Genomic DNA, 57,671 nt, shown 5'->3' on the forward strand with positions numbered 1-57,671 from the left:
TTGATTTTGTTAACCCCCTTTACTCGAATTCCTGTCGCGGGTTATTTCTACAAGCGAATGCAGCTTAAAGTTAAAGCCAATGGCGGCTTTCAGGCGGGTTTTGGTCCAGGCGCTGGCATGGGCGGCCAAGGTAATCCATTTGGTCAGCAAGGTGGTCAATCACCCTTTGATGATAACAACACTTTTGATGGTGACTTTGAACGCAAAGTGGATCCTAGTGATAAACGTCCTGAAACCCACCAAGTTGAAAGCGATTTTGATGAGGACGACAACAAACATCCAGCTGATAAACCAGAACCTAAATCTAAACCATAGCGTTAGCCCTGTTTCGGATTTCGCGGATAAAAGAGATCCGGTTTACGTTCTACATGGTTAAATTTGCGGGTGTTTTTATAGGGAAGTTTCATAAATCCTGATACCCCTTTGCCTTGTATTTTATCGACATGACTTAAAATTCGGTCTAAACAGCCACGAAATGCCGCTTGTTTTCTCGGGTTAAGCAAGCGTAAGTAGCTGTGGATCTTCATGTGGTTAGGCAGTGCTTCGAAGATGATGCAGCCGGTATGATGGATCTGGTTGATTATCGCAAGTTCAGTCATGATCTCTTTTGGAAGTTCTAAATTTTCCTCTGGATCGCGACCATCTTCAAAGTAAGAGTGCAGTCTGGATCGATCTTCCAAAGAGGGCACATCACCGACTTCAAAAGGGAGCTGTTGTTCGCAAGCCATGATAAAGGGTTGCTGGCTGTCTTCCCGCTCAATATGCAGAGTATCTCTGGCGTTAAAGAAACAGGCTTTAAATACCCCGATACGGTGAATGCCGCAGGCCAGAGTGACCATGTTATTGACCGAGATTGTTAAGGCTTTCTTCTGACTTTCATTATATAACGCAAGATTAGAATCAATAAATACCCCGTTTTCTCGCCAATGAATAGCCAAGCCACCAACGATGTCATATTGCGCTAAACGCCCCACCGCGGCGATAAACCCTTTTTCAGTATCGCCCATACCCGCCATAAAGTTACGGTAGTATTTCTCTAACTGTAGGTCATCCATTTTGGCGATGGGGTCGTCCGCATTGTGCTCTTTTAGAAAGGCTTTACGTGAGCTATAGCTCACCGTTTCAACTTCTTTATTGCTCGCCAATACCCAAACAGGGATCTCAGCGATAAGCGGTCCTGTATTGATTTCTGGCAGGTGCATTCTATGGCTATGTGCCATGCTTTTGACGAAGTAATCACCCGCTTTCTTTCGTTGAATAGGATCTTCACTCAGCATACCATCCAGCGTTTTGGCAAGTTCAACGGGTAAGCCAATGCTGGTGGCAGGAATGACTTTACTGCCAAAGCGACTGGCTTGACCGGAGGCTAATGCATAGAGTGTTGCAGCGACGCCTTGCTCATCAAATCGTGGACTCGACAGTGCCCCATTCAATTGCTCTTCACCGATAAAATACACATCACCCATACGGGCATTAGTATGCTGATGATCGCTCGACATTAAGTCCATTACATTGCCGTTTACGGGATTGCCGTCATTGTCGCGCTGGGCGAATACCGCAGAGCCCCAATCAATTAAAGACAAATGTTGGCTTTGCAGATCATAAACCAGGTTTGACGGTTTAATATCGCCATGGATAAGCGGTCGGCCATTATGTAAATACTTGAGGATCGCCGCTAATTGGCGTGCAATGTTCATCACTATTGCCACAGGCAGAGCGCCAATACGTAAACAGAGTTGCTCTAAGTCCTCTCCTGGTGCTCTGGCCATCACCAGAATACCTTGCTTACCCACATGCTGAAATTTGATTGCTGGGGGCACATTGGGATGAATGACCTGAGACAGCATGAAGGCTTCCTCTTCAAGCCTATCCTGCACATGCTGCGGTAGCGTTAAGCGAGAGAATTTAAAAACATGAGCCTGGCCTTGTGCGTTAACCCCCGCAAATACAAAGCCATAAGCACCTTTACCCACTAACTCGAACTCTTCATAGCCGAGCTTACTGAGTTGCTGCTTACAGAGTCTTATCCACGCGCGATGCTTACGTGCATCATTTGCTGCAAGCAGATAAATCGATTGCTCTTCAGAGATATAAAAGTGCTGTAGTTCGGGCGTTTGCAATGCTCACTCCTTGTTATACTAATTCCCACTGAATGAACAAATTAGTATTAATGCTCCTTATTAAATCAACATTAGCCGCGATAGTCCAAGCTGATTGAATCAGAAGAAAAAATTTGCTGTTTAAAAGGGAGGAGTCAGTCACACCTAACTAATTATTTCGGAAGAGATATTGATGTACATCAATTCTGTAACAATAAGAGAAAGGTAATCTTGAAGTCAGTACTAATATGGAAGATATAAACTTAATTGAGTAAGTGCAATCTGCACAAGGGTGATTATATGTCAGGGTTAGATAAGTCGCGGTTGATCGAGTTACTCGAGTATCCTAGGCAGCGTATTCTTCAGTCGATGGAGTTGAATCAATGTCCACATGCGGGATTTTTCAATCATACCGACATGCAGTGCATCAATTGTCATCAAGGAATGGAATGCACATGGATGAATCACAATGATGAAACCATAGCTGTCGATCAAAAAACCGAAGAAGAGATTAAGCAGCAGTTACTCGTCGCTGTCGATTTTATTGATTCGAGCCTAAGTCCACACCATTTGTCTCGTCGTCATTGTGAATGTGAAAACTGTACCTGGCTGAAAAATGTACAAAAAGCGTTAAATATTTCTGCTAAATAATCAGCTTGGTTTTCCTTTTGCTAATCTAGAGTGTTGGCTTTAAAGTATAGGTAAGCGTGGTATACCAAACTTGAGATATCGCTAGGCGGTGGTTTCCCTTCTGTTTTACGATAAATATATCAAGCCTTAGGATATACCCTATTTAATACTTTAGGACCTTCGCTATGCAACCAAGCTTTTGGCACGACAAATGGGATGCCCAACAAATCGGCTTTCATCTCAGTGCCGTAAACCCGTTATTAATTCAGTATTGGCCCCAGTTGCACCTAGCCGCAAGCGCCCAAGTGTTTGTGCCTTTGTGTGGTAAATCTTTAGACATGTGTTTTTTAGCTGAACAAGGTCATGATGTGCTGGCTTGTGAGTTAAATGACCTGGCAGTGTCGCAGTTTTATCAAGATAATGACCTACCTTATAGCGTCGATAAAACGGCTGAACATCGGCGTTACCACACCGAACAGATCACTATTTATCAAGGTGATATTTTCACTTTGCACAGTGCTGAGATGGCAAGTACCGTAGCTTTTTATGATCGAGCAGCGCTAATCGCTTGGCCTGAAGAGATGCGAATTAACTACGCAAAGCAACTTGCTCACTTGATCCCTATTGGGAGTGTAGGGCTATTAATTACCTTAGATTACCCGCAAGCAGAGCTTAATGGTCCGCCATTTGCGGTATCGGATGATTGGGTCATGGCAAACATGAGTGATAAGTTTGAGATTGAATGCTTAGTGACAAATGATGTGCTAAGTGATAACCCACGCTTCGTGAAAAAGCAGGTGTCTTCGTTAACCGAGTCGGTTTATAAGTTAACGAGAAAAGCGTAAGAGCTGATTAAGAGCCGGATTAAAGCCGAACAAAGACGATAGGAGCCGATTAAGAGTCGGTAGAAGCCGAACAAAGTCGGTAGAAGCCGAACAAAGTCGGTAGAAGCTGAACAAAGTCGGTAGAAGCCGAACAAAGTCGGTAGAAGCCGAACAAAGTCGGTAGAAGCCGAACAAAGTCGGTAGAAGCTGAACAAAGACGGTAGAAGCCGAACTAAAGTCGGTAGAAGCTGAACAAAGTCGGTAGAAGCCGAACAAAGTCGGTAGGAGCCGAACAAAGTTGGTAGAAGCTGAACAAAGGCGGTGAAGCCGGAAAAGATAGTCGCTGATTATCTTTTATCTTTTATCTTTTTTTATCGTCAGCGAAGCGTTCCGTAAGTGAGCTTGTGAACGTTCTGTCATCTGTAGCGCCGCGTTCGTCTTGGCACTTTTCGTCTTAGCGGTTTCGGCTGTTAACCGTCTTAGCTTGTTCCAGTTATTCCAGCCATTAAAAAAGCGACCTAAAAGGTCGCTTTTTTTACTTTCAATCGTTAGAGAGTCTTAAGACTCAATCGATTAGAAGTTGTAACGAACGCCAACAGTGAAGATGTTGTCATCTTCTAGGTCAACTTTAGCAGTACCCACTTTGTGGTCGCCTTCGTACATAGCATAGTGGCCATATACTAGAGTTGATTTAGAGATCTTGTAGTCAGCACCAACAGTGATAACTTGAACATTTACGTCAGTACCATCAATCTCGGTAATGTTTTTGTAGTATTTACCAAAACCGCCTTCATCTTTACCGTATTCAGCTTTTAGGTTAACGCCGTTTAGGTTGTAAGCAACGTTCACGAAGTAAGAGTTACCTTCCTGGTCAGTTGTTTGGCTTTCAGTGTTCTGGAACAGACCACCGATTTTGAAGTCGCCTAATTTAACTTGAGCAACACCACGGTAAGCATCGATGCCACCAATAGTGTTATAAGCTGCAGCTACATAGTAGTTCTGAGCTTTAAGTTTCTTGTCACCAATAGTCGCGCTTAGTGCGTACTGGTCATCATAAGAAGATACAGCATCTTTATCTTCAGAATCAATGTAGTTATCTTCCATTAAGTACGTTGCGTTTAGCGTCACTAAATCTGCAATCTTTGGAGAGTAGTACCAGATACCGTCAGCAGCACGAGTTTGACCACCAACTAAACGACCAAATAAATCAACGCCACCTTCAGCTTGCTTGAATACTGTGTCGTTACGACCAACAAGTACTGTACCAGCAGAAGACTTAAGCCCTAAGAAAGTGTTACGAGCTTTGAAAGTATCACCAGAGTTAGTAGTGTTCTCTACTTGGAACTCCATTTGGTAAATAACGTCGATGTTGCTAGTTAAGCTTTCGCTACCCTTAACACCTACATGAGAGAAGTTATTTTCAATAACGGTGCCTGATTTACTATTTTGGGTAGTTGCACCGGCATCTGAATTGGTTACAGATAGATCTAAACGGCCGTAAAAGCTAGGACTTTCGGCTAGCGCGCCGAAAGAAGCTAGGGTTAAAACTGATGCCACTGATGCAGAGATAAGTGTCTTTTTCATTTCATTTGCTCCCAGAACCTTAGTTCTTATACGTTTCTTATGGTTTTTTACATAAACTTTTGTTTTTGTTACAAGCATCCGAGCTCATAACAATTGTGGGAGCAAATATTACAGTTTTATGGCTATGAGATTGTGGGCTAGATCAAGTTTTTAGTTTTCCACGATAGAATTGCTGCTTTTTTGTGGTGATTAAATTGTTTTGGTTGCCTAAGTGGTCATTTAGATAAAAAACACCTTAACAATGTATCTCTAAAGAGGTATGGCAGTGACCTTCGATTAAAATTATTAATGCTTAATTTACAAGTTTGAAAGCGTTAGTAGCAGATATTGCTGGTCATGTTGAAGCTTTAAAAATTAGTGTGAGCGGCTTGTAGCACCAAAGTTGGCTGAGATGTCTGAAATGTTGCCTTTACGTTGCATTTAATTGTGTTTTGATAATTAGCGGCAATAAAAAAGGCAGCTTTTGCTGCCTTTATTAATTAGATATTGCTGCTAAAAATCTAAACGCACACCAACAGTGACGATGTCGTCACTTAAGTCTTGCTTGACGCTACTTAGCATCATGTCACCATCATATTTAGTATAGTGGCCGTAAACGAGCATGTTCTTGCTTAGACGGTAGTCTGCGCCAACACTGAATTGTTGTATATCGACATTGCTAACCGTTTCCAGTGAACCGTCATTGCTACCAACATAGCGGCTAACATATTTACCTAGACCTGAGTCATCGGCACCGTACATGGCCTTAAGCTTTAAGTTACCCATTACATAGGCGGCGTTTACAAAGTAAGTATCGCCTTCTAAATTGTCATACTTACTGTCAACGTGTTCACTGTTTTGGTAAAAGCCACCAAGAATGACATTACCAAGTTTAACTTGAGCAACACCACGGTAAGCGGTTACATTTTCAATGCTGTCATTATAGGCAGCTGATACGTAGTAGTTTTGTGCTTTAAGGGCTTTATCACCAATGGTAGCGCTAAGGGCATACATATTATCAGTGTATTTTTCTTCGCCATCAGTATCTAGTTGGTCGTAGTTGTCATCCATCAAGTAGGTGGCATTCAAGGTCACTAGATCGGCGATTTTTGGTGAGTAGTAAGTGAAGCCATCTGCACTTCGTGTTTGGCCTGCAGCTAACAGATCGATGTCTGAGTTAGTATTACCGAAGAGGTCAAATCCACCTTCCGCAGCTTTGAACACGGTATCGTTACGACCGACAAGTATGGTACCCGCAGCGGCAGACTTAAGGCCTATAAATGTATTACGCGCAGCGAAGGTATCGCCAGAATTATCAAAGTTACTGACACCAAATTCCATTTGATAAACAACTTCTAATCCATCATTAATTTTTTCAGTGCCTTTAACACCTAACCAAGAGAAGTTGTTTTCGATGATGGTGCCAGATTTTTGGTTTTGAGTTGCAATACCCATATCAGAGTTGGTGATTGCAAGATCAGCACGGCCATAAAAATTAGGGCCATCAGCTAATGCTGTAAAAGAGGTGGCGGCTAGTGCTGAGATAATCGTGGCGGACAGAACCGTTTTATTCATTTTTATTTTCATCTTCATCTTCATCTTCCTGTAGCGTGTTGCAATACTAAGTTTGGGCTTGCAATCTCGGCTATTTGACTAGCTGAATAACCAAGCTGAAGCTGTATTTTCGGCCAAAATATACATTGAAAGAAAAGTTGGATGCGTGATCTTGATCATGTTCTGCTGATGATGCGTGATATTGGTCATGGTTGTTTACTTATATTAAACAGGCATTTAATTCAAATGAGATGAGTAGTTACAATGATATTCCTAGTTTACCTTTTTTGGCCAAAGCTGTTCACATAGCTCTCATTGTTGATGGTAAAACTTTAGAGTTTTACGCAGATTTGAGATAAAATCGACCATCGCGTTCTATCTATTACATCTCCCAATCGAGTATTACCTTGAAAAATCAAATGTTGTCAGACGCCTACTTAAATCGTTTTGCTGGAATTGGCCGTTTATATGGTCAAGAAGCACTGCATTATTTTGCGCAATCTCACGTGGTTGTTGTAGGCATTGGTGGTGTCGGCACTTGGGTCGCTGAATCACTGGCAAGAAGTGGTGTAGGCCAAATCAGCTTGATCGATCTTGATGATATTTGTGTTACTAACACTAATCGTCAATTACACGCGTTAAAAGAGACCATTGGTGAATCTAAAGTTGAAGTGATGGCGCAGCGCCTAAAGCAAATAAATCCAGAGTGTATCGTCAATGAAATTGAAGACTTTATTACCGTCGACAATTTATCAGCCTATTTTCAAGGTAAGAAGGCTGGTGGTGATTTGGACTACGTTATTGACTGTATTGATGCGGTAAAACCCAAGACAGCACTAATAGCCTGGTGTAAACGCCAAAAGTTACCGATTGTAACTGTGGGTGGTGCGGGTGGACAGTCAGATCCGACCCAAGTGCAGGTGACAGATCTTGCGAAAACCTATCAAGACCCTCTGCTGGCTAAGGTGCGTAATTTACTGAGGCGTGAGTATAATTTTTCAAAAAATGTTGCTCGTCGATTTGGTATTGAAGCGGTATTTTCTACTGAGCAGCTCGTTTACCCACAAGCAGATGGCTCGGTTTGCAATACGAAGGCTGCGGCAGATGGCAGTATGCGTATGGATTGTGCTTCTGGTTTTGGCGCGGTTACCGTGGTGACGGGCACCTTTGGTTTTGTGGCTGTCAGTCGAGTACTGACTAAGCTCGCAGCTAAAGCAAAGCTCACTGAATCATCATAGTCATTATAGGTATCTAGCTGATGATACTTATTCTCTTCCTCACTGTCAGATACTGTCTTTCTGGCGGTGAACCGTTTTTGCACTAAATAATTTGATCCTTATAGTTTTGACGCGATCTTTGGCATATTTTTTGCTTTTATCTAGCTAATAACAGATTTCTGACACTGGATTTAGCTATGCAAAAAATGAGTTTCGCTGCACTTTCTTTTAAAGAAATATCAATTAAAAAATTGATATTTAAAGCAATGCTGTGGCTTTCATTAGCATGTGCGGCACTGTTATTTAGCCCTGTCACATTATTAGCATCAATTAAGCTTGATGAATTTGCAGAACGTTATGCACATTTTATTGGCTTAGGCTTGATTATAGGTGCAGCCTATTTATTGACGCAGATCCTCAATTATTTTCTCGACGAAGCGATTAGCTATTTAAGTGACAAACGATCAGTTGAAGTGATTGAAGAGAAGGTTAAACTGCTCGACCCTATCGAACGTGCTTTACTGAGAGAATTCTTTCTACAAGGTGAAACGATTTTAACCTTGCCTGAAGCTGAGCAAGCCGTTAAAAGTTTATCAACAACGGGTATCTTGGAGCGTCTTGGAAACCAGAAGCACTACGCTATTCAAGGTTCAACTGCAGACTTTAAAATATCGATGCGTGCGCGAGAGCACTTAAATCGTCAAGTATTACGTTTCCCTATCGGTGAGCCAAGCCCTGAACAGATGAAAAACCTGATTAAAGCCCGTCCGCAGTTTATCAATAGCTTTGTCACACCACGTAAGCACGCCGCATAACAATTGTGGTTACGGAAATATAAATAGACAGCCAGTTATTGCTGAAAGGCATTGTGCTCTGATGTAAAAACAGCACAAAAAAATGGGGGCAAATAGCCCCCTGCATTAATAGAACGTTGGAGATTAGTTCTCAGGATCCGCAGACTTGGTATAGAACATCCACATTAGATAGGAAACGATGCCTATCGTACTAAAAATAACGATCATTGATAGCAAGCCGATAGCGTTGCCAAACATCAAATCTAACCAGAATGCCATGTGCGAAATCCTCTTTCTTATTAATTCATAGCCAAAGTACTCCTGTCCTAACCAGCAGTAATTGATCTCAGTCAAGTTAGCGCTCTGTTATTAGAAATTTGATGCGTTATTGTTAATAAGGATGGTATTGATCACGTTTCACTAATTATCTTGTTAGCTAAAGTAAGTTTTTAACGCCGATTAGATGCAATCTACGGCACTTGAGTCTGAATTTTGTTCAGTTGATGAAAAAGTCAAATCAAAGTGCTTGCCATTCCTATATCCACAGGTATAATCCGCATCACTCCTTGAGGTTCACCTCTTTGAGTACAGTAACAAAGCCTGAGTGGTGGAATTGGTAGACACGTCGGATTCAAAATCCGATTTCGAAAGAAGTGACGGTTCAAGTCCGTCTTCAGGTACCATTTCTCTTAAAGAGAAATAATCAAGCCGACATTAAGTCGGTTTTTTTGTGTCTAAAATTTGTGGTTTTACTGTAATTCCCCCTTGTTCGTCATTCCTCAACGCTAGTTTTTTTCCATCTAACCGATGTAGCGCAGTCAATCGCCCGTGCACCATGTCGATAAGCTAAAGCGCCGGTGCTGATGATTCATAGAGAGGATGATCATCGGGCTAATTTCGAACATGCATTGGCACTGTGGGACGCTTTAGATGAGGCTTAACACTCTGACGAGTGGCTGGTTAAAGTAAGAGGGTGTGGTTTCTACAAGGAAGAGAGCATTATTGAGGTTAATATATAAGATATTGGCCTTTCTAGATAAGTACATCGGCCACTAGTCTCTGATATAAAAAAGGCATTCGTAATGAATACCTTTTTTATGTAACAGCTGATTATTAACTCTTTAGGATCTCTAAAGGTAGCGCAAGCATATCGTCACCGCTACCGGCAAAGTACCAGATAATGCCGATGAATGAGCCAACGGTGACTAGGTACCATACGGTAGAAAATATCTGCCCGTAGCGATCGAGTGGTAACAAGTGACTTTGGTGCCGGGCTTTCCATTCAAACACTATTTCAGCACTGCCGATAAGCAGTAAGAAGCCTAATAGCGCTAAGCCTAAGGTATAGCTGATATATACACCCACCGCAGCGCCTGCAATACACGCGACTAGCCCCATTACGCTGTTCATTGAAAAGCTGATGCTTTTTAAAATATGTCCACCATCGAGCGGCAAGATTGGCAGCAAATTAAACAGATTGAGCAGGGCGTTAAAAGCGGCCAGTCCGGCAAAAAAGATGTTACCGGTTACCCAGTAGGCAATTAATGCTGCGATAGACATGAGCAGGCCGAAAGTGGGCCCCATTATCGAGATCACCACATCTTGCCAGCGAGTATTAATCTTTTCATCGCTGAGGGCTAAGCCCCCCATAAAAGGGATGAGGTAGATACCTTTGGTTTTCATGCCAAAGTGTTTCATAGCACGGATATGGCCATATTCGTGAAACACTAAGCACGCGATTAACGCGAGTGCAAACTGAAACGAAAATAACCAAGAGTAGGCGGCAACACTGGCGCCCGCGAGAACAACTTTAATCACCTTGGCGCTTTTGAGCAGTTTGAAACCTAGCGACGCTAAACCCACCATACTAAATTGCTTTTTCTCTGCAATGGCGATAGTCGGTACTTGCTGCTCAATGTCTTTGGTGTTGCGTTGGCCACTACTGATGATGTGTTCATCATGTAGAAGACGATAATCGATGACAAAAGGCTGCCAAGTGAGATCGGTCTCTAAGGTGATCTTTAGCGTTTTCTGTTGCGGCGCTTCAAGCGTATCAGTTGCGGTTGGGGCGGCAGTGTTAAGTTCGAAAGTATGGCTTTTAAAGCCTTCATTCTCAGTACTTGCTTGGATCACTGAGACTAAGGTATCGCCCCAAAAGAGTTGTTGCCAACCAGCCATAGATCCCTCTAGGCGAAGAGGTTTTCCAAGGCAGTCAATGTTCAATAATTCCACGTCATATCTCAACGATTTAAAGTAACGTTATTATGCCGTCAAATAGCGTTATCCCCAAGCTACTTCAACATGCTCGTTTCAGAGCTCCCGAAGGGCAAGACGAGAAGCAACATTTTGCTGCGTTCTCTATTGATAATAAATAAATATTGAGTTCCGACGATATGGATGCAAAAGGTAGAGCGAAGCACGACTGAATGGTCTATTTTGTTCCATACAAAATAAGACATTTCCACCTTCCTTGGCGGTTAGATTCAGGAGGTAGAATAACGCATGGAGCAGTACCGAGGATGCCAGAGCTGAGATTAACGGCCTTGAATTTCGTCAATTCTTGACATGCTCAATCCTGAGGTCGTTTAGGTATATAAGATAACGGATCCTAGTTTTACTCTGTAGTGAGTTACTTTTTAAGACTGTAGTCGAAGTTAATCTCTTGATTGTCATTGGTGATACTGCAAGGACCATGCTCTCGTTGAGTGCGGTTAAATGCTCCGCCAATATGGATTTCAATATTAGCAAAAACATGCTTTAAAGCGTCAACTCTATAGTTTTTATAGTAACCCGTTATCTCTTGCTGAATGGCTTCATATTCGAGTTGCTCTTGCAGTTTAGTACTGGCAATTCGACGTTTTTCCTCAAGCATCACTTTGACTTGTTCTACCATCATTTCATCGTCTTGCCACTGAGCTTTGGGTGGCAGATTGCCGAGTTGCCCTTCAATGTTTGAAATGGCCACCATCATAGAGCTAATGCTGTCTTTAAGTTGTACTAAATCTTGCTTGAACTCACTGATATTCATAGCACAGAATATTTCTGTCTTAGTCCCCGCGGTAGCACCAATAGCGACCACCTTTAAGCCTTTATCAACCTCAACTTTTCCGCCAACTAAATCGCCACGACGGCCGGTACTATCGCAGACCGTCAGCTGTTGTTTAGTTTTAGCATGGCTATGAAGCAATTGCTTAGTGACTAAGATATTGCCTATAGCTTCAAGCGTTGAATATTGCACAAACTGAGCGCTGATCTGACCTTGTGCTTTTAGGGTCGTGGATAGTTCGCCCTCTTTTAATTGCCGGCCTATAACGCCTTTGCTGACGGTAATATCACCTTGGGCAATAAGGGTTGCTGAGTCGACAAATCCCATCACGGTGATATCGCCTGAACTCTTTACCAGCATGCCCTCACCAACGTCGCCAGTAATCAATACGCTGCCTTTAAAGTCGACATGTCCGTAGCCGACATTAACATCTTTTATCTGTAATACATCATCAACCTGCATCCCCAGTTTGTTTTCCACGGGTTGTCCTGCGACTGCAGCGATTAATAAGTTGGCATTGTTATCGCAAAATTTGGTGCCATTGCCTGCAACGAGTTTGAGATCTTTGCCCGGTTTGGCAAGCAGCTTATTACCACAAACATTGTAACCATCGACGCCTGCTGTCGCAGGGTGTTTCAATATAAGTGCATTGCCTGGTTTTACCGTGATCACAGCCCCCAGATTACGCATATCGACACTGCCGTCGCTATTCTCTTGGGGTTGCAATAGGCGTTCTCGGGCGAGTAGTACTTTTCGCTCTAAACGAGCTGACTGTCCTTGTACAGCAGTGCGACCTTGGGCAATGATATTGCTACATTGCTCCCCCGGTTGTAGTGATGAGAATTGCGTTAATGAGAGATCGATTTTTGGCTTGCTAAGGCCGAGCTTTATTTGCTGTAACTTTAAGTTTTGTAAAATATCTTTGAGGGTGACGTCTTGACCGCCGTAGGCTGCGGTTAAGGTCATTGATGCTTGCATTTTGTCTTCTGAGAGCTCAAAACTAATGCTGGCATCTCGGCGCTGTGCAATGGCAAAAAATAGCTCATGTTGACCATCATCTTGGCTACAAAGTTGATTTACTTGAATAACGGCTTTGCTGATGATTTCTTTTAGCGGTAATAGATTGGAAAAACCAGGCAGCGCTAGCAGTCCCATCAAGTCCATTTCAGTAATAGGACCATGGGTGTTAGGGATCAACTTTAACTCGGCTTTTTCGCCGTCTGTGCTTAATTCTATGAGCTCTGGGTGCAGCATGAAGATCCCTATCATTTATTCATTATTATAAAGAGATTGGGGTCGAGTATAACCACATAACACACAGCCATGAAAGTATAAGGCATATAACCTGAGACTAAACTCACAGCTAAGAGGTAACAATGATATTGGTATAAATATTCAACGAGTTAAATATTTATACCATACTTTTATATTTTATTTTAGCGTTTCAAGTTGGAGTAAATTTTGTACCGGCTATTTTCAGCTCCGACGTTAACGCTACCAAATTTTTCAGCAATACAGTCTGAGTAAGGGAGGTGTCGATTAGCGACAATATGGAACATGCCACCTTTCGCTAAATTTTCGGCACTGGCTTTTACAAAATCGATGGCTATAGTGGTGAGACGGTTTAAGCCGTCATGAAAGGGAGGATTGGAGATAATGCCGTCGTAGCTCTTGGTGGTTTGTGCCATACCGTCAGATGCAAATACTTCAGCTTCAAGCCCGTTGGCCTGCAGGGTGAGCTCGCAAGATAGCAACGCCATCGCATTGATATCGACACATTCAAGTTTTAGTTTTGGTTGGGCGGTTAATAATGCCGCGGCAATGACGCCTGCACCGCAACCAAAATCAAGTACGGTTCCGCGCATATTAGGTAAATTATCGAGTAATAACTTAGTGCCTTCATCGAGTTTTTTCTCACTAAATACACCGACCATATTGCAAATAGTAATTTCACCTTGAGGTGTTTGCACTGGGTACTTGCTGCACCAGTCTTGTATTTTTATTTCTGGCGCTTCGCGATCGAGTTCACTGGTAAATACAATACAGTGGCGAGCGTTATCCGCTTTAAAGGCTTTGTCGAAGTAGTCTGGCAGTAGCTTAGGCAGTGACTTTATTCCACCTTTATTCTCGCCAACCACAATCAATTGCCCTTGTAGTTTAAGATGCTTGGCTGCAAGGTTAAATAAGTAAGGTGCTAATGCTTTAGCTTTAGGGAAATACACAATAACGCTATCAAAGCGTTCTTGGTTAGGGAGTTTGTGGCCAAAATACAGCTGTAGATTAGTTGCTGCGTGGGGCTGCATTATAAGGTGGTGATGGAAATCTAAGGCTAAAGCGCTTACGCTTGAGGCACTGTCTAATAATGCTTTAGGTAGAGTATCGCCTTCATAATTGAGTACTAAAACAGAGTGGCCGTTAACTAAATGACTATTTCTAAGAAGGGCTTGCGAAGCATTGGTTAGCATGAGTTTTCAAGGTCTGGTAACAAGTGAGTGTAATTATACCCAAACCACCTAAATATGCACTTTAACTCGCCAATAAAAAGCCACCCATCAAACTTTGAGAGGTGGCTTAAGTACATCGACAACCTGAGTATATTGACTGAAATCAGTTGATTTTTGGCAATAAGCTCATCATTTTTTCAGCAATGTGGGTATTGTCTTGATTGCCTTTGAATAGATCTGCAGCAGGACCCATCGCAAAGACTTGGACGTCAACACCTGTATGACCGCTCGTTGTCCAACCGGTGTAACTGCGAGTATCAATGATTTTTTTAAGGGCGACTTCTAATGTACTTTTTCCCTGCATACGAGCATTTGTTAGTTGCTGTAACTCAGTGCTATTGACGTCGAATCCAAGCTGTTGGTTTACACCAGCTTGCCAATCGTCAGCGGCAATAGCGTGCGTGGCAATGCTAGCAGGGCTCGCACTGATGCCCTTTAGCAGCTTGGTGTCCCATTGATATTCGCCGTTCGCGCCAATAGATAAGCCGCCAGTATTATGATCTGCGGTGACCACTAATAACGTATCTGGGTGTTGACGAATATACTGCTCGACCACTTCAATGGCATTGGCGAAACCTTGCATTTCAGCCATCGCGGTGGCGATATCATTGTTGTGTCCAGCCCAGTCTATCAAGCTACCCTCAACCAGTAACACAAATCCTTTTTCATTTTGAGAAAGCAGATCCAATGATTTTTGCGTTAGCTTGCTCAAGGTATTGGCATCAGTATCATCAATCACCCAAGGCAGTTGCACTTCAGCAAAGAGCCCGAGTACTTTAGGCTGAGTAATGCTGTCGAGCTGCGCTAATTCAGTAATGTGTTGATAACCTTTAGCACTGAACTGGCTTAAAAGAGCTTCAGAGAAGTACTTTTGTCCACCGCCTAAGATCACGTCAGCATCAGATTTAAGCATATCCGCCGCGATGGCTTCATAATTTTTACGGCTTTCGTTATGCGCTAAAAAGGCGGCGGGAGTTGCATGGTTCACTTGAGCTGTTACTGCTACGCCGGTAGACATACCGCGCGCTTTAGCCATCTGCATGATGGTGGTTAAGGGGCGTTTATTGATGTCGACAGCAATTGCGCCATTGTAGCTTTTAAAGCCAGTGGCAAGTGCAGTTGCAGATGCAGCTGAGTCGGTGACATAGCCGCTCTCTCTGGCGGGGTAAGTTGACGCCATACCCACAAGTAAGCGATCAAACACAGTCTGCTCAATCTCTTCGGTATCAGGGTTGTCCTGAAAATAACGATAGGCGCTTGTATAAGCAGGGCCCATGCCGTCGCCGACCATAATAATCATGTTTTTAGGGCGCGATGGCGCCTGATGAATATCGATATTCGCGGTCGCATACAGTGGTAAAACGGCAAGGGCACTAAGGACCCAAGTAAAGGTGTTTCTAAAAGTCATACCGAGTCCTTGAACTGATTATTTGTTGATTCTAGCTTCAATCGAATCCATCAACATGCCAGTGATATCGACATCAAAAGCTGCTTCAATCTCTTTAATACAGGTTGGGCTGGTGACATTTATCTCTGTCAACTTATCGCCGATAACGTCGAGCCCCACAAAGATAAGGCCACGCTTTTTGAGTTCAGGGCCAATCGTGCGCGCAATATGCCAATCAGATTCAGATAGGGGCTGTGCGACGCCGCGACCGCCAGCGGCTAAATTGCCACGGGTTTCGCCTTTTTGTGGAATGCGCGCTAATGAGTAAGGCACTGGCTCACCATCTACCACCAAAATGCGTTTGTCACCGGCGGTAATGTCTGGAATGAATGCTTGTACCATTGCATATTGTTGACCTTCGTGGGTCAGGGTTTCGATAATGACACCTAAGTTTGGATCATCCTTTTTAACTCTGAAAATAGAGCTGCCACCCATGCCGTCGAGCGGTTTAAGAATGATGTCGCCTTTTTCTTTATGGAAAGCACGAATGCGCTGCTCATCACGGGTGACGATGGTTTCAGGAGTAAACTCAGAGAACCAAGCGGTAAATAGTTTCTCATTTGCATCGCGTAAACTTTGCGGCTTATTGACGATAAGCACACCTTGCTCTTCAGCGCGCTCAAGCATATAAGTCGCATAAATAAACTCAGTATCAAACGGCGGATCCTTACGCATTAAAATAACGTCGAGATCGGCCAGCGGTGTATCAATTGCATCTTCTAATTGGTAGAAGTCCTGTGGGTCTTCTTTTACCGTGAGTGCACGCATGGTTGCCATTGCTTGACCATTCACCATGGCTAAGTCGTTCATCTCCATGTAAAACAGCTGATAACCACGGGACTGCGCTGCCATTAACATGGCAAAGCTTGAATCTTTCTTGATGTTTATTTCGCTGATGGGATCCATCACGATACCGAGTTTTATCATGGAGCGTGTTCCTTATTCTGTATTCGTTTTTGCTGTTAACATGAAGCCTGACCAGTATTTTTCTAGTCAAACGCCATTAAACATAGGCAGTGTTGATTGAGATATTGCGACAGTTAATATTAACCAATATCACCAAATTTTAGCTGTAAGGCACTTATTGTCGTGAGTGCTGCGGTTTCGGTGCGTAACACTCTTGGTCCAAGCAGGACATCGGTAAACTTGTGTGTTTCCGTCATGCTAATTTCAGTTGCAGATAAGCCGCCTTCAGGACCAATAACCAGCCTGACTTTATTGTTGGGCAGGCTTAAACCGTTAACACCATGAGATGCTCTAGGGTGTAGATTCAGTTTCAGCGACCTTGTCTCTTCTGCACACCAGTCGATGAGCTGCATGGCTGGGCGAACCTCTGGGATGACACTTCGACCAGATTGCTCGCATGCGCTAACCACAATCTTTTGCCATTGCTGGATCTTCTTTTCTAAACGTTCGCCGCTCAGCTTCACCCCACAGCGTTCTGAGAATAACGGGGTAATAGTATTCACACCAAGTTCGACCGATTTCTGAATGGTAAAATCCATTCTATCACCGCGAGAAATCACCTGACCTAAATGCAGATGAAGTGGCGATTCACTGTCATTGCTTTCACAAGATAAGACCTTCACAGCGACATTTTTCTTACTGGCGCTAACGATTTCAGCCAAATAATTATGGCCATCACCGTTGAATAAACAGACTTGCTCACCCGCAGCCATTCTAAGTACGCGGCCAACATGCCCAGCAGCTTCTTCGTGAAGTGATACCGTTTGCTCAATTGCCAGTGAAGACGCTTGGTAAATTCTTGGAACTCTCATGGTACGGTTTAGCCTTATTCTGCGATGTTTGTTGCTGAGATTAACTGTTTACAATGAGCTTGCACAAAGTTGTTGTGATTACCTTGTACCTTTGCAATTTCTTGATCTCGCTTGCACTCAATAGTATCAACTGGATAGCTTTTATCCCATGCTTTAAATAACTTTAATTGGCTACGGGATATTTTCAAAGAATATGCGCTTTGCATGTAAAGATAAGTTCGCGCTATTTTGCCCCGGGTGTAGCTCGGTGGCTCGACTTTACGCGCTTTAAAATCAACGCTCATTCTGCATTGACCATATTGCACAGGCTGAGCATTCCACTGACTAAATCGATAGTTACTGCGATCACCGTTAACTTCACCCACTGCTGGCACAAGGTTATGTAGGTCGGATTCCATCTTTTTAAACAGTTTATCGTTCTTGCCGCAGTTTTTTCGTCCACCTTGTTGCCAGCATTGACGTTGATGGCCAAACTCCCAAGCGGGAACAACATGTTCCCACTCTATTCTAGCGGCTCTTTTTTGCTGCTTGCGAACTTGATAACCACAGCGGTTAAAATCAGTTTGCCATTTTTTGCCGTTAATTTTGATGTCACAACCACAATAGAAACTGGTAATGGGTAACGATTCTATATAGAGCTTTTTAGCGAGCCTTTTAGCTTGGCTAAAACTGGTGGGGTGTTTTGCTAAGGCATAGCTCGGTAGTGGCGTGAGCCATATAAGACTAAGCGCTAGTGTGAGCGCTTTGAATATCGATATTTTCAAACGTAATCCCTAAAATTAATCTCGGTAACGAAACTGATGCTCGTTTGGGCAGATTGTAAGGGAGGCTTGGATTCGGGGCAATGTTGTTAGTGGCTGATGGGCTTAATTTTTAATGGCATCACGCAGGTTTTGGCCACATTTACGGCAACGGTATTGAGTATCACCACGTAGTACTTTGTTGTGACGGCGAATGCTGAGATTGACGCTGCCGCAACCACACAGGTATTCGAAGGTTTTACCCTCAACAGACTGTGTATTAAAACTGTGTGTAGTGCGAGGTTGGCGACTATAAAGCTTGAGCATTAAATGCTGCCATTGCACCCCGTGAGGTTTTACTCTGCCATAAAGTTGGAAGCTTAGTAGGTGACAGATCTCATGTGGTACAACATCGTCGATAAAAGCTTGTTGGTTATCTTGTAGGAGCTGTGGATTAAAACGTAGCTTATTAAGTTGTAAATGAGCGGTGCCCGCACTTTTTCCGCGCAGTTTAAAGTTGATCTCAGGGCGTGGGAATACCTGCCCTAATGTTGCTTCTGCAACCTGATAACAATGTTCCACTTGGGTGGCGATACACTGTTGCAGTGGATCGGCAAAAGGCACTGCCGGATGGTTGGCAGGTTTTGCGGCTAATATCCGCTTGGACTTAAAAGGGTTAAGCGTTTTGAACATTGAATCGGTAACTCACGGTTGATGAGCTCGCAAAGGGCGAGCCCATCAATGTTACCTGAGTGCATAGTGCCACACCAGAAAAGGTTATAGCGTTGTCGCCGCGGCCTCTACCATGGCGGTGACTTGCTCAACAATATCATGCTCGATTTTAACGTCATAAGCGGCTATGCGAGGGGTGTGAATATGACCGACTGGAATAACACTTTTGAACTGCTTTTGTAGCAATATGGCGCGGTAAGATATCTCATTTGATAGATAACCACCGCCAGAGCCCTCCACTGAGGTTGCACTTTGCAGCTCAGCTAGCGACTTCGCCTGAAACTGGCCTTTTGTTAGAGTGGAAACAGTGTGGTTGTCGTTAACTTTCCATGGGCCAGTAACCGTTTGCATCGCTGCTATAGGTAATGAAAATTCAACAAACTCAGGCCCATTGAGTGTGCCACCATTAAACAGCGGTGCCATAGGGGCTTGTTTGTCTGCGCCTGTCAGTACGTTGAGATTATCGGGAGCTGCTGCGCTGCGATTGAGGCCAGGAAAACGTTCAATATCAAATTCATCGCGGCCCATGCTGACGGTAAAAATCATATCAACACTGTTGTCACGATAAATGGGGGTTAATATGGATTCAATTAATCCTTCGTCAAAGTCGGCAAATCGCACTGGGATCATAACCGTTTCTATTTGGGCTTGTTTGCCATTCACGCTAAAGCGATAGCCATCAAGTGCTAAAGCGACCAGCCCTGACGGATTGCTCTGATCGATATGACGGTCGAGGAAAAAAGGATCGAAGCCTGTGAGCAATATTTTAATCTCGGCATCATCTTTAAACTGAATATCACTTAAGCCACGAGAGGATTTTTCGACAGCCTTGATAAGAATATCTCGTTGCCAAGTTGCCATTTTAAAATCGGGGTCTTGAGTCTTTAATAGGTCACGCATGGCGAGACGGTTCCAATAAAGAGAGCGATCGTCTAAATGACCTGATTGCACATCTCTAACGGCTTGCTGCCATAAGCGTAACCCTTGATGCGCCACCATTTGGGTGATCTTTAGCTCATCAGAGTGTTGGACATATTTTTCAGACAGATTAGTCACGAAAGCTTGATAACGGTTAACCACTTCTGGCATGGCTGCCGTTGCTGCGGGGAGTCGAGCTTCTTCAACATCGACTTTTGCATAGGCGGAAGTTGAGCTTAGACCGATTAATAGCGTAGTCGCCATTAACGCCATGCTAGGTGTTCTCATTGCGATATCCTTTCTTATTATAAGCTGCCTGAGTCACGGGCGAGTTAACGTTAAAAAAACAACATTCAGTGGCTATTAAATTACGGTTTTTAGTATGCCTTAGCGAGAGTTACATTGAAAGCGGTGAGGAAATGATGATTTAAACATCGTTAATATTGCCACTTTTTGGCCACTATTTATCCTGTTATCGCCATAAAGTTCAAGCGTAAAACCGCTATGATAAAAAACATGATGACGCCGCAATGATAATGCTAATGAACGGCCCAAGTAATGACTTAAAACAGGCAAAGGACAGAATAAATGGCTAGGATATTTTTGTTAGGTTTACTGATTGTATTAGCGGCAATAGCGTTAATTGTTGATGCTAATGATGAGATCTCTAACGAAGTATTGTTAGGTTCGGTTGTGGCAGAGCCTGAGTATACTGCTAATTGGGATCCTATATTCAGTGGCAGTGATGTTAACGGCGTATTGGTGTTATTTAACGCTGAAAAACGGCAGTTATTAACCAATAATTTGTTAAGGGCACAAACAGGCTTTATTCCTGCGTCTACCTTCAAAATAGCTAACGGCTTGATCGCGCTAGAATTGGGTGTGGTTACCGATGCCGAGGATCAATACCGTTGGGATAAGCAACCGCGTTCGTTTAATTTATGGAATCAAGACCATAGCTTCTCTAGTGCATTTCAATACTCAGTGGTGCCAATATTTCAGCAGATTGCTCGTGATATCGGTAAGCAGCGAATGTCCAATATGTTAGCTAGCTTAAACTATGGTAATGAATTGATAGGCGGAGGGCTTGATAGGTTTTGGTTAGAGGGCTCACTTCGAATTAGTGCTATTGAACAAATTCAGTTTCTGCAGCGTTTGCATGGCAATACGTTGCCCTTAAGTGTGCGTTCGCAATCGATAATGAAGCAAGTGATGCTAACAGAATCCGCTGACAGTTATGCCATCTATGCCAAGACAGGTTATGCGAACAATGGCGCAACGGATATTGGCTGGTGGGTGGGTTGGGTAGAGAAAGGTGAAAGCACAGTCTTCTTTGCGCTAAATCTAGATCTTGCCAACATACAACAAGCTCACCTTAGGCAAAAGCTAGTGAAACAGATCCTGCAATTTGAGCAGGTCATCTAAATCAATTTAAACTAAAGCTAGACCATCAAAGATTGTAATGACTCTTGGCTGGTAAAACGTTTATGGAAAAAATCTAGAAAAACGCTGATATTGGTCGCCAGCTGACGACGACTGGAATAGACGCCATACACTTTAAAGGCTTCCATTGGCCACTCTTGTAAAATAGGGACCAGTGAGCCGCTGGCTAATTCGTTTTTACAGACGGAATTGGAGAGCATTGCGATACCAAAGTCATCCATGACTAACTGCTTAACCATCACTGCACTATTAACCCTGACCTTACGCTTAAAGTTGACCATGGTTTTTCTGGCGCCTTTACCCAGTGGCCAAATTGGGGCAGAGCGAGAGGTCCCTAGTAATATGCCACTATGAGCGGCTAACTCTTGCGGGTTAGCTGGAGTACCGTGAATTTTTAAATAGTTAGGGCTTGCCACCAATATGGGTTGGCGTTCAAATAACAGTCTGGCGACTAAATCGGACGATTGTAATGGGCCATATTTAATCGCGATATCGTAGCCTTCACCCACTAAACCAATATCGTTATCAGTAAATTGCACGTCAAGCTCTACGTTAGGATAGAGTCGCATAAAACCGCTGCATAATGTCGCAATGAGTTCTTGGCTGAAAGACACAGGAATAGCAACGCGCAACGATCCCGAAACATCATTGTGAGTGTTTTCGACAGTCGCTTTGGCAGCTTCTATTTCATCGCTTATACTGGTGCAATGCTGATAAAAAAGCGCGCCAACTTGAGTTAAGCTCAAATTGCGGGTATCTCGCTGTAAAAGCCGAACCCCTAGCTGCTCTTCAAGCTGGGCAACCTTACGACTAATGGTTGATTTTGGCATGCCTATTTCGCGGGCGGCTTGAGAGAACCCTTTAGCTCTAACTACCGCTGCAAACAGCATCATACCGTTTAAATCTGGCATGTTATCTTCACTGTCTCAAAAATGGAACAAAGCGTCTAGTGCAGTTTAATAGCATTTGACCTGATAACAAAGTTATATTTACGGGCTAAAAATTTCAGAGGCTAAACGCAGAGGATCTTTCGATGACCAGCAAAAATCAGCCCGTTAACATGACTCAAGCCCAAAGTGCAGATCCGCTTTTTCTAAAAGCAGAGCATTTGGCAAAAGACTTTTCTTTGTTTCCTGAGCACAGTAAACAGACATTATCTGAGGAGATAAAAGGCCTTCTCGGTGACGATACCATTCAAGCCAATCTAAAAGATTTGGCTGGATTAGACGTCGATGGTTATGTCACTAAGGTGATCCAACCGACGCAAGATAAAAACCGCCCTGGTGCTAAACGCATGATTGCGGATCTTAAAGGTAAGCTTATTACCGAAACTCACAGCGGCCCTTTTTATAGTGCAGAGATTGAACTGAATTTTGGATCTCGTACTCGCCGTATCGGTTTTATTGCACAAGAGCGTACAACGGCTAACGGCGCGTGGATGCCTGAACATCACTTAGCGTGTTGTAAAGCGATTCGTCATTTTGCCGAATTGTCTATGCCTATTATCTACCTTATCGACACTCCAGGTGCTGATGCAGGTGAAATCGCTAACAGCCAAAACCAAGCTCACTCAATCTCTAAAGCGATTGCAGAGAGTGCCAATGTTGACGTACCTACAGTCGGTATCGTGATTGGTGCTGGTTACTCTGGTGGTGCTATTCCACTGGCTGCTGCAAACATTCTATTGTCACTGCGTGACGGTATCTTCAACACGATTCAGCCACAAGGCCTACAAAGCATTGCGCGCAAGTACAACTTGTCTTGGCAGGAATGTGCAAAATCTGTGGGCGTCTCGCCAGAAGAGCTGTACACATCGGGTTGTATCGACGGTATCGTCGATTTCTCGCCATCAGACAAAGATGAGCGCCAACATAACCTACGCCGTGCGATTATCAGCAGTGTTGAAGCTGTTGAAAAAGCCGCTGTGCAGTTTGTTCGCGAGTCTGATGATTTACGTGAACACTATGACCGCAGTCTAGCGCGCTTTTTAGACCCTTCTAAAAACTTAGCAGCACTAGAGGTCAATGCAGAGCTTGCGGTTGCTGACAACCCAACGATGCACTTAAACCTGTTTGGTAGCACTTACCGTTACCTGCGATACTTAACACTGCGTAGCCGTATCCATTCTATCTCGCAAGAGCAGTATGGTCGTCTATCTAAAGTCAGTGTGCCTGAAGGTGACTTGTTAGCGCGTATTCAACAAGAACAGGACAAAGTTTTCCAATCTTGGTTATCTAACCCAGATAAGCTGGTTTATGACGAAGAGTTGAATAAGCTTTGGGGTAACTTCATCGCCAAGCGTGATGATGTATCTACCGAACGTAATATGCTAACGCGTTTGATTTTGGGTGAACCAAAAGAGAACTATAAGAAAGCGCGTAAAGCCCTTATCTTTAACATCAGTTGGTCGCTCTTTCACCGCTGGAAAGGTAATGCTGAAAACAACTTCAAAGGGCTTATTAGCTACCTTGAGACATTACCACCTGAAGTCACTCAAGCAGATTGGCCTGAGCTAAATCAACTAACTGTTCTCGATGTTATTATCCATGATGAGTTGCGCGAAGACTTTATCTGGCAATGCCACAATATTCTGGTATTCAACGCACTGTATGACAACGTTGTGGGTAACTTAGCATCAATCGCGAAAGAAGCGATGATGTCTAAAAGCTTGTCTCGTAGTTCAGTTGATAACTTGCTACATGATTCAATTGATAGAGCATTGTCTACACAAGATGTGGCTAACGATAAGAGCAAGTTCTACAAGTGGCTTAAGTATTTTATGTCGCAATCAAACCGCGCAGAACTGTTGACTCGCACAGAGCAGTGGAAGAGCGTTGGTTTCCCACAATTGAACGACAGTCTGTTTGTTATATTAACTTACTTCTTCGAGCGTTTACTCCCAGAGTATTTCGACAGTGAAGAAGAAAACAATGAATACACTGGCGCCATTAACCCTGTACGTATCGGTCGTCGTAAAGACTTCTGGAACCGTTTGACCATGGGTTACCAAGATCTACTGATCCAAAAGGTACTTCGCGATGAAAAGCGCGCAGGAAAAATGGGTTGGGAGGCGATTGTTGCTAAGTTCTTCACTCAATTTGAAGAGATCAACGGTGATAAAATTTCGGCTAACCTGCTTAATTTCCCTGGTTTCCGTCTCTCTATTGAAGATGCACTCGATAAAGGTATTCGCCCTTGTGGTTTGATTACCGGCCTTGCTGATTTCGAAAGAGATGGCAAGCCAATGCGCGTCGGTGTTGCGGTATCAAACACGGCATTCCAAGCGGGTGCATTCGATATGGCTGCCGCTGAAAAATTCAGCGCGTTATTAATTGAATGTGCTAAGCGTAAGTTACCGGTTATCTGTTTTATCAGCTCTGGCGGTATGCAGACTAAAGAAGGTGCAGCAGCATTATTCTCAATGGCTGTTGTTAACGACCGTATCACTCGCTTTATTCGTGACAATGAGTTGCCAGTATTGATGTTTGGTTATGGTGACTGTACCGGTGGCGCACAGGCAAGTTTCGTGACGCATCCTCTGGTGCAAACTTATTATTTGTCTGGCACCAACATGCCGTTTGCGGGTCAAATGGTTGTGCCTGCATACTTACCTTCGACGGCGACACTGTCTAACTACTTGTCGAAAGTCCCTGGCGCGATGAATGCCCTCGTTGAAAACCCATTCACCACCACGTTGGATGACCAGCTAAGCAGCATCGACCCATTGATGCCGAAGCCGACGGGTAATATTAGCACCATCATTGGTAATGCCCTGTCGACGCTTGTACCTGAAATGTCTGTTGAAGATGAAGAGATTGTTCAGAACGATCCTCGCGCACTCATGAAGCCAATCAATAAAGTATTGATTCATGCTCGTGGTTGTACCGCGGTTAAGCTTATTCGTAAAGCACACGACAACAAGATTGATGTCGTGTTGGTTGCATCAGACCCTGATATGACATCAGTGCCTGCTGACATGTTAAAAGCGAACGACAAGCTAGTTTGTATTGGTGGTAACACCTCTGATGAAAGTTACCTCAATGCTTATTCAGTGTTGAAAGTGGCTGAATACGAAAATGTTGATGCATTGCACCCTGGTATCGGTTTCTTATCAGAAAGCCCGCAGTTTGCAGCCCTTTGTGTTAACAATGGCGTTAACTTTGTCGGCCCGAGTGTTCACAGCATGACGACCATGGGTAACAAGTCGAATGCGATTAAAACTTCGCAAGACCAAAACGTACCTGTCGTTCCTGGTAGCCACGGTATTTTGACCAATGCAGAGCAAGCGGTAAACGTTGCCACTGAAATTGGTTACCCAGTATTGCTTAAAGCAGTACAAGGTGGTGGCGGTAAAGGCATTCAGGTTGTAGAACGTCCTGAAGACATGATTGAATTTTTCCAAAAAACTTCTACCGAAGCCGCTGCGGCCTTTGGTAACGGTGATCTTTACCTAGAGAAATACGTAACTTCACTACGTCACATCGAAGTGCAATTGCTGCGTGACCAGTTTGGTAACACTAAAGTACTTGGCTTACGTGATTGCTCTGTACAGCGTAACAACCAGAAAGTGGTTGAAGAATCAGGTTCAACAATGTTGCCTGAGGAGCTAAAACAGCGAGTACTGGAATATACGCGTTTATTAGGTGATGCAACCGATTATATGGGGGCGGGTACGGTAGAGTTCATCTATAACTTAGACGCAAATGAAGTCTACTTTATGGAGATGAATACCCGTCTGCAAGTAGAGCATCCAGTAACAGAAGCAACATCAGGCATCGATATTGTCAGTGCCGGTTTTGATATTGCAGCAGGGCGCTCTATTGCAGATTTAGAGCCACAAAGCATCGGTTATGCGATGGAAGTGCGTGTCACGGCTGAGAAAGCAGCGCTTGATAGCAATGGCATATTGCAGTTAATACCAAACCCAGGTTTGATTAGCGAATATAAGATGCCAGAGCGTGATGATATTGAAATCATCTCTATCGCGGGTGAAGGTAAAGAAGTATCACCTTACTACGATAGCTTGATTGCACAGATCATCTGTCGTGGTGAAAGCCGTGAAGATGTCATTAACAAGCTTCATGACTACCTTGCAAACGAAGTTGTTATCAAGGGCATTGCGACTAACATTCCATTGTTAACTCGCATCCTTAAAGATGGCACCTTCAATGAAGGCGTTTATGATACCAACTACCTGCCACGCTTTATGGCTGAGCTTGATATTCCTGAGCTTATCGCCGAGATGGAAGCAGCTGCAGAAACCGTCGGTGTTGATACTGAATCACTACGTGTTGGCGAAAGTAATGAACTTAAGGTGATGGCGCAAGGTGCAGGTATCTTCTATACCTCTCCAGCACCTGGTGAAGCAGACTTCGTTAAAGAAGGCGACATAGTTACAGTGGATCAGACTTTAGCGCTTACAGAAGCAATGAAGATGTTCTCGCAACTAACACTCGCAGGCTTTAACCGTAAGAACGCTGTGCTGTACCCTGAAGATAAGCAATACCGTATCGAGCGCATTCTTAATAGTAATGCTCAGCAGGTTTCACAGGGTGAATTACTGTTTGTAGTATCGCCAGTCGCGTAGATATTGAATGTAAATAACGCACTGATCTTAGTGCGTTGTTTTAGCATTTAAAAACCGTTTGAATACCCACCTTTATGTGGGTATTTTTTTACCTTATTTTTACGGATAGTCAGTCGATAGTACTAATAAGCTTGTGTTTAACAAACGATGACAGTAGTTTCAATGATTGAATCATAAGCATAAGGGCTCAATTGATGAGGGGCTGAATGGCTGACCTCATCAGTATTACGATTAATGAATCAAGCTAAGACTGAACAAGCCAAGCTGCAAAAAATGCTTAGCACTCTGGAACAAGAAAATAATCAGCTTAGAGATGATCAGGCTGAGCTTGTTCGACAAAATGCTGTATTGCAAGAAAAGCTAAATGCGGCGTTAGATGGCACAGGTTTGTGTTTATGGGAACAACATATTCCGTCAGGTAACCTCACGATGTTCAATATGGAATGGGGGTCGTTATTGGGGTATACCATCGATGAACTTGCCGCTCATGTCGACAGTTGGAAGGGTAACTTGCACCCAGAAGATCGTGATTGGGTTGTCGCCAACTTTGACGACCATGTTAAAGGCAAGACAGACTCCTACCAAGTGACTCACCGAATGTTACATAAGGATGGCAGCGTTAGTTGGGTGTCAGATCGCGGCCGAATTGTTGAATTTGATGAACATGGTCATCCGATTAGGATTATGGGAACTCATATCGATATCACCCAAGAGAAGCGTTATGAAATGGGTTTAGCTGAACTGGCACACAAAGACCCTCTAACCGGTTTATTGAACCGTAAAGCGTTAATGGAGGCCTTTGAACAGTCAAAATTACAACAGGGTGCAGGTGGCGCGCTACTGTTTATCGATCTGGATGACTTTAAAGCCAATAATGACCACTATGGTCACAAGTTTGGTGACAGCTTGTTGATCCGTATTGCTAATATTTTAACTTCATATCTAGGGCAGACAACCGATATTGCGCGCTTAGGAGGCGATGAGTTTGTGGTGCTATACCCATCAAAAGCCAGTGTACAATTAGAAACAGTGGCGAATGCAATGCTGCAGTTATTTGCACAGCCCTTAAATATCGAAAATCACAGTATTAAGGTTGGCTTGAGTATCGGCATTGCCGTTTTTGGTAAAAACGAGCTGTTTAGCGATGTATATGAACAAGCTGACAAGGCTATGTATCAAGTGAAACGTCAGGGGAAAAACTGTTTCCTATTATGCTCCTAACGTTCCCGTAAAACCTATCGAGTATGTTTTGCAGTCAATGCTAATGCTCCATTGCCCCATTGACTTAATACGGCGCTAACATCACCAATACTGTTCTCAATCACCACAATTTTTTCATTTTTAACTATTTTTACTGGTCCAGTGAATCCTGCGGGGGCATAAGGGATAAGTACCGTAGAATATCTGTCATCCTGCTCAATAAGATAAGCAAATTGTTGGCTACCATCGTTGTTGCAAAGCAATGCTGCTCGAAAGCCGCTATCGTTCTGTCCGTGGGCTTCTGTGGAGCTATTATCACGAAAAATGCCCTTCGCTATTTGTTTTATTGAGCGATAAAGGGTTAAGCGACCTATAGTATTACGCTCAATGCAGGTAAATAGATTAGTCATAAAAGTCGATCTTAAAAAAAGGCCAAAAATAAATGAGGTCAGGCCTAATGCAAGTAGTGCTAACACTAATGGATCAACGTCTGATCTCATGCTCGAATTCGGTAAAAGTTGCACTAAAGGATCTGACAGGCCGATCAAAAGATCAATTAACTCATCTGCCATGAGAGATAGCAGTAACAAAGGAAAGACCACAAGAAACCCTCCCAAGATACTGGTTTTAAATAAATTAATTAGTTTTGTCATATCTAGCTCCGCAATTTCTTGTTAGACAGAATTTGTCAATGCGGTGATGATAACGAATGCACCGAATCGCTACACGTTACTAGCTATTCGATCTGCCAATGATTTGCTTTAGTTTGCACTTAACTCTTTGCTTAGTTTTAAAAAAGTTGATGCGGCAGGTGTCAGGGGTAAATTTTTCCGCCAAATAAGTGCTAAATCCCATGTTAGTTGCGGCGAGAGAGTTTTATAAATAAGGTTTTCTGAATTAACTTTCTGGCAGATAGGTTTAGGCAAAATAGCCACGCCCATCTTGGCTTCAACCATGGCGGCAATAAAGTCCCACTGGCCACTTTGAGCGGCAATGTTAAGATCGACATTGGCAGCGCGACTTAATCGATAAATAAGCTTTGTCAGTGAAAAATCATCGTTGTATAAGATGAATGGGTAAGGCGCTAGATCTTGCCAGCTAATACTCTCATTTTTAGCTAGTAAGTGATCTTTTGGCATGCAAGCAAGCAAGGGGTAACCCTTAAGATCTAAGCTGTTAAACTCCTGAGCATGTGTTGTCGGTAATGCGGTAAAGGTCAAATCTAAACTGTCATTTAACAGCGCCTGCTCTGCACCAAAGCCGCCGAGTTCTTGAATACTGAGTTCAATTCCGGGATATTTCTGTCGAAAATGAGCGACTAATTCGATGATCATTTCGCCCATCATTGGGCATACTCCAAGCCTAAGTTGGCCTGTTTGTAATCCATTTAAGTTATTGAGATCTTCCCTAAGTCGGTGCCATTGGCCCACTATTTGTTGCGCAGTGCACACTAAAGCTCTGCCTGCTTCGGTGGCAATCACCTTTTGATTATTTCGGATCAGTAAAGGCTGGCCGAGATTATCTTCAAGGCGTTGGATCATCTTCGTTAAGGTAGGTTGAGTGAGATGAAGCTTCTCTGCTGCCCGAGTATAATTGCCAACTTCGACTAGGGTTAGGAAGCAGTGTAAACTTTTTATTTGGATGTTCATGCTTATTTGGAATCTAGTTGATGGCTATTATTCATTTTACTAATAGTCTGAACCAGATTACTTTGACCTAAAGCACATATCCAACCAATTATCCCAGTTTTGAGAGGTCGTCAACATGAAGTCATACCAAGGTTTATTCGCCCAAGCACTATATTTAGCAGCAATGCCACTTGAGCAAGATTGTGCACAAAAGAAACAAGCTGATACTAATGAGCAGAAATGTTCAGTTGAAGAGCCTAGTAAAGAAACATTGTAAGTGCTTTACGAGTATCGAACGGCTTATTTCCAACCAAATATCCAACAGCTTTCGTCGGTTAGCTCGCGCCAATTAATGTCATATTGAGTGCGGGTTAATACCGCTTCAATTTGGCAGCGTTCCACATCTCCCATTTCATCAAATTCCATTTTAGTGACCATAAAGTGCTTCTGTTTCTGCATCGGCTTTAGTGCGGTCCACTTACTTTGCAGCAGTTTTTTAGGATTTATTTTATTCATAAAAATTAATACGTAAAGCGGCTCTTGATCGATCAACACCGAAGTATTATTAATGGCGTTGTTGGTGACGTTGTTGGCGAGATTAGCGGGGAACCTACCGCATTAGATGCGACAGGCTCGATTGCGGAATATATTAGTTCAGTAATTCGTGGTTTTCGGGAAGTTGACGGCTGATCCACAGCACTAATTTGTGTTTCATATTTGGACCATCTTCTTTGTCTTTTGACAAAGCTTGAATCAAGTTGTCTTTTACTAATAATCGGTAAATACATTCCACTTTGTCTTTGGGGGAAATACCTTGACCAAAGTCGGCAAAGCCTCTTTTCTTGGCGTAACCTACTCCGATTTCCATCGCGAGCTTAAGTAGCTGTACATCATGTTTACCAGACTTCATATAAGCGCTTCTTCTTTCGATTGATATAACTCTAACGTTACCTGAATCTAGAGCGAAGGCAAGAGACATTACGCTGAATAAGGCTGTTTAATAAATTGAAATCAGCAGCTATTGTCATTGAACAGAATCATGTTCTGGCTATTTATACTATCGCCTATATAGCGCGGTGATTAGGCAAATGCTTATTATTCAATGTACTTTTCTACAAAGAGTCTAGTACTTCCTCTTCGACCGATTATTGAACATCAACATCTTGATGAACAGTTAACTAGAATTATCATGTATCGTCGTAGACGCACTTACTTATGGATCAATCTCTGTCCTTTGAGTGACCACTTTAGCATGAGCGGTCCGGCGATGGTCGTGACGACGATAACCATGACTAATTCGGTGAATAACTTAGGTGAAATGATGCTGGCTTGGCGGCCCATTTCAGCAAACACTAGACCTACTTCACCGCGAGGAACCATCGCACAGCCAATGATGAGTTTTCTTCGCCATGATCCCTTTGCTGTTAGACCGGCTGCGAGTTTAGTCAAGATGGCGATCAGTGCCAGCCAAAGTAGTAGCAGTAAGCCTGTTGTAGTGAGTTCTAACTGGCTTAGATCAACGGTAATGCCAACATAAACAAAAAATATCGGTGCGAAAATATCGATGAGTGGTTTGGTCGACTTTTCCAGTTGATGAGTAAAATGAAAAGGATTGCGTAGGTAACGGTTTATCGGCGAAATAAACTGCTTAGATAATGCCATTCCAACGGCAAAGCCACCTAATAGTGCGGGCGCACCGAATAAGTGAGCTAACCATGCAAATAAACAGATTAGAGTGATCACGATAAAAACAGCGTAACCGGATTGGTTAAACTGAGGCTGAAGGCCGCGTGCTAGATAAATCAATACGCGCGCAAAGGGTGGAGCGATAAGTAAAAACCCAATAACTTTAATGGTTAATATGAGTATCGAACCGACACTTAAACTGCCTGAATCATGAAAATTCAATAATATGCTCAGTAATATTACCCCAGCGATATCATCTATTACGGCAGCGCCCAAGATCACTTGGCCCTCAATCGTTTGTGTTTGTTTTGCTTGAGCCATCACTCGTATTGATATTCCAATGCTGGTGGCCGTTAGGGCACAGCCGAAGAATAGCGCAGTAAATGAGGGTAAATTAAGCCAGTATGCAGCGGCAGTACTGGCGACCACAGCAGGAACTAAAATACCGCTTAATGCTACCCAGGTTGAGTGTCCACGAGCATGATATAGACGCTTAATGGAAGTATCACAGCCGATATCAAATAGCAGTAAAATCACCCCTAATTCAGCCAGAACCGACAGAGTATTATGCGGAGTAACCCAACCCAGAATCGAAGGGCCAATCAGCAGTCCCGCCATAATCTCCCCCACGACGGCGGGGGAGCCTAATCGACGAGCAAGCTCCCCTAGCAAGCGGCCAAAAAGTAGAATAAGAAAAATGGAAATGACAAAGCTATCTATTGCCACTGTTGCCCCCTTATTTGGTTAATAACAGCGCTTTGATCTTGATCATGTATATGCGTCATCCTGAGGCGAGGACGCATATGCTTGTCTAAGCTAGAGTAAGGTAATAATGGCAGGAGTAAACCATGGACAAGGTGTTTATTATTTCGCAAAGAGAGGAATCTCATACCGATGCTATTGCGACGGGAATAGAGTTGGCAAACGCATTGGGTAAACGTGCAGAAATTTTTGCTTATAGCTTTGAATATTTCGGCAGCGCAGAGTATTACAACCCTCGCTTTGCAGCAGTAGCGCATAAGAATATGATGAAGCAGCGAGAGGCGAAAGTGGAAGGCGAACTGGAAAAATTGCAGGCAGAAGATGTCCCCGTCCATAGCGTATGGAGCAAAGATCTGTCTGAACATGCCTGTTATCATTCTATTCGTCATGGTTTCGATCTCATGGTAAAAGCGGTACATCATGCGGATCACTATCTACCTGTTGATTGGAATTTGATCCGTAATGTCAAAATTCCGTTAATGTTACTGACAGATAACCCTTTGCATAGGGGCAATGCCGTCATGATGGCAGTCGATCTGGGTAGTGATAAGCCTATTAAAAAACAACTTAATCAATTGGTTATTAAGCATGGTAAGGCACTAGCCAAAGCTAAGGGCAGTAAACTACATCTAGCCTTTGTCATTAGAGTGCCTAAGTTGATCCGCGATATGGACTTGATCAATACCAACACATTAGTCAAAGAGGCTTATCAAAAATATCAACATCAATTAGCTAAACTAGATCTCGATCCTGACTGCATTCACATTACTGTTGGCGAACCTGATCTTTGCCTTTATGAGCTTGCCTGCCGTTTTAAGGTGCGAGACTTAGTGCTTGGAGCATGTCAGCGTCGCGGTATTTTTGGCTATGTTATTGGCAACATGGCTGAGTCCATTATCAGCCGTGTGCGCAGCAACGTGTTGGTTATTCCGGCCGACGATCAGCTATTGGGATTACCAAGTTCGGATGATGTTTAATACGCCAGTACCTTTTATGTACCTCGTCCACAATAAAGAGCACTGAAGCTGTGGCGAGTAAGATCAACCAGTGACCTAAACTGATGGGACTAAGCTGGAGTGCATCATTTAGTCCAGGGGTATACATGGCGCCAATATGGATCCCTTGGGCCACAAGGATGCCGATAAGCAGGATAGGGTTACTAAACAAAGAGATCTGCAGTAGCGACCTGTGTTCAGAACGGCTATTGAGCGCGTGTACATTTTCAAATAACACCATCAACATAAGCGTGAGGTTGCGAGCTTCCACTTCATCAGCGCCCATGTTTAGCGATATAGCAAATAAACCAAATGCTACCAAGCCCATTGTGAGTGCACTGGTCACAACTCTTTCGAGCATTAAACGATCGAAAATGGGCTCCTTTGGTGATCGTGGCGGTTGAGATAGCTCCTTACCTTCAGCGGGCTCGAAGGCGAGTGCGACATCCTGCACCCCATTAGTGACGATATTCAGCCAGAGGATCTGCAGTGGGAAAAGCGGGATCGGTAGTGCAAATAACACACTGAGAATAAAAAGGAAGATCTCTGCTGCACCAGTACTGATGAGCAAATAAATCACCTTGCGAATATTGTTATAGACGATACGCCCTTCGATGATCCCTTTTACAATCGAACTAAACTTATCATCGGTGAGGACCAATGCGGCGCTTTCTCTGGCAACATCGGTTCCCCTGAGCCCCATGGCAATACCGACATGAGCGTGTTTGAGGGCCGGTGCATCATTGACGCCATCTCCGGTCATAGCGACAAACTCTCCCTGCCTGATAAGCGATTGAGTGATCTCCATCTTTTGTTTAGGCTTAACTCTAGCAAACACCCTGTGACTAGAGACTAGTTGATCAAATTCACTTTCACCCTGATGCATTGCTTTTTCCAGAGCCAGACCTGTTATCGCACTATCATCCTTTGTGGCAATATTAAGCTGTTGTGCCAGCGTTAGCGCGGTAGCAGGGTGGTCACCGGTGATCATAGCGACCTTGATTTGTGCTTCTCGGCAGGAGGCGATCGCACTTATGGCATCGGGTCTAAGGGGGTCACTCATGGCAACAAGCCCGAGAAATTCGAGATCATTGAAATGACTATCTACGGGGTTGCCTAAGCCGCGAGCTAATGCGAGTACCCGGTAGCCGTGCATAGCCATCGAATGCGTTTGCCTGAGAATGATTTGCTGCTGTTCTGAGCTAAGCAAACACATAGGGATAAGTTTTTCTACCGCACCTTTGACTGAGATTGATGGGCCTAGCTCGCTATCATCAATGCTGGCACTGAAGCCTTTTTCTGATTCATAGGGAAAAAGGGTCAGCCGTTTCTGCCGCAGCGTGGTAGAGGGCAGTTTGAGTTTGTGACCTAATATGAGGAAAGCCAAATCAACACCATCGCCATCAGCGTGCAACTCATTTTTTTCAAATACCAGATGCGCTTCATTGGCGAGCACTCCCGCAGTGGCTAACTGTTTGAGTGCGGGGTCTAGCGTTAAGTCAGCAGGGGACTTGTTATCCTTAGATTGGACAATACCTGTCGGGCTCAATCCCTCTCCCGTCACCTGATATCTCTGCCCGTTCGCAAGCCATATTTGCCCAATCGTCATCTCATTGACCGTTAATGTGCCGGTCTTATCTGAGGCGATAAAGGTACAGGAACCTAGCGTTTCCACCGCCACCAATTTGCGGACGATTACGTTGGCTTTTGCCATTCGTTTCATGCCGATAGCGAGAGCGACAGTGATCGCTGCGGGTAACCCTTCTGGGATCGCAGATACGGCCAATGCCACGCCGAGTAAAAACACATCAGAGAGGGCGGCACCCCGCATTAAGGTCAGGCCAAATATGAGCGCAATAATAATGATGATGGCTATCGCGATGCGCAGTGTGAACTGATCGATTCGTTGCATCAGTGGCGGCTTAGTATTGCCGCCCTGGTGGACTAAGTCGGCGATCTGTCCAATCTGAGTGTGGGTTCCTGTTGCGAAGACTTCTCCCTCGGCTCGGCCATGGGTGACTAAGGTGCCGGCAAAAGCCTGCTTCTTATTACTGACAGAAGCGGATTCACCGGTGAGAGCCGACTCATCGACCTGAAATTGACTGGATTGTTTAAGATGGATGTCAGCACCGATACGGTCACCGCCATTGAGGATAACCCAATCACCAGGCACCAAGCTTTTACTGTCAACGAGTACCGGATGGCCATCTCGGAGTACTCTACTTTGCTGCGGCACCATATGCGCTAATGAATCGGCTGCTTGTTGTGCTGAGTATTCTTGAATGGCGCCAATGAGCGCGTTAAGCAGTAATACTACCGAGATAAAGAACGCATTAATAAGCTGGCCAAGCAGTAAGCAAACAATAACCGCCACCAATAACACATAAATGAATGCGCTACGAAACTGGACCATAAACAGTCGAAAGAAACTATTTTTTGGCGGTTTAGGCAAACTATTTTCACCATACTGCCTCAATAGCATTATCGCCTGCTTGCTCGTTAACCCCGGAATGACCACATCTCCTCTCACTATTCAGTTTTGTGTTGTCAGTTGATCTATAGTCAATAATGATAGAGCAAGGCAGTTAATTTGGATGTTAATTGACCAGTATCAAGGCTTGATAGGGCTTTTGTGTCTAGAGCTGGATTAAGTCCACAAAATAACAGCTGTTAGAAATTTACTGCTTAATTTTATGGGGTTGGGAGGTGATCGTTAAAGATAAATTTAACCGATAAAAAAACCACCTCATTTGAGGTGGTTTTTAATTTTCAAGCTCAGTAAATAGCTTACTAACTTAGTTGTTTGAGAATGTGTTCTCAACCAATTCGGTCTTGTTCTCAGCTTGCGGTGTGTGACACTGAGTACAGTTGTAGTAATGATCGTTCAGTTTGGCATCGGCAAGCAAATGCGACGGATCGATCTGGGTCGCTTTCATGCGTTTTGCTTTTGCTGGACTATGACAACTCATACAGCCGTTTTTCTTCAGTGTAATTGGGTATCCCGCTTTGTGTGGGATCATCGGTGGTTGATGTACAAAAGTACGTTCAATCGACTTACCACGTTTGGGATACGTTGCAGCAGGGTCTGCTGCCCGAATCTCGGTGATTGCAGACTGTCCAAGTGAATTGATGTTAACAGGCTCTGCTGGCGTATTTGCTTGCTGGCCTGAACATGCGCTGAGCGCCATCACTAACGCAGCTGCAGTCAATAATTTTTTCATTAGTTTATCTCCGCTTATGGGTTAGTTATGCTTTAGTCACTTTAACTGGACACTTCTTGAAATCTGTCTCTTTTGACAGAGGATCTGTCGCGTCGAGTAACAGTTTGTTGACCAATTGGCGCGCATCGAAGAACGGCATAAATGCCACGCCTCTTGGCGGCTTGTTACGGCCTTTAGTTTCTACTCTTGTCTTAACTTCACCACGAGGCGAGGCTACAATCACTTCGTCACCGCGTTTTACGCCACGTGCTTTAGCATCTTCTGGATGCATGAAAATTTGTGCATCTGGGTAAGCGCGATATAGCTCAGGTACACGGGCTGTCATTGAACCAGTATGCCAATGCTCTAGAACTCGACCGGTTGATAACCAGATATCGTACTCTTCGTTTGGTTCTTCCGCAGCAGGCTCATAGGGTAGTGCAAAGATAACCGCTTTACCGTCTGGCTTACCGTAGAAGTTAAAGCCTTCACCTGCTTTGACATACGGATCGCTACCTTCAACGAAGCGACGTAGCGTCTCTTTACCATTAACCACAGGCCAACGTGCACCGCGGTTTTCATGGTAAGTATCGAAATCGGCTAGATCGTGACCATGACCACGTCCAAACTGGGCGTACTCTTCGAATAGACCTTTTTGAACGTAATAACCAAAGGCGTCAGACTCATCATTGAGATCCGCTTTACACTGATCAGCTGGGAACTTATCGACAACACCGTTGGCAAATAACACCTCATAAAGCGTCTTGTCAGCGTATTCTGGTTTCTTAGCAATAAGTTCAGCAGGCCAAACTTCAGACACTTTGAAGCGCTTAGAGAACTCCATTAGCTGCCATAAGTCAGACTTAGCGCCTTCCGGTGCTTTAACTTGTTGATGCCACATGTGAGTACGACGTTCAGCGTTACCGTAAGCACCTTCTTTCTCAACCCACATCGCGGTAGGTAGAATCAAGTCAGCAGCCATCGCGGTAACGGTTGGGTAGGGATCTGACACTACAATGAAGTTTTCTGGATTACGGAACCCTGGGTAGATTTCTTCATTGATGTTTGCGCCGGCTTGCATGTTGTTGGTACACATATTCCAATAACAGTTCAGCTTGCCATCTTTAAGCATACGCGTTTGTAATACCGCGTGGTAACCGGGCTTTGGCGGAATCGTGCCTTCAGGCAGCTGCCATAGATCTTCGGTGATCTTACGGTGCTTAGGATTCTTAACGACCATGTCTGCTGGCAGACGGTGTGAGAATGTACCCACTTCACGCGCAGTACCACAGGCTGATGGTTGACCCGTTAGTGAGAATGGGCTGTTACCAGGAGTGGCAATCTTACCTGTTAGTAAGTGGATGTTATAGAGCATGTTGTTAGCCCAAACACCACGAACGTGTTGGTTAATTCCCATGGTCCACAAGCTCATTACTTTCACTTTTGGATCGGCATAAGCCTTAGCCATTAATTCAAGTTTTTCTGGCTCTACACCACTCATTTCAGCAGCGTATTCAAGCGTATAAGTGCTAACGAATTTAGCGTATTCGTCGAAGCTAATCGGCGCTGACTTACCGCTACCTGGATTCTTAGCTTTTTGCTCTAGCGGATGCTCTGGACGCAAACCGTAACCAATATCGGTAGTACCGAGTGCAAACTTAGTGTGTTTAGTGACAAAGTCTTTATTAACAGCATCATTTTGGATGATGTAGTTAGCGATGTAGTTCAATATCGCTAAGTCAGACTGAGGACGGAAAACCATGGCGTTATCGGCTAAGTCGAAGCTGCGGTTTTGGTAAGTTGACAATACATGTACGCGGCTGGTCGGGCTGCTTAAGCGGCGATCAGAAAGACGAGCCCAAAGGATTGGATGCATCTCTGCCATGTTAGCGCCCCAAAGGACGAACTCATCAGCGGCTTCAAGGTCATCATAACAACCCATTGGCTCATCGATACCGAAGGTACGCATAAAGCCACCTACAGCAGAAGCCATACAGTGACGAGCGTTAGGGTCGATATTGTTAGTCAGGAAGCCCGCTTTGTGTAGTTTAGAGGCAGCGTAACCTTCCCAAATAGTCCATTGGCCTGAACCAAACATACCGACTGCAGTTGGGCCTTTAGTCTTAAGTGTGTGTTTCCACTTATCAGCCATTGTGTCTAGTGCGGTATCCCAGCTGACTGGAGTGAATTCACCTTCTTTATCATATTTGCCGTCAGTCATGCGTAAAAGAGGCGTGGTTAGACGGTCTTTTCCGTACATGATCTTAGATAGAAAGTAGCCCTTAATACAGTTAAGGCCTTTGTTCACAGGGCTTTCAGGATCGCCCTGAGTCGCGACGACTTTGCCATTTTCTGTGCCTACAAGAACACTACAACCTACGCCACAAAAACGACAAGGTGCTTTGTCCCACTTAATGCTATCTTTTTGCTCTGCAGCTTCGACTATCTTCACTGGCAGAGTTACACCTACGGCTGTTGCGGCGGCAACTGCAGCGTTGGCTTTTAGAAACTCGCGACGGCTAATGCTCATGGTGTTCCTCACTCTTCTGTTCTACTGGATCGATTGGATCGACTTGATGGTAAATTAGGCTACTATTAATAACGCCTTCAAAGGCATTAATAGCTTCAACGTTATCGAGGATAGAGCGTTGTGTTTCACCTTCTAAGGTGACCACAAATTTGCCTTCATCGGTAACTGCATGGATTTCGGCGCCTTCAAGCGCAGATAAGCGCTGGGTGATATCTGCAACAGACTTACTCGCGGCGTGCACAACTAAGCTGGTGATATGAAATTCTTTGCTCATCTTTTTACCTTCTTCGTTTCGGTAAATAACATTGCATAAAAATGACTGGCTACTTACCAAGATTTATATTGAGTCTAGACCTCAAAAAAATTGTGGGTATACCTCACAAGGGGTAATGAGGTTTTTTATCGACCAAGATCAACTTTTTCTAGGTGATCTAGTTCTCAAATTTGTCAATAAAGATTAGAAGCTTGATTGGTTTTTGTCCATTTAGAATGTTAGCTTGCGCTACATTAAATAATGAGTATATTCAAAAGCTTGATTAATGATAACCATTCTTATTTAAGGTTTACTTGTAGCGGCGGTCGTTAGCAGTAGCGGGCCTTTATGCAGGCCCGAGTAGAGATTTGATGCTTAATATCCAGTGAGTTCCATATAACCCGTTCCATTATGTGTGCCGCTAATATCGATAGGGCCTTCCCAATAAGGGATAGAGAGCGGCATACTGGAATCGTTATTCAGCGGGGTAGTCGTAATATCGATATTTTCCGATGGGATCTGGATATGCCATTGGACAGGGTATCTGCCCGATGGTGTTTGCTGCCATGCGGTTGCTGTCATGGTAATTTGTTGATTACTGATATTATGGCCACGGCCATCTTGGTACATGCGTCTGCCACTGTAAAAATGAGATTGGTCGCCAGTGTCATCCCTAAGCTGAAACAGCATTAGGGTGCTGGTGCTATCCAATCTAATCGCAAACCAGTCCCAGCCTTGCTGAGTTTTCGATAGAAACTGCGAACTCCACTCTCTGTCTAACCAAGCATGCCCACTGACCTTTTCTCGCTTTCCATCTCTTACCAGGCTGCCTGTCACCGTGATAAACGGCTGGCTATAATAGTAGGAGGCGACGCTGCCAGCGGCATTTTTTACGCTATAACCGTTATCGCCTTGCAGTTGAAAAGGTGCAGTTGTATCCAGTTGCAGTTGATAGCTGAAATCTGAAGTTGCTACATTTAATGTCGCCGGAAATAGCTGTTTGCTTTGACTGCGCCATTGCCAATCATCTTGACGGATGGTTAATGGCTCCGCTTGTGTACCTGCAATACTGACATGACCACGGGACCACTTCTCTTCAGCTTTATGGCTGCTCTTGCTAGTGACGGCGGTATGGGACATATAAAGCTGCTTTGTCTGCCAAGGTGATCTATCGATGGCGCTACTGGCTAGCTGTGCTCTATCTGCTTGTTGAGCAGGTGGTGCTGACGGTGGTGAAAGTGCGATCCGAAACTGAGTCCACTGGAGTCCCACTTGTTCTTTTGATTCTGTTTCAAGGTTGGCGGTGAGGTACCACCACTCCTGCCTAAAATCATTATGTGCCATATGATCAGCTGGAAACTGCAAACTGACATTTGGCGTGACGGGAGTATAACCTTGGGCATTACCATCGAGTAACTGTCCCATGCCTGTTGAAGGCGACGCCGCAGGCGAACAGGCAGTAATGAACACGGTAATGAAGCTTATCAATAAAGCCGAGAGTAAGGCTCTGTTCATAATGCCTCCTGCTGCAAACTGGTTATCAGCGGTTTACGGGTTTGCCAATAGAGCGGCAGTAGCACTGCCAGCGCACTTGCCCCAAGCGCGATAAGCACAACTTGAAAATAAGCTTGCCAGTCCCACACCATGGCGATACTCCAACCAAAGGCTTGCAGGGTCACTTTGTTAATCAATAGGTAGCCAAGCAGTGCGCCTGCGGGTAATGCGAGTAGACAGGTGAACAATACAATCAACAGCATTTGCAATGATACGATGCCGCGCAGTTGATTGCGGCTGACGCCAAGTGCATATAGTCGAGCCAATGGTGCCTGTCTTGCTTGAGTGAGCATCAAACAGGCGCTGAACAGTCCGATGGCTGCAACCATCAGTGTTAGGCTGTTGAGCACTAAGGTTATTGAAAAAGTGCGTTTAAAAATCTCCAGCGCACGTAGTTTTATCTTGGCTTGGTTATACATCTGCGCCGCCGATAACGGTATTTGCTGTTGTAAGATCTGCTCAAGCTCGGCTATCTCTCCAGTGTAGCTGGCGGCGATACTGGTGGGACTGCTCGGCAATGCTAATCGCTGCCACGTATGTTGGCTGACAATCACTTGCCCTAACGGATTACCGTAATCATAAAAGATCGCCCCGATAGGTAAAGGTGGCTGTGAGGCATTTTTAAATTCAGGTAACGAGACAAGATCGCCCACCTCAAGTCGATACTTAATCGCCATTGGCTCGCTGATCATCAAGGCACGGCCTTCAAAAAACTGCGGCCATAAGTTATCTACTTGTGCCTTCATTTGGTTACTGTTTCTCAGTGAGTGAACATCTCGTGTCATCAGGCTGACTGGCGCATTCTGATAATGACTTTTATGCACCCATTGGCCATAAACGGCGCTGACTTTAGCCTGTTTGGCTAACAGTGTTTGGGTCGCTGCGATTTTGTCATTGGGTGGGCGAATATAAATATCGGCATATAAGCGAGCATCTAACCAGTTCTTAAGTGTTATTTCAAAACTGCCTACTAAGGTGTTCATCGATATATTGGCGGTAAGTGCGAGTAACATGGCCATCATTGCTAACGACAATGGCGCAATTAGCTCTTTACTCTCAGCCACTGCGTATTGCCACAAGCCATTACGACTTACACGTGCGGCAACAGACAAGCAAAGTTGCAGTGATAATGGCAGTAATAGAGGGATGGCAACCGTGACAACACCCAACAGGATTAAGCTATGTTGATAGTCGCGGCTAAAGGGAAAAAGTGTTGCGGCTAGTGTTAGTAAACCTATTGCTGTTACAAACAGTATTCGTTGATATTTACCCGCATAGCGTTGTTGCTCAAAACGACTGCTACTGCGCGCGAGTGGCTGTTTAGCCAGCGCATTAAACAGCGGTAAACATGCACATATGGCTGCTACAAAAGTGAGTGCAATAGCTTGATAGAGCCAACTCCACTGCCATAAGCCCGGTAACAGCCTGGCACCATAAAGCTGCTCAAGCGTTAACGCTATCATCGGTTGTAACCAGTGACTTAACTGTAAGCCCAAGATAAAACCGAGCACCGACCCCATAATGACTAAGCCAAATAGCTCCAGAAAAAGTGCAATTAACAATGCGCGTTGTGGGACACCTTGCTGCTGCAGTTGCACTAACAACTTTTGTCGTTTTAATAAGCTATAACGTACACCGTTATAAGCGATAAACAGCCCGACAACAAAGGCGAGTAAGCTCATTGCCGTGAGGTTTAAATGAAAACTGCGGGTCAAACTGGTGAGTCCTTCTCCCTCATCTTGCAGCGCTAACTCAAACTGCTTACCGCTTTGCTGACTAAATATTTGACTGACTCTTGCGGTTAATTGACTGGCATTGCCAAAGAGCGCGATATAACTCAGTTCCCCTGGACGGTCGAGTAACCGCTGTCCGAGGGAAATATCCATTAAAATGGCATTCCCTAGACCGAATTCGTCGCTAACTGAAATGACTGACAGCATGACACCTTCGAGTTCGAGTATGCCTTTTGGGGCAACTTGCTCAGCATGACTTTCACTCATGAGTATATAAGGTTTGCCAGAGAGCAATTTGGCTAGCGGAATGCCACTTGAAAGCATTGATACTTTGGCGGGTTTTGCGGTGTCATTGGATTTGCTCTGGTATTGTTGTATTGAGAGCGCGGCGATGAGGTCACTGGCTTGAATATCCCAGCGCTGGCCTTTGCTATCTGTGACGGTCCCTGATAACACAGCCAATGATTGCGTTACGCCAGCTTGACGCAGGCTGATATAGACCGAATCAGCGATGACTTTTTTACCTGCGACGGGCGCTAAAATGAGTTGTGCACGTTGGCTTAACAGCTCAGTCGCTTGTGAGTAGCTGCGCACTGCATTTTCGTTAGTGGCACGCACCCCGATTAGCAGCATTACTGCCAAAATAAAACCCAATAAAATAGCGCCTGCTTGTAAGGGAGCTTTGAGGTAATGCCGAGCAAAAACAGCCAGGCTGAGTCGAACGGTTAAGCCTAATTGGCTACTCATTGATGTTGCCTTGCTCTAAATGCCAGCGTCTTTGCATGAATGCCGCGCACTCAGCGCTATGCGTCACCATCAGAATACTGGTATTTGATTCGCGAGCCAGTTCGGTAAGCAGTTGCATTACTTCTTTACCGGCTTTTTCGTCAAGATTACCCGTGGGTTCATCGGCTAACAGTAATTTGGGCTGATGCGCTAAGGCTCGAGCAATCGCGACGCGTTGTTGTTGTCCGCCTGAAAGCGTTTCAACATGACGATGTTTCACGGTGTCTAAGCCTAACTGCTTGAGCAGATGATCGCACCATGGTGTCCACGATTGTCGATTCAAGCGTAAAGAAAAAGCAATATTGTCTTTTACATTGAGCGGGGTGAGTAGATTGAACTGCTGGAAGACAACGCCTAAATGCTGACGCCGAAATTGGCTCCACTGCTTATCTTGCCAAGGGGTGGTGTCATTGTCGAATAGCGAAAGTGTGCCACTATCGATAAATTCAAAACCACCGATAATGTTAAGTAAAGTGCTTTTTCCGCAGCCGCTGGGTCCTGTTAGTGCAACAGTGTCTGCACTTTCAAGTTGTAGGTTAATATCATCTAGCACTTGATGATATTTATCGCCGTCATTAAATCCTTTAGATACCGCTTTTAACGCCACGATACTGTTACCCATAACAACTCCTTTATCGACCCCGCACGGCATAAACTTGCGCAGTGATATCCTTGGTTTTGCTCAAAAACTATTTATTTAGCTGACAACAACTAATCTAGCATGCAATCCAGTGTAAATACGCATCAAAGTTATATTTAGATCGCTGATTATTAGCACCATTTATCTAAGTCCTGTAGCGCTAAACTCTTCAAGTCTACAAATATGTGTTGGATAGGTGAATGTGCTTAATTGAGTTGACGATATGTAGCTAAAGTGTAAACAAAATAATTTGTAGTCCAAATGAACAACTGCTATGTTGAGTCTACTAGGTAATTGCTGAGTGAAATTTGTACTATTTTTACTATTCATCAAATGGTTAGCATCATCAAAATGTTATTGATGTCTTTTTAGGTACTGGCTCCAAGTCTTGTCTACACTATGGATCACGGCGTATACCTAAGCGGCTTTAACATGCTCATTTCAGAGTTCCCGTACGCTAACTGAACAAGACTGTGGTCGAGATAATGGTCATTCCCTTTTCGAGACCGTTTGGATATTGAGCTAGCACTGACTTCCTCTTTTTAATTAACTGACTACGCATGAGTATCAAAAGTAATAGTAGCTTCAACTACAATATTTTTACCTAACTCATGATGACCAATAGCACTGTGGATTATGGATATGAGCAGACTTCGCACCTTTCGTAGCCGAATTTTATCGCAAATAGCTTTACCGTTAATTGCAATAATGGCCGTCGTATTCAGTATTAATGGTTGGTTTAATTACCAAGCTGAAGAGAAATACATTTATGATGACCTAGAAAAAAAGGCTGAAAATATTGCCCGCAGGATCCAATTTTTTCTACTTTCTGCTCAAAATGATACCCGCTCGATTGCAGACCTATTGGGTGAAGGGAATACCAAATCACTCTTCAACAATGAAGATAAACTCAAACTGTTATTAACCCGTCGATTGGATAGACATCCTGATTTTTATGGCAGTGCTATTGCCTTTCAAAAGGGATCGATTGGTGAGAGAGAGCTGTTCGCCCCTTATGCTTACCGAGACAAGGGGAAGATCAATATCATCGATATAGGCATCGATGGTTATGACTACACTGACGGTTCGTGGGAGTGGTGGACTAAAGCGATAAATAATATCAATGGCTACTGGTCTAGTCCTTATCTTGACGAAGGTGCCGGTAATGCATTGATGATCAGTTATTCGCAGCCTTTTGGTCCGTCACAACCCTTCGCTGGGGTCATAACCGTCGATCTGGCGTTGAATGCTATTCCTCAAATGGTGAATGTGGCAGCAGAACGAATCGTGGTGCTTGACGACCAAGGCCAGCTTATCTATCACGCGGATCAATCGTTGCTGTTGCAAAGGGGAGCAGATAAATGGTTAGCACAATCTACCGATAACCAACCTTTTATTGAGTTAATCGAGAGTGGCCTTGCAGGTTATAGCCAGGTGCAAGACAGCTCAGGTGGCACCTTCTTGGCGAGTGTAGGTGTTGTCCCTGCCCTAAATTGGCGGGTTATTATAATGACCCAACAACAACATCTACATAATAATTTTTTACTTGGCTTCTCTTCATTAGCATTAAATTTGCTGCTTATCTCTGCGGTGTTATTACTCACGGGTTACCTGACGGCCAGAAGACTAACGCGTCCAATAGAAGAATTGGAAGCGGGAATCGTTGCTTTTGGCGCAGGAAAAACCAAACGACTGGATCAACCTCGGGGGGCTGCGAGTGAACTTATTACCCTAACTGATAAGTTCAATGATATGGCGCAGGTGCTAGAAGAGCGCGAACAAGCTTTGCTTGATTCTCGTGGTAACCGCTTTGCCAAATTAATTGATGGTATGAGCGATAAATCTTTTTATTGCTCGATTGAACCTGATGGTCAAATAGCCCAAGTAAGCGCAGGCGTTGAGAAGGTGCTTGGCGTCAGCCCTGAGTTATTCAGGCGTAAGTACCAGAGAATGTTCTCCGATAACCCGATTAATGATCAAAACTGGCATTATATGGATGAGGCATTACACGGTAAGAATGTTCCGCCTCACCAAATTGAAATGCTTGATACTAAAGGAAAATTATACCGTTTAGATGTTTTTATGCAGCCGTTACTGTCTGACAGTCAAGAGCTGCTTTCCGTTGAAATGCTATTTAATGATGTGACCGAGACATTTTCTGCGGCGGCGTGGTCCAATGCGGTACTTGAATCTGCGCCAGAGGCGATGCTCATTGTTGATGAAGCTGGGCAGTTGGTATTTACCAACAGTCGTTGCCAGTTACTATTTGGCTATGAAGAAGCGCAAATGCTGACGATGTCGGTTGATCTGTTGGTACCAGATTCGATTCGACCCCAGCACGCCGACTTGCGAGCCAAGTTTGTTGCAGAAGGTAGAGATCGAAAAATGGGCCTAGGCCTAGCATCAGACTTGATGGCACTGAAAGCTGATGGTAGCAAATTTCCGGTGGAGATCAGCCTTGGTTTATTACCTGTCGATGCCGACGGCCAGCGCCAAGTTGCCGCCACCGTGCGTGATATAACCGAAGAATTAGAGATTGCTAAACGTATAAAAGATAGCGAAAACCGTTTCCGTGGTTTAGTGACTAATATTCCCGGTGCCGTTTATCGTACTCGTGTCGCAGACATTTGGGTGATGGAATATATTAGCGACAATATTGGCGATATCAGTGGTTATCCAGCCTCTGACTTTATTGAGAACAATAAGCGCAGCTTTACCAGTCTGATTGTTGAGGAAGATCTCGTCACGGCAAATAATGCCATAGAAACAGCCTTAGCCGAGCAAAAAAGCTTTGAAGTGCAATATAGGATCAAACACCGTGATTCAAGTATTCATTGGGTACATGAAAAGGGTAAAGCGATCTATAACGCTGAGGGTGTTGCTCTTTGGTTTGATGGCAGTATTAACGACATCACCAATAGTAAGGTCGCGCAAGAGAAAATAGCGCAATCCCAACAACAGCTAGAAACAATAACGGAATCGATCCCGAGTACCGTTTACCAGTTGCATTGGCGATCAAACAGTGATCGCGAGTTCACCTTTTTATCAAGTGCCTGCATTACCACATTGGGCTTTCATCGAGATCAAGTGGTCGACAATTTCGATCTGGTTGCTGATTGTATTATCACCGATGAGCGTTCGCATATTATTGAAGCATTATCTGGTGCTAGCTTGTCAGGCTTAAACTGGACAGAAGAGTTTCGTTATCGCCACCCAATGGGGGACATTCGTTGGTTGCAAGCGGGAGCGCACGGTAATCAATTAGCCGATGGCAGCATCGTCTGGAACGGCTACCTGATGGATATTACTGAGCGAAAGCAGATAGACAAAGAGTTGGCTAAGCGTGAAGCCCACTTTAGAGCGTTATTCGATAACGCGGGTATTGGTATTGTGAATGTGGATGATCGCGGTGCGATCTTAGATTGTAACGAGCAATTCAGCCATTATATGCAACTGTCATCAGCCGATCTTAAAGGCACCTCGTTCTTTGATTATCACCATAATGATGATCGCGATGCGGCCAAGTCGATGTTTACGGAGTTGATGAAAAATGGCGGCAGTAGCGTGACCACGGAGATCCGTCTGTTGAGCCAATCTGGCAATGTGATGTGGATGGATGTGACATTAACCGGCTTGCAAGATAAACACGGTAAGCTCAACTCTGCCGTGCTGTCGATGTCTGATATCACATCGCTAAAACAGATCTCGGATGAGTTAACACAGGCAAAAGATTCAGCCGATGCAGCCAGTAAAGCTAAGAGTGACTTTTTAGCTAATATGTCTCATGAAATCCGCACCCCAATGAATGCCATTATCGGCATGTCTCAACTGTGTCTGCAAACAGAGTTAAACAATAAGCAGCAAAATTATGTACAGAAAATTGATCGAGCCTCAAAGTCGTTGCTGGGGATCATTAATGACATCTTAGATTTCTCAAAAATTGAGGCGGGTAAGCTTGATATAGAATCGGTGCCATTCCAGCTAGATACCATGCTCGAAGATTTAAGTGACATGTTTTCGGTTAAAGCCGCGGATAAGCAGTTGGAACTCTTGTTTGCTGTTGCGCCCAATATTCCAAGGCAGCTCGAAGGTGATCCACTGCGGCTGTCGCAAGTGCTGATTAATTTAATGAATAATGCGGTTAAATTTACCGAACAAGGTGAAATACTGCTTTCTATTAGCCAACTAGAGCAGATTGACGACTCGATTACACTGCGGTTTAGCGTACGAGATAATGGTATCGGTCTCACGGAAGAGCAGCGCAATAAGTTGTTTAAATCCTTTAGTCAGGCAGATGCATCGACGACGCGTAAATACGGTGGTACCGGTCTTGGTCTGGCTATCTGTAAACAGCTGGTGGAGCTGATGGGTGGCGAAATAGGTGTCGAAAGTCAGTTCGGTAATGGCAGTACCTTTTTCTTCACTGTTAAGTTTAAAGTGGCTGACAATAAACTGTTAAAAGTGGGCCAAGAGTTAGAAGGAATACGTATTTTAGTGGCAGACGATAATGCCACTGCCCGTGATATTTTACGTACCACGCTTGAAAGTATGGGCTTTGAAGTGGATACCGTAAAGAGTGGTGCTCAAGCCATAGAACGATGCAAGACTACGCAATATCCAGTCGCCCTTATTGATTGGTTAATGCCAGAGATGAACGGCTTAGAAACATCGGCTGCCATCATCGATGGCAGCGATACCCCACCTAAAATACTTATCGTATCAGCCCACGCAAATACAGAATTTACAGATAATATTAATGACAGTGGTATCGCTGGTTACATTACTAAACCTATCAGTGCCTCGCGCTTACTTGATGGGATCATGTCATCGCTGGGTAAAAATGGCGCCATGCCAGTACGGCGTAAGGGCACTGACATTAGCCAAGTGCTACTGGCACAGCTCAAAGGCAAGCGTATTTTACTCGTTGAAGATAATGATATGAACCAGGAGGTCGCGACTGAATTTCTCGAGCAGGTAGGGATTATCTTATCGATTGCAGATAATGGCCAAATCGCGTTAGAAAAGCTAGCGACGCAGTCATTTGATCTGGTCTTAATGGATTGCCAAATGCCAGTAATGGATGGGTATCAGGCCACGCAGGCATTACGTAAAATCCCTGAACTTGCAGAATTGCCAGTGGTGGCGATGACGGCCAACGCAATGGCGGGCGATAAAGAGATGTGTTTACGAGTAGGAATGAATGCTCATATTGCCAAGCCGATAGAGGTGTCGCTGCTCTATACAACCTTGTTGGAGTATCTAGGTGATGGTCAGCAGGAGGTATTGGCCAGCGATTTTGATAAGACCGAAGTAGACGATCAAGTGCTTTTTTGGCCGCAACATGCAGAACTTGATGTGGATAAAGGTTTGCAGTTAGTCCAAAACTCCATTCGTCTTTATAGACGCATATTCGAGCGTTTCTATAGCGGGCAGATGCATACCGCTGAACAGATTGAATTAGCAATAAGCCAAGGTAAAACTGAGGATGCCATTCGCTATGCACACACCTTAAAAGGGGTGTCGGGTAACTTATGTGCCCCTAAGTTAGTTGAAGTGGCTAGAGTCATTGAAACCAAGTTAATTGCTTCAAGTGAAGCGGATGTTGCTGCTGAATTAGTCGAACTCGAAAAGCTGATCGCCGTTATTTGTGATGCCATATCTCAGTGGATGTCGCAGCTCCCCAATCATGATGCGTTAATTGAGCAGAGCACACCAAGTCAGACTTTATCCGATGTTGAACTGGCAGCCACGGCAGCAGTATTACTGAGCATGTTGGAAGATGCTGACTCTGATGCCGTTGACAAAATGGACGAAATAAAAGGTCAGGTGACCGCAGATATGTGGCATAAAATCAGCCCAGCGCGAGCGATGATCCATCGCTACCAATTTGATGATGCCGCCGAGCTGATTAAGTCGTTATTTGACTTGTAGAGAGTTAAATTCAGCTTTTTGGTAACCAAATACAGCGCTTTGAAACGCGCGTGGTTTTAAAGCTGACTATACTTGATTCATCGTTTGGGTCTAATAAGGAGAGTAGGTTTAATGGACAAAGCCACCATTTTAGTTGTGGATGACACCCCCGGTAATATCGATATCTTGGTGGGGATCTTGAGTAATGACTACAAGATTAAAGTGGCTATTGATGGCCCTAAAGCACTCGCGTTAGCGCAAAAAAATGCCCCTGATCTTATTTTACTCGATGTGATGATGCCTGGGATGAATGGATACGAGGTGTGTGAGCGTTTAAAGACTGACCCGCTGACTTGCCATATACCGGTTATTTTTGTTACCGCATTGGCTGAAACCGCAGATGAGACCCAAGGGTTTGCGCTGGGCGCAGTTGATTACATCACTAAGCCAGTGAGTGCTCCTGTGGTACAAGCGCGGGTAAAAACCCATCTTGCGCTTTATGATCAAAAACGGCTGCTTGAGCAGGAAGTAAAAGCACGGACAAAAGAGCTAGAAGAGACACGGTTTGAGATTATTAGACGTCTTGGGCGAGCTGCTGAATATAAAGACAATGAAACCGGGCTACATGTTATTAGGATGAGCCATTATGCTCGCTTGTTGGCGGTACAGTCTGGGTTGCCAGACAAGTACTGTGATCTCATTTACAATGCCGCTCCAATGCATGATATTGGTAAAATAGGCACGCCTGATTCAATATTAAAAAAGCCGGCGAAATTAGATAAACATGAATGGAAAGAGATGCAGTGTCATGCAGAAATAGGCGCCAAAATTATTGGCGAACATAAAGACCCATTGCTTAAAATGGCCAAACGTATCGCCTTGAGTCACCATGAAAAGTGGGATGGCAGTGGCTACCCAAATGGCGTGGCAGGGACGGACATTCCCATTGAAGGTCGCATAGTGGCAATTGCCGATGTGTTTGATGCATTAACCTCGATTCGACCCTACAAAAAAGCTTGGACCGTTGCCGATACAATGGCACTTATCGAGAGTGAGTCAGGCAAACATTTTGATCCTGAGCTGGTCGAGCATTTTAAACAAATTTTGGCAGAGGTCACGCAAATTCGCGATGAGCATCATGAAACGTAACGACTTTATACCATCCATAAAAAAGGCGCCTTAGGCGCCTTTTTTATTACAGTACTCGTTAGTCACTCTCTTCCAAAGAGTATGGCAGGGCAATGACACTAAGTTGTGATGTATCATCACCGGCGATTCTCAGTGTGGCGCCCATCGGTGTGTCATTGGCTAACACTGCAGTAAACAATACCTGCTGATCTCGTTGAACACTTTCAATAATGGTACCAGCGCGTCGAAATCCAGCATCCTCTTCTAAGGCTATCTCTAATTGGCTGTCAGCGGTTAATTCAGCTGATACCGTACCTGAGACAATATAGAGTGCGCGTTTGTTGCCACCGCGGTATTTCATTCGAGCGATAGTTTCTTGGCCCATGTAGCAGCCTTTGTTGAAGCTAATGCCATTAATCGCTTGCAGGTTACACATTTGCGGCACAAATTTAGCATTATGCACAGCGCCAATATTCGGGTAACCGGCTAATATTTCTAGCTCTTGCCATGCCGTTGCATCAAAAGTCACTGCTTCAGTCAGTGTATTGAAACGCTCTACACTCGATTGCTCGATTGCAATAATAAAACGGCCAGCATCTTGGATGATCATGCCATTGTCGATAAGCGTCAGCTCGTCGTTTAATGCCCCAAATTGCTCGGTTAACCAAGTTGATGCTTGCTCACCAGCAACGCCTAAAAGTAGCCAGTCATCGCTCACATCAGTGAGGTCAGCCTTGCTAAATACGGCATACTTTTGCAATTGAGATAGATCTAATGCCAACGTCTGTTTTGGCATCATCATAAATAGGGTGCCGTCTTTCGCAAAGGTTCTAAAGGTGGCAAGCATTTTCCCTTTAGGATCGCAATGTGCGCCCCAGCGCCATTGATTGTCTTCAAGTGAGCTGATGTCGGCAGTGACTTGACCATGTATAAAGCTGCGGCCTTGTTCTCCCGTTACCGACATTAAACCTAAATGAGATAACTGGGACACAATAAGGGAAGGCTGTTGTCCGTTTAAAGGCCAGTTAGGCTGAGAAGTTGACAGGGTCATGAGCAAGTCCAAGAGTTAAACGAGAAGAGTGATGATTGTAACGCTAATCATAGGCTGCGAAAAGTTGCATACCGCAAGTTTATTAAAACTATAAGGCCGTACAATATCGAATTGTACGGCCTTAGAAGATCCGCTGAAACTGATTTCAGCTAAATAGGACTGACTTAGTGAAGTAGTCGAGTTCTAATTGTGCCTTCAATCGCTTGCATTTCGGTGAGTGCCTCATCAGCTTTATCTGAATCAACCTCCATCACCACGTATCCTATTTCAGCTGTTGTTTGTAGATACTGAGCGGCAATGTTGATGCCTTTCTCTGCAAATGCCAAGTTAATCTGGATAAGGATCCCGGGTCTGTTACGGTGAATATGTAGCAATCTCGAGGTACCTGAGTGTGGCGCTAATGAAACTTCAGGGAAGTTAACTGCGGTCATGGTCGAGCCATTATCAGAGTATTTAACCAGTTTCCCAGCCACTTCTATACCGATGTTTTCTTGTGCTTCAGCCGTGCTACCACCCACATGAGGAGTCAATATCACGTTATCAAGCCCACGTAATGGGCTGACAAACTCATCGTTATTCGATTTTGGCTCGACAGGGAATACATCAATTGCTGCACCTGACAGGTGTTCTTCTTTGAGCGCGGCGGCTAACGCATCAATATCGACAACGGTGCCGCGTGAAGCGTTAATTAAGATACTGCCTTTGCGCATACAAGCCAGTTCAGCGTGAGCAATCATCTCTTTGGTATGCGGTGTTTCTGGTACATGTAAACTGACCACATCGGCAAGCGACAGTAGCTGTTCCATTGAATGTACCTGTTGCGCGTTGCCTAAAGGTAGCTTGTCTTCAATGTCATAAAAGATAACCCGCATGCCCAAGGTTTCAGCAAGAATACCTAGCTGGGTACCGATATGGCCATAACCAATAACACCGAGTGTTTTTCCGCGTGCTTCATAACTGCCTGCAGCACTTTTTAGCCAGCCGCCTCGATGAGCCATAGCGTTGCGCTGAGGGATCCCACGCAGCAACATGATGATCTCGCCCAGCACTAACTCAGCTACACTTCGAGTATTAGAGAAGGGTGCATTGAAGACGGGGACCCCCAGTTTTTCAGCAGCAGCTAAGCTCACTTGGTTGGTACCGATACAGAAACAACCAATACCGACCAGTTTATCAGCGTGACTTAATACCGCTTCAGTCAGTTGGGTACGGGAACGAAGACCCACAAAATGCGCATCTTGAATCGAAGAGAGTAGATCCTCTTCGCTCAGTGCTGCTTTGTGGTATTCAACATTGGTGTAACCCGCTCGTTCGAATACATCTACCGCAGATTGGTGGACGCCTTCCAACAGCAGGATTTTTATCTTATCCTTGTCCAGCGAGTGTTTCGCCATGATTTATGTACCCTTTTGGTTTATTTGTATTATGTATATCTAAGCTCATCGCAGAGACGACTAAATTCAACCGCTAGCGTGGTTTAGGTATAAACTGTCAAGCTATAAACAAAGTAGCACTTTTTTAACTCGGTGTAGAGGGCTGGATGGCTAAAGTGTTTATTCTAAATTAAGAACAATATCGTATATGGGAGAGATATTTTGAATAAAAGCATTGCATGGCTAGTTATCTTTTTTTTGGTTCTGCTGTGGTCTGCAATTGAGCCGAAAGATCAGTTCACTTGGTTGTTAGAAGTTTTACCGGCATTACTTGCACTGCCAATCCTTGCTTTTACTCGTAATAGCTTTCCCCTAACGAGCTTGGCTTATGTTTTGATCCTTATTCACTGTGTGATTTTAATGGTCGGTGGCCACTACACCTATGCCGAAGTTCCTTTGTTTGACTGGATTGCACAATGGACGGGGACGACCCGTAATAACTACGATAAAGTCGGTCATCTTGCGCAAGGATTTATTCCCGTTATTTTAGCTAGAGAAGTGTTTATCCGCTTAGGTGTCGTTAAGCTTGGCGCTTGGTGTAACTTTTTGGCTATTTGTTTTACGTTGGCATTCTCAGCACTTTACGAGCTTATTGAATGGTGGGTCGCTGCGCTTACCGGCGAAGATGCTGAAGCATTTCTCGGTACACAAGGCTATGTTTGGGATACGCAATCTGACATGGCAATGGCATTAGTAGGGGCGATTGCTGCGATAATATTGTTGAGTCAGTACCATAACAAATTGATCGCGATTAAGATGAAACCACAGGTTTAAGGATCCGTTAATTTCCCTGAATTGTATGTCCACTTTAGTCTTTACACTGTTTCTGTTAAATGATTTTCATCCGGCATACTTTATTACTAGGTCAACTCTATGTAGACTGACTTAGTCTGCTTTGTATTAGTTCTTTTGGTTAAAGGTAATTATTACAAAGCATTAAATGGACTAAGTGAAATATCTCAGGGAGAGAAGTGATGAATAATATTGATGAAGTGGTGTTTCTTCATCAGGTGGCTGCACCTTGCCACCTGGCTATGCTTGCAGAATCAATTGGATTGAAGACGCGAGTGGTTTCAGATATTGAGCAACTTGAACCTAGCGCTGATAGCAGTAGTTTCTACCTTATCTCTCAACAAGGTGCTGCGATTGACTGTAATGGCATCCCTTTGGTTGCTTCATTGCTGGTTAAGCATGTGCCTGTGGCACTTTATAATGTGAGCAAGGATTCTTTAGATGAAGAGTCTGCGCTGTTATTGGGCATTAGAGGTTTACTGTTTGCAGATCAACGAATGGATTTACAGCTCACGGGCTTACGAAAAGTCCTAGCAGATGAACTATGGTATGACAGAATTTTGATCAGCCGTGTGTTCCGTCAATTAGTGAGTCAAATCGATACCCCACGAGCATTATCAACCGAAGGTTCTGAATCATTCCAACAATTAACCCGCCGAGAAAAAACCATTATTCAACAGGTTTCCAGCGGAGCTCGCAATAAAGAAATTGCTACAGGATTGTGTATAAGTGAGCACACTGTTAAGGCACATATTTCATCCATTTTTAGAAAAACCCATGCACGTAACCGTGTTGAGTTATTACGTTGGGCTGAGCCTTATCAGAATCAATTAAAGTTACATGCAGTAGGCTAATACCAATTCAGTAAAAATTAACGACCTACGGGTCGTTTTTTTGTGACTGTGGCTGGCTAAACTCAGGCAGATTAGTGTTTTTATATGAAATTTACTGGCTAAGTGGAGTTTATGACTAAAATATTAAAATTATTTAGTGAAAATTTTAATATTTTTAAACCTCCGTTTTACTTCCTACTGTTTCTTGTTAAGCCACTGATTTAAGTAGGTCTTTTGTTACTTATGTTAGTGCTGTTCGTTTAAGTGTCTATTTTTTCCTTTTATTACAGTCAGTTAACGGCATTAATGTGACGTAGGCGTCTTCTTTTTGTCACTTTTCTCTGTAAGAATCCCCGTGCACGTTAATAAAAATTAGCGGCAATATTATAAAAATGGGGTTGAATAAATGGATAATGTTAAAAAATTGTCAGTATTAGCACTGTCAATAGCTGCTGCTCTGCCTATGATGGCGAGCGCAGATGTAATTATTAGTGAATATGTAGAAGGCAGTGGTGGTAACAAGAAAGCGATTGAGCTTTATAACGCTGGAGATACGGCGGTAGATTTATCTGGCTACACTTTGATTAGACATGGTAATGGTGCCGCCGCAGCTTCGTTAATGGCTACCTTAAGTGGTACATTAGCTGCTAATGGAACCAAAGTGGTGGTTCATAACCTTACAGACATTCCTTTAGATGCGGGCATTGATCAGCTTACCAGTACCAAGATGACCTTTAATGGGAATGACGCTGTTGATTTAATGAATGGCACGACTGTAATCGATAGGGTCGGCATTCTTTCTTCTGATAATTTTGCTAAAGATGTCACCCTTCAACGTAGTGATGCTGTTACAGCACCTCAAGCCGCCTGGGTTGAAAGTGAGTGGATTGATAAAGGAACAAACTATTTAGCTGGACTCGGAGCTCGCAGCGGCGACTTCGTTGGTGGAGCGGGTCCTGGTCCTGAACCTGAAGTGCCAGCATTCAGCTGTACAGGTGCTACATTCACGCCAATCTATGATGTTCAAGGTACCGGCTTCAAGAGTCCATTAATTGCAGATGGTAAGTACAAGACTGATGCCGATTACACCGTTATCGGTGTTGTGACCGCTCGAGCAGATAGCCAAAAAGGTTTCTATCTGCAGGAAATAGATGGCGATGGGTCTCTATTCACTTCTGACGGCATATTTGTGAACACCAATGGATCTGCAGATGAAGCGATTCAACCGGGTGTTAAAGTTTGTGTTCAGGGTAAGATTGAAGAAAGTTATGGTCTGACACGTATCACCGATGTCGGAGATAATTTTGCTACTGATGGAAATGCCGAAGTTCCTGCGGCTGAGCCGCTTTATATTGTAGAAGGCGAAAGACTTTCTAATACCCTTGAGCGTTTAGAGGGAATGAAAGTTAAGCTCGATCTGGCTACAGATATGAAGGTCACCAGTATGTATGGTCGCAGTGGCGATCCTCTGGGTCTTGTCTTGTCGCATAAAGCGCCATTGATGAAGGCGACTCAAGTTGAAGCGCCGGGTTCAGATGCTGCAGCCGCTATTCAATCGAAAAATAAAGCCAACCAACTGCAAATTATTCCTAGCATCAAAGCACCAAATGGTACCGTTCCCTATCTTGCCGATTTCAACGCAGAGACTGGATATATCCGTATTGGAGATACCATCACAAACCTAGAAGGCATGATCGGTTATGGCTATGGGAAGTATCATCTTGTAGCAACCAACCAGATTGCTACAAGTGACATTTTACGCAGCGATAACGACAGATCGTCAACACCTGATATTGCCACTATGGGCGATATCCGCGTTGCCAGCTTCAACGTTCTGAATCTGTTCACCAGTGACAGTGATGTTGGTGGTACATTGAATGCCACTTGTAAAGATCAAGCCGATGCCGATAAAGCTAAAAAGAGTTGTGGTCGTGGTGCACATACATTAGAAGATTATCTAAAGCAGCGCACAAAGATTGTTAGTGCGCTAAAAGAGATGAACGCTGATGTAGTTGGTTTGATGGAAATTGAGAATAATGGTTTCGGTGAAACTAGCTCGATTCAGTATCTGGTCAATGCCTTGAACGCTGAGTTACCTGCTATCGATGCTTATAAGTTTATCGAAGCAAACGAAGCTGATAAGTACAAAGGTAAGTTCATTGGTAGCGACGCAATTACTGTCGGACTGCTGTATCGCCCAAGTAAGGTTAAGCCTGCCGGTGATGCGTTTGTTATCGAGACTCCAGAGCAACATGCTCCTGCTGGAGTGATGAGCCGCGGTGAAGGTAATGATGCTGAAACTAGCCCTAGTTATAACAAGTATCAACGTCACAGCTTAGCTCAGACTTTCCAGATCAATGATGAGAAGTTAACAGTTGTAGTTAACCACTTGAAATCTAAAGGCTCAAGCTGCTTAGAAGATTGGGCTGAATTTGCAGAGAAGAATGATCCAGCAGATCTACAGGGACACTGTAACGAGTTCCGTGTTTCTGCAGCCAAGGTTATCGGTGAATCACTCAAAGATATTGAGGGTGATATCTTGGTTCTCGGTGATATGAATGCTTATGGCATGGAAGATCCTATCGCTGTCTTGACAGATTATGATGCTGCAACTGCCGAACGTGAGATAGTTTCTGCTTCATGGACGACGCTTGAAGGTAAAGTTTATGAGCAAACGGGTA

43 protein-coding genes and 1 tRNA gene (2 of these 44 cut by a window edge) are annotated in these 57,671 nt (G+C 44.1%); 16 read left to right on the plus strand and 28 right to left on the minus strand.

The genetic code is table 11. The features are described from left to right. On the plus strand, positions 1 to 315 hold the 3' portion of the coding sequence (locus CXF82_RS20815; RefSeq protein ID WP_101092480.1) for an FxsA family protein. 288 nt of this gene lie to the left of the window's left edge; 315 of the gene's 603 nt are visible here — the last part of the coding sequence; its start codon lies beyond the left edge, outside the window; it ends in the stop codon at positions 313 to 315. A gap of 2 nt (positions 316 to 317) precedes the next feature. Here CXF82_RS20815 and CXF82_RS20820 read toward each other — a convergent pair whose 3' ends face one another. Continuing rightward, positions 318 to 2,120: a serine/threonine protein kinase gene (locus CXF82_RS20820; protein ID WP_101092420.1), complete on the minus strand. Its 1,803-nt coding sequence runs from the start codon at positions 2,118 to 2,120 to the stop codon at positions 318 to 320. Positions 2,121 to 2,399: 279 nt separating this feature from the next. Here CXF82_RS20820 and CXF82_RS20825 point away from each other — a divergent pair, with 279 nt between their 5' ends. Both CXF82_RS20825 and CXF82_RS20830 read left to right on the plus strand, forming a co-directional pair. Next, complete coding sequence (locus CXF82_RS20825) at positions 2,400 to 2,750, plus strand: hypothetical protein (protein WP_101092418.1); 351 nt, start codon at positions 2,400 to 2,402, stop codon at positions 2,748 to 2,750. Positions 2,751 to 2,914: 164 nt separating this feature from the next. Continuing rightward, positions 2,915 to 3,574, plus strand: coding sequence for a thiopurine S-methyltransferase (locus tag CXF82_RS20830; RefSeq protein ID WP_102044877.1), 660 nt, complete (start codon positions 2,915 to 2,917; stop codon positions 3,572 to 3,574). Between the two features lie 552 nt (positions 3,575 to 4,126). Here the strand turns inward: CXF82_RS20830 and CXF82_RS20835 are convergent. Both CXF82_RS20835 and CXF82_RS20840 read right to left on the minus strand, forming a co-directional pair. Continuing rightward, positions 4,127 to 5,137 carry a porin gene (locus tag CXF82_RS20835; protein WP_102044878.1) on the minus strand — a complete coding sequence of 337 codons (1,011 nt, stop codon included), beginning with the start codon at positions 5,135 to 5,137 and terminating at the stop codon, positions 4,127 to 4,129. 492 nt (positions 5,138 to 5,629) lie between these two features. Further along, positions 5,630 to 6,691: a porin gene (locus CXF82_RS20840; RefSeq protein ID WP_102044894.1), complete on the minus strand. Its 1,062-nt coding sequence runs from the start codon at positions 6,689 to 6,691 to the stop codon at positions 5,630 to 5,632. A 401-nt stretch (positions 6,692 to 7,092) separates the two neighbouring features. On the opposite strand from CXF82_RS20840, the gene tcdA reads away from it, so the two are divergent. After that, positions 7,093 to 7,908, plus strand: coding sequence for a tRNA cyclic N6-threonylcarbamoyladenosine(37) synthase TcdA (gene tcdA / locus CXF82_RS20845; RefSeq protein ID WP_102039606.1), 816 nt, complete (start codon positions 7,093 to 7,095; stop codon positions 7,906 to 7,908). 176 nt (positions 7,909 to 8,084) lie between these two features. Beyond that, entirely contained in the window at positions 8,085 to 8,702 is a 618-nt protein-coding gene (locus tag CXF82_RS20850) for a superinfection exclusion B family protein (RefSeq protein ID WP_101092414.1), read from the plus strand. A 123-nt stretch (positions 8,703 to 8,825) separates the two neighbouring features. On the opposite strand, the gene CXF82_RS20855 is transcribed toward CXF82_RS20850, so the two are convergent. Beyond that, entirely contained in the window at positions 8,826 to 8,960 is a 135-nt protein-coding gene (locus tag CXF82_RS20855; RefSeq protein WP_101092412.1) for a DUF3149 domain-containing protein, read from the minus strand. Between the two features lie 319 nt (positions 8,961 to 9,279). On the opposite strand from CXF82_RS20855, the gene CXF82_RS20860 reads away from it, so the two are divergent. Further along, positions 9,280 to 9,364: transfer RNA gene (locus CXF82_RS20860), tRNA-Leu, on the plus strand. A gap of 430 nt (positions 9,365 to 9,794) precedes the next feature. Here the strand turns inward: CXF82_RS20860 and CXF82_RS20865 are convergent. The 9 genes from CXF82_RS20865 to CXF82_RS20905 all read right to left on the minus strand — a co-directional run bounded on the left by CXF82_RS20865 (position 9,795) and on the right by CXF82_RS20905 (position 20,134). Further along, positions 9,795 to 10,913 carry a site-2 protease family protein gene (locus CXF82_RS20865; protein ID WP_102039573.1) on the minus strand — a complete coding sequence of 373 codons (1,119 nt, stop codon included), beginning with the start codon at positions 10,911 to 10,913 and terminating at the stop codon, positions 9,795 to 9,797. A gap of 397 nt (positions 10,914 to 11,310) precedes the next feature. Beyond that, positions 11,311 to 12,981 (minus strand): DUF342 domain-containing protein, encoded by a 1,671-nt coding sequence (locus tag CXF82_RS20870; protein WP_101092409.1) that lies wholly within the window; start codon positions 12,979 to 12,981, stop codon positions 11,311 to 11,313. A 182-nt stretch (positions 12,982 to 13,163) separates the two neighbouring features. Further along, the gene (locus CXF82_RS20875) at positions 13,164 to 14,192 is read right to left on the minus strand and encodes a methyltransferase (RefSeq protein WP_101092408.1); all 1,029 of its coding nucleotides are present in this window, start codon (positions 14,190 to 14,192) and stop codon (positions 13,164 to 13,166) included. A 142-nt stretch (positions 14,193 to 14,334) separates the two neighbouring features. Then, entirely contained in the window at positions 14,335 to 15,639 is a 1,305-nt protein-coding gene (locus CXF82_RS20880; protein ID WP_101092406.1) for an alkaline phosphatase, read from the minus strand. An 18-nt stretch (positions 15,640 to 15,657) separates the two neighbouring features. Further along, the gene (gshB, locus tag CXF82_RS20885; protein WP_101092404.1) at positions 15,658 to 16,605 is read right to left on the minus strand and encodes a glutathione synthase; all 948 of its coding nucleotides are present in this window, start codon (positions 16,603 to 16,605) and stop codon (positions 15,658 to 15,660) included. 119 nt (positions 16,606 to 16,724) lie between these two features. Continuing rightward, positions 16,725 to 17,456 carry a 16S rRNA (uracil(1498)-N(3))-methyltransferase gene (gene rsmE, locus CXF82_RS20890; protein ID WP_101092403.1) on the minus strand — a complete coding sequence of 244 codons (732 nt, stop codon included), beginning with the start codon at positions 17,454 to 17,456 and terminating at the stop codon, positions 16,725 to 16,727. A 14-nt stretch (positions 17,457 to 17,470) separates the two neighbouring features. Further along, on the minus strand, positions 17,471 to 18,214 hold the full coding sequence (locus CXF82_RS20895; RefSeq protein WP_102044895.1) for an endonuclease: 744 nt from the start codon (positions 18,212 to 18,214) through the stop codon (positions 17,471 to 17,473). A gap of 108 nt (positions 18,215 to 18,322) precedes the next feature. After that, positions 18,323 to 18,889 (minus strand): SprT family zinc-dependent metalloprotease, encoded by a 567-nt coding sequence (locus tag CXF82_RS20900; protein ID WP_101092401.1) that lies wholly within the window; start codon positions 18,887 to 18,889, stop codon positions 18,323 to 18,325. 84 nt (positions 18,890 to 18,973) lie between these two features. Further along, positions 18,974 to 20,134 carry a pyroglutamyl-peptidase I gene (locus CXF82_RS20905; protein WP_102044879.1) on the minus strand — a complete coding sequence of 387 codons (1,161 nt, stop codon included), beginning with the start codon at positions 20,132 to 20,134 and terminating at the stop codon, positions 18,974 to 18,976. A 300-nt stretch (positions 20,135 to 20,434) separates the two neighbouring features. On the opposite strand from CXF82_RS20905, the gene blaOXA reads away from it, so the two are divergent. Beyond that, positions 20,435 to 21,271 carry a class D beta-lactamase gene (blaOXA, locus tag CXF82_RS20910; protein ID WP_102044880.1) on the plus strand — a complete coding sequence of 279 codons (837 nt, stop codon included), beginning with the start codon at positions 20,435 to 20,437 and terminating at the stop codon, positions 21,269 to 21,271. Positions 21,272 to 21,288: 17 nt separating this feature from the next. On the opposite strand, the gene CXF82_RS20915 is transcribed toward blaOXA, so the two are convergent. Continuing rightward, entirely contained in the window at positions 21,289 to 22,200 is a 912-nt protein-coding gene (locus tag CXF82_RS20915; RefSeq protein ID WP_101092396.1) for a LysR family transcriptional regulator, read from the minus strand. A gap of 122 nt (positions 22,201 to 22,322) precedes the next feature. Here CXF82_RS20915 and CXF82_RS20920 point away from each other — a divergent pair, with 122 nt between their 5' ends. Both CXF82_RS20920 and CXF82_RS20925 read left to right on the plus strand, forming a co-directional pair. Further along, complete coding sequence (locus tag CXF82_RS20920; RefSeq protein ID WP_101092394.1) at positions 22,323 to 26,876, plus strand: ATP-binding protein; 4,554 nt, start codon at positions 22,323 to 22,325, stop codon at positions 26,874 to 26,876. A gap of 234 nt (positions 26,877 to 27,110) precedes the next feature. Further along, positions 27,111 to 28,097, plus strand: a complete 987-nt coding sequence (locus tag CXF82_RS20925; RefSeq protein WP_232775030.1) for a sensor domain-containing diguanylate cyclase — start codon at positions 27,111 to 27,113, stop codon at positions 28,095 to 28,097. Between the two features lie 14 nt (positions 28,098 to 28,111). Here CXF82_RS20925 and CXF82_RS20930 read toward each other — a convergent pair whose 3' ends face one another. After that, positions 28,112 to 28,729 (minus strand): hypothetical protein, encoded by a 618-nt coding sequence (locus CXF82_RS20930; protein ID WP_102039577.1) that lies wholly within the window; start codon positions 28,727 to 28,729, stop codon positions 28,112 to 28,114. A gap of 108 nt (positions 28,730 to 28,837) precedes the next feature. Next, entirely contained in the window at positions 28,838 to 29,725 is an 888-nt protein-coding gene (locus tag CXF82_RS20935; RefSeq protein ID WP_102039578.1) for a LysR family transcriptional regulator, read from the minus strand. A 115-nt stretch (positions 29,726 to 29,840) separates the two neighbouring features. Between CXF82_RS20935 and CXF82_RS22425 the strand changes: the two genes are divergently transcribed. Further along, positions 29,841 to 29,981: a hypothetical protein gene (locus tag CXF82_RS22425; RefSeq protein ID WP_157822934.1), complete on the plus strand. Its 141-nt coding sequence runs from the start codon at positions 29,841 to 29,843 to the stop codon at positions 29,979 to 29,981. Between the two features lie 23 nt (positions 29,982 to 30,004). Here the strand turns inward: CXF82_RS22425 and CXF82_RS20940 are convergent, their stop codons facing one another. The 3 genes from CXF82_RS20940 to CXF82_RS20950 all read right to left on the minus strand — a co-directional run bounded on the left by CXF82_RS20940 (position 30,005) and on the right by CXF82_RS20950 (position 32,116). Next, entirely contained in the window at positions 30,005 to 30,220 is a 216-nt protein-coding gene (locus CXF82_RS20940; RefSeq protein ID WP_101092388.1) for a TIGR02450 family Trp-rich protein, read from the minus strand. 133 nt (positions 30,221 to 30,353) lie between these two features. Beyond that, complete coding sequence (locus CXF82_RS20945) at positions 30,354 to 30,614, minus strand: DUF5062 family protein (protein ID WP_101092386.1); 261 nt, start codon at positions 30,612 to 30,614, stop codon at positions 30,354 to 30,356. 299 nt (positions 30,615 to 30,913) lie between these two features. Beyond that, positions 30,914 to 32,116 (minus strand): cation:proton antiporter, encoded by a 1,203-nt coding sequence (locus CXF82_RS20950; RefSeq protein ID WP_102039580.1) that lies wholly within the window; start codon positions 32,114 to 32,116, stop codon positions 30,914 to 30,916. Between the two features lie 122 nt (positions 32,117 to 32,238). On the opposite strand from CXF82_RS20950, the gene CXF82_RS20955 reads away from it, so the two are divergent. Next, the gene (locus CXF82_RS20955; protein ID WP_101092383.1) at positions 32,239 to 33,129 is read left to right on the plus strand and encodes a universal stress protein; all 891 of its coding nucleotides are present in this window, start codon (positions 32,239 to 32,241) and stop codon (positions 33,127 to 33,129) included. Here the strand turns inward: CXF82_RS20955 and CXF82_RS20960 are convergent. The 7 genes from CXF82_RS20960 to CXF82_RS20990 all read right to left on the minus strand — a co-directional run bounded on the left by CXF82_RS20960 (position 33,077) and on the right by CXF82_RS20990 (position 43,825). Then, positions 33,077 to 35,677 carry a cation-translocating P-type ATPase gene (locus CXF82_RS20960; RefSeq protein ID WP_308303195.1) on the minus strand — a complete coding sequence of 867 codons (2,601 nt, stop codon included), beginning with the start codon at positions 35,675 to 35,677 and terminating at the stop codon, positions 33,077 to 33,079. The genes CXF82_RS20955 and CXF82_RS20960 overlap by 53 nt on opposite strands. A gap of 265 nt (positions 35,678 to 35,942) precedes the next feature. After that, positions 35,943 to 36,368: a nitrate reductase cytochrome c-type subunit gene (locus CXF82_RS20965; protein WP_101092380.1), complete on the minus strand. Its 426-nt coding sequence runs from the start codon at positions 36,366 to 36,368 to the stop codon at positions 35,943 to 35,945. Between the two features lie 25 nt (positions 36,369 to 36,393). After that, positions 36,394 to 38,877, minus strand: coding sequence for a nitrate reductase catalytic subunit NapA (gene napA / locus CXF82_RS20970; RefSeq protein WP_101092378.1), 2,484 nt, complete (start codon positions 38,875 to 38,877; stop codon positions 36,394 to 36,396). Beyond that, on the minus strand, positions 38,867 to 39,151 hold the full coding sequence (locus CXF82_RS20975) for a chaperone NapD (protein WP_101092376.1): 285 nt from the start codon (positions 39,149 to 39,151) through the stop codon (positions 38,867 to 38,869). The genes napA and CXF82_RS20975 overlap by 11 nt, the downstream gene beginning before the upstream one ends. Before the next feature lie 354 nt (positions 39,152 to 39,505). Beyond that, on the minus strand, positions 39,506 to 40,645 hold the full coding sequence (locus CXF82_RS20980; protein ID WP_102044881.1) for a lipocalin-like domain-containing protein: 1,140 nt from the start codon (positions 40,643 to 40,645) through the stop codon (positions 39,506 to 39,508). Beyond that, positions 40,642 to 43,164 (minus strand): ABC transporter permease, encoded by a 2,523-nt coding sequence (locus tag CXF82_RS20985; protein WP_102044882.1) that lies wholly within the window; start codon positions 43,162 to 43,164, stop codon positions 40,642 to 40,644. The genes CXF82_RS20980 and CXF82_RS20985 overlap by 4 nt, the downstream gene beginning before the upstream one ends. Then, positions 43,157 to 43,825 carry an ABC transporter ATP-binding protein gene (locus CXF82_RS20990; protein WP_102044883.1) on the minus strand — a complete coding sequence of 223 codons (669 nt, stop codon included), beginning with the start codon at positions 43,823 to 43,825 and terminating at the stop codon, positions 43,157 to 43,159. Before CXF82_RS20990 ends, CXF82_RS20985 begins: the two co-directional genes overlap by 8 nt. A gap of 654 nt (positions 43,826 to 44,479) precedes the next feature. On the opposite strand from CXF82_RS20990, the gene CXF82_RS20995 reads away from it, so the two are divergent. Together CXF82_RS20995 and CXF82_RS21000 are read left to right on the plus strand one after the other, a co-directional pair. Continuing rightward, positions 44,480 to 49,774, plus strand: coding sequence for a PAS domain S-box protein (locus CXF82_RS20995; RefSeq protein ID WP_102044884.1), 5,295 nt, complete (start codon positions 44,480 to 44,482; stop codon positions 49,772 to 49,774). Between the two features lie 111 nt (positions 49,775 to 49,885). Beyond that, positions 49,886 to 50,902: a response regulator gene (locus CXF82_RS21000; protein ID WP_102044885.1), complete on the plus strand. Its 1,017-nt coding sequence runs from the start codon at positions 49,886 to 49,888 to the stop codon at positions 50,900 to 50,902. Positions 50,903 to 50,960: 58 nt separating this feature from the next. On the opposite strand, the gene ygfZ is transcribed toward CXF82_RS21000, so the two are convergent. Together ygfZ and serA are read right to left on the minus strand one after the other, a co-directional pair. Next, the gene (ygfZ, locus tag CXF82_RS21005; RefSeq protein ID WP_101092366.1) at positions 50,961 to 51,932 is read right to left on the minus strand and encodes a tRNA-modifying protein YgfZ; all 972 of its coding nucleotides are present in this window, start codon (positions 51,930 to 51,932) and stop codon (positions 50,961 to 50,963) included. A gap of 164 nt (positions 51,933 to 52,096) precedes the next feature. Continuing rightward, positions 52,097 to 53,326, minus strand: a complete 1,230-nt coding sequence (serA, locus tag CXF82_RS21010; protein WP_102039588.1) for a phosphoglycerate dehydrogenase — start codon at positions 53,324 to 53,326, stop codon at positions 52,097 to 52,099. A gap of 201 nt (positions 53,327 to 53,527) precedes the next feature. On the opposite strand from serA, the gene CXF82_RS21015 reads away from it, so the two are divergent. The 3 genes from CXF82_RS21015 to exeM form a co-directional block, all read left to right on the plus strand. Continuing rightward, on the plus strand, positions 53,528 to 54,139 hold the full coding sequence (locus CXF82_RS21015) for a DUF2238 domain-containing protein (RefSeq protein WP_101092363.1): 612 nt from the start codon (positions 53,528 to 53,530) through the stop codon (positions 54,137 to 54,139). A 200-nt stretch (positions 54,140 to 54,339) separates the two neighbouring features. Beyond that, on the plus strand, positions 54,340 to 55,011 hold the full coding sequence (locus CXF82_RS21020; RefSeq protein ID WP_101092362.1) for a helix-turn-helix transcriptional regulator: 672 nt from the start codon (positions 54,340 to 54,342) through the stop codon (positions 55,009 to 55,011). A 385-nt stretch (positions 55,012 to 55,396) separates the two neighbouring features. Next, positions 55,397 to 57,671 carry the 5' portion of an extracellular exonuclease ExeM gene (gene exeM / locus CXF82_RS21025; RefSeq protein ID WP_102044886.1) on the plus strand. Its footprint extends 398 nt past the window's final position, so the window shows 2,275 of its 2,673 coding nt (coding positions 1-2,275); its start codon is at positions 55,397 to 55,399; its stop codon lies beyond the right edge, outside the window.

It is taken from the genome of Shewanella sp. GutDb-MelDb (genome assembly GCF_002836075.1).
Taxonomy (GTDB): domain Bacteria; phylum Pseudomonadota; class Gammaproteobacteria; order Enterobacterales; family Shewanellaceae; genus Shewanella.

Coding starts and splice junctions, on each gene's coding strand:
- CXF82_RS20825 (WP_101092418.1), top strand. CDS start 2,400: ATGTCAGGGTTAGATAAGTCGCGGTTGATCGAGTTACTCGAGTATCCT.
- CXF82_RS20830 (WP_102044877.1), top strand. CDS start 2,915: ATGCAACCAAGCTTTTGGCACGACAAATGGGATGCCCAACAAATCGGC.
- CXF82_RS20835 (WP_102044878.1), bottom strand. CDS start 5,137: ATGAAAAAGACACTTATCTCTGCATCAGTGGCATCAGTTTTAACCCTA.
- CXF82_RS20840 (WP_102044894.1), bottom strand. CDS start 6,691: ATGAATAAAACGGTTCTGTCCGCCACGATTATCTCAGCACTAGCCGCC.
- CXF82_RS20850 (WP_101092414.1), top strand. CDS start 8,085: ATGCAAAAAATGAGTTTCGCTGCACTTTCTTTTAAAGAAATATCAATT.
- CXF82_RS20855 (WP_101092412.1), bottom strand. CDS start 8,960: ATGGCATTCTGGTTAGATTTGATGTTTGGCAACGCTATCGGCTTGCTA.
- CXF82_RS20870 (WP_101092409.1), bottom strand. CDS start 12,981: ATGCTGCACCCAGAGCTCATAGAATTAAGCACAGACGGCGAAAAAGCC.
- CXF82_RS20875 (WP_101092408.1), bottom strand. CDS start 14,192: ATGCTAACCAATGCTTCGCAAGCCCTTCTTAGAAATAGTCATTTAGTT.
- CXF82_RS20880 (WP_101092406.1), bottom strand. CDS start 15,639: ATGACTTTTAGAAACACCTTTACTTGGGTCCTTAGTGCCCTTGCCGTT.
- gshB (WP_101092404.1), bottom strand. CDS start 16,605: ATGATAAAACTCGGTATCGTGATGGATCCCATCAGCGAAATAAACATC.
- rsmE (WP_101092403.1), bottom strand. CDS start 17,456: ATGAGAGTTCCAAGAATTTACCAAGCGTCTTCACTGGCAATTGAGCAA.
- CXF82_RS20900 (WP_101092401.1), bottom strand. CDS start 18,889: ATGTTCAAAACGCTTAACCCTTTTAAGTCCAAGCGGATATTAGCCGCA.
- CXF82_RS20905 (WP_102044879.1), bottom strand. CDS start 20,134: ATGAGAACACCTAGCATGGCGTTAATGGCGACTACGCTATTAATCGGT.
- blaOXA (WP_102044880.1), top strand. CDS start 20,435: ATGGCTAGGATATTTTTGTTAGGTTTACTGATTGTATTAGCGGCAATA.
- CXF82_RS20915 (WP_101092396.1), bottom strand. CDS start 22,200: ATGCCAGATTTAAACGGTATGATGCTGTTTGCAGCGGTAGTTAGAGCT.
- CXF82_RS20920 (WP_101092394.1), top strand. CDS start 22,323: ATGACCAGCAAAAATCAGCCCGTTAACATGACTCAAGCCCAAAGTGCA.
- CXF82_RS20925 (WP_232775030.1), top strand. CDS start 27,111: ATGAATCAAGCTAAGACTGAACAAGCCAAGCTGCAAAAAATGCTTAGC.
- CXF82_RS20930 (WP_102039577.1), bottom strand. CDS start 28,729: ATGACAAAACTAATTAATTTATTTAAAACCAGTATCTTGGGAGGGTTT.
- CXF82_RS20935 (WP_102039578.1), bottom strand. CDS start 29,725: ATGAACATCCAAATAAAAAGTTTACACTGCTTCCTAACCCTAGTCGAA.
- CXF82_RS22425 (WP_157822934.1), top strand. CDS start 29,841: ATGAAGTCATACCAAGGTTTATTCGCCCAAGCACTATATTTAGCAGCA.
- CXF82_RS20940 (WP_101092388.1), bottom strand. CDS start 30,220: ATGAATAAAATAAATCCTAAAAAACTGCTGCAAAGTAAGTGGACCGCA.
- CXF82_RS20945 (WP_101092386.1), bottom strand. CDS start 30,614: ATGAAGTCTGGTAAACATGATGTACAGCTACTTAAGCTCGCGATGGAA.
- CXF82_RS20955 (WP_101092383.1), top strand. CDS start 32,239: ATGGACAAGGTGTTTATTATTTCGCAAAGAGAGGAATCTCATACCGAT.
- CXF82_RS20965 (WP_101092380.1), bottom strand. CDS start 36,368: ATGAAAAAATTATTGACTGCAGCTGCGTTAGTGATGGCGCTCAGCGCA.
- napA (WP_101092378.1), bottom strand. CDS start 38,877: ATGAGCATTAGCCGTCGCGAGTTTCTAAAAGCCAACGCTGCAGTTGCC.
- CXF82_RS20975 (WP_101092376.1), bottom strand. CDS start 39,151: ATGAGCAAAGAATTTCATATCACCAGCTTAGTTGTGCACGCCGCGAGT.
- CXF82_RS20980 (WP_102044881.1), bottom strand. CDS start 40,645: ATGAACAGAGCCTTACTCTCGGCTTTATTGATAAGCTTCATTACCGTG.
- CXF82_RS20985 (WP_102044882.1), bottom strand. CDS start 43,164: ATGAGTAGCCAATTAGGCTTAACCGTTCGACTCAGCCTGGCTGTTTTT.
- CXF82_RS20990 (WP_102044883.1), bottom strand. CDS start 43,825: ATGGGTAACAGTATCGTGGCGTTAAAAGCGGTATCTAAAGGATTTAAT.
- CXF82_RS20995 (WP_102044884.1), top strand. CDS start 44,480: ATGGATATGAGCAGACTTCGCACCTTTCGTAGCCGAATTTTATCGCAA.
- CXF82_RS21000 (WP_102044885.1), top strand. CDS start 49,886: ATGGACAAAGCCACCATTTTAGTTGTGGATGACACCCCCGGTAATATC.
- ygfZ (WP_101092366.1), bottom strand. CDS start 51,932: ATGACCCTGTCAACTTCTCAGCCTAACTGGCCTTTAAACGGACAACAG.
- serA (WP_102039588.1), bottom strand. CDS start 53,326: ATGGCGAAACACTCGCTGGACAAGGATAAGATAAAAATCCTGCTGTTG.
- CXF82_RS21020 (WP_101092362.1), top strand. CDS start 54,340: ATGAATAATATTGATGAAGTGGTGTTTCTTCATCAGGTGGCTGCACCT.